The organism is Streptomyces sp. NPDC058637 (genome assembly GCF_042717325.1).
GTDB lineage: Bacteria > Actinomycetota > Actinomycetes > Streptomycetales > Streptomycetaceae > Streptomyces.
Genome location: NZ_JBHXRD010000050.1, coordinates 1 through 42,045 on the forward strand (window position 1 = coordinate 1; position 42,045 = coordinate 42,045).

General features: G+C 71.3%; 36 protein-coding genes, 1 pseudogene and 1 riboswitch. Of the genes and pseudogenes, 12 read left to right on the top strand and 25 right to left on the bottom strand.

Features of this window, described 5'->3' with window-relative positions:
* Positions 1–39: 39 nt before the first annotated feature.
* The 5 genes and pseudogenes from ACFWVP_RS32715 to ACFWVP_RS32735 all read right to left on the bottom strand — a co-directional run bounded on the left by ACFWVP_RS32715 (position 40) and on the right by ACFWVP_RS32735 (position 10,075).
* Positions 40–3,687, bottom strand: coding sequence for a LamG domain-containing protein (locus ACFWVP_RS32715; protein ID WP_384501620.1), 3,648 nt, complete (start codon positions 3,685–3,687; stop codon positions 40–42).
* A gap of 23 nt (positions 3,688–3,710) precedes the next feature.
* The gene (locus tag ACFWVP_RS32720; protein ID WP_384501621.1) at positions 3,711–5,300 is read right to left on the bottom strand and encodes a VCBS repeat-containing protein; all 1,590 of its coding nucleotides are present in this window, start codon (positions 5,298–5,300) and stop codon (positions 3,711–3,713) included.
* 406 nt (positions 5,301–5,706) lie between these two features.
* Complete coding sequence (locus ACFWVP_RS32725) at positions 5,707–7,233, bottom strand: FG-GAP repeat domain-containing protein (RefSeq protein ID WP_384501653.1); 1,527 nt, start codon at positions 7,231–7,233, stop codon at positions 5,707–5,709.
* A 446-nt stretch (positions 7,234–7,679) separates the two neighbouring features.
* Positions 7,680–8,195: pseudogene (locus ACFWVP_RS32730) on the bottom strand (alpha/beta hydrolase-fold protein); the annotation flags it as partial.
* A gap of 62 nt (positions 8,196–8,257) precedes the next feature.
* Positions 8,258–10,075, bottom strand: a complete 1,818-nt coding sequence (locus tag ACFWVP_RS32735) for a flavin-containing monooxygenase (protein WP_384501622.1) — start codon at positions 10,073–10,075, stop codon at positions 8,258–8,260.
* A gap of 236 nt (positions 10,076–10,311) precedes the next feature.
* Between ACFWVP_RS32735 and ACFWVP_RS32740 the strand changes: the two genes are divergently transcribed.
* On the top strand, positions 10,312–11,334 hold the full coding sequence (locus ACFWVP_RS32740; RefSeq protein ID WP_384501623.1) for an SMP-30/gluconolactonase/LRE family protein: 1,023 nt from the start codon (positions 10,312–10,314) through the stop codon (positions 11,332–11,334).
* Positions 11,335–11,602: 268 nt separating this feature from the next.
* Here ACFWVP_RS32740 and ACFWVP_RS32745 read toward each other — a convergent pair whose 3' ends face one another.
* From ACFWVP_RS32745 to ACFWVP_RS32755, 3 genes are all read right to left on the bottom strand, one after another.
* Complete coding sequence (locus ACFWVP_RS32745; protein WP_384501624.1) at positions 11,603–12,193, bottom strand: TetR/AcrR family transcriptional regulator; 591 nt, start codon at positions 12,191–12,193, stop codon at positions 11,603–11,605.
* A complete protein-coding gene (locus ACFWVP_RS32750) occupies positions 12,190–12,663 on the bottom strand; it encodes an alpha/beta fold hydrolase (RefSeq protein ID WP_384501625.1) in 474 nt (157 codons plus the stop codon). Before ACFWVP_RS32750 ends, ACFWVP_RS32745 begins: the two co-directional genes overlap by 4 nt.
* Before the next feature lie 192 nt (positions 12,664–12,855).
* Positions 12,856–13,419, bottom strand: coding sequence for a TetR/AcrR family transcriptional regulator (locus ACFWVP_RS32755; RefSeq protein WP_384501626.1), 564 nt, complete (start codon positions 13,417–13,419; stop codon positions 12,856–12,858).
* A gap of 151 nt (positions 13,420–13,570) precedes the next feature.
* Between ACFWVP_RS32755 and ACFWVP_RS32760 the strand changes: the two genes are divergently transcribed.
* Both ACFWVP_RS32760 and ACFWVP_RS32765 read left to right on the top strand, forming a co-directional pair.
* Positions 13,571–15,793 (top strand): MMPL family transporter, encoded by a 2,223-nt coding sequence (locus ACFWVP_RS32760; protein WP_384501627.1) that lies wholly within the window; start codon positions 13,571–13,573, stop codon positions 15,791–15,793.
* A 228-nt stretch (positions 15,794–16,021) separates the two neighbouring features.
* Complete coding sequence (locus ACFWVP_RS32765; protein WP_384501628.1) at positions 16,022–16,189, top strand: hypothetical protein; 168 nt, start codon at positions 16,022–16,024, stop codon at positions 16,187–16,189.
* Between the two features lie 124 nt (positions 16,190–16,313).
* Here the strand turns inward: ACFWVP_RS32765 and ACFWVP_RS32770 are convergent, their stop codons facing one another.
* The 5 genes from ACFWVP_RS32770 to ACFWVP_RS32790 all read right to left on the bottom strand — a co-directional run bounded on the left by ACFWVP_RS32770 (position 16,314) and on the right by ACFWVP_RS32790 (position 21,131).
* On the bottom strand, positions 16,314–17,168 hold the full coding sequence (locus tag ACFWVP_RS32770; protein ID WP_384501629.1) for a maleylpyruvate isomerase N-terminal domain-containing protein: 855 nt from the start codon (positions 17,166–17,168) through the stop codon (positions 16,314–16,316).
* Positions 17,169–17,709: 541 nt separating this feature from the next.
* On the bottom strand, positions 17,710–18,093 hold the full coding sequence (locus ACFWVP_RS32775; protein ID WP_384501630.1) for a hypothetical protein: 384 nt from the start codon (positions 18,091–18,093) through the stop codon (positions 17,710–17,712).
* 87 nt (positions 18,094–18,180) lie between these two features.
* Positions 18,181–18,945 carry a ferredoxin gene (locus tag ACFWVP_RS32780; protein WP_384501631.1) on the bottom strand — a complete coding sequence of 255 codons (765 nt, stop codon included), beginning with the start codon at positions 18,943–18,945 and terminating at the stop codon, positions 18,181–18,183.
* A 434-nt stretch (positions 18,946–19,379) separates the two neighbouring features.
* A complete protein-coding gene (locus tag ACFWVP_RS32785; RefSeq protein WP_384501632.1) occupies positions 19,380–20,576 on the bottom strand; it encodes an MBL fold metallo-hydrolase in 1,197 nt (398 codons plus the stop codon).
* A 114-nt stretch (positions 20,577–20,690) separates the two neighbouring features.
* On the bottom strand, positions 20,691–21,131 hold the full coding sequence (locus tag ACFWVP_RS32790) for a PPOX class F420-dependent oxidoreductase (protein ID WP_384501633.1): 441 nt from the start codon (positions 21,129–21,131) through the stop codon (positions 20,691–20,693).
* 257 nt (positions 21,132–21,388) lie between these two features.
* Here ACFWVP_RS32790 and ACFWVP_RS32795 point away from each other — a divergent pair, with 257 nt between their 5' ends.
* On the top strand, positions 21,389–22,588 hold the full coding sequence (locus ACFWVP_RS32795) for a Glu/Leu/Phe/Val dehydrogenase dimerization domain-containing protein (RefSeq protein ID WP_384501634.1): 1,200 nt from the start codon (positions 21,389–21,391) through the stop codon (positions 22,586–22,588).
* Positions 22,589–22,644: 56 nt separating this feature from the next.
* Positions 22,645–23,256 (top strand): TetR/AcrR family transcriptional regulator, encoded by a 612-nt coding sequence (locus tag ACFWVP_RS32800; RefSeq protein ID WP_384501635.1) that lies wholly within the window; start codon positions 22,645–22,647, stop codon positions 23,254–23,256.
* 147 nt (positions 23,257–23,403) lie between these two features.
* Here ACFWVP_RS32800 and ACFWVP_RS32805 read toward each other — a convergent pair whose 3' ends face one another.
* Entirely contained in the window at positions 23,404–24,405 is a 1,002-nt protein-coding gene (locus tag ACFWVP_RS32805) for a DUF6745 domain-containing protein (protein ID WP_384501636.1), read from the bottom strand.
* 162 nt (positions 24,406–24,567) lie between these two features.
* Positions 24,568–24,894 (bottom strand): hypothetical protein, encoded by a 327-nt coding sequence (locus tag ACFWVP_RS32810; protein ID WP_384501637.1) that lies wholly within the window; start codon positions 24,892–24,894, stop codon positions 24,568–24,570.
* Between the two features lie 163 nt (positions 24,895–25,057).
* Here ACFWVP_RS32810 and ACFWVP_RS32815 point away from each other — a divergent pair, with 163 nt between their 5' ends.
* Genes ACFWVP_RS32815 through ACFWVP_RS32840 form a run of 6 tightly spaced genes read left to right on the top strand, consistent with a single transcriptional unit; the run spans position 25,058 to position 31,396 of the window.
* The gene (locus ACFWVP_RS32815; protein ID WP_384501638.1) at positions 25,058–26,017 is read left to right on the top strand and encodes an STM4015 family protein; all 960 of its coding nucleotides are present in this window, start codon (positions 25,058–25,060) and stop codon (positions 26,015–26,017) included.
* A 7-nt stretch (positions 26,018–26,024) separates the two neighbouring features.
* The gene (locus tag ACFWVP_RS32820; protein ID WP_384501639.1) at positions 26,025–26,993 is read left to right on the top strand and encodes an STM4015 family protein; all 969 of its coding nucleotides are present in this window, start codon (positions 26,025–26,027) and stop codon (positions 26,991–26,993) included.
* Positions 26,974–28,176 (top strand): STM4014 family protein, encoded by a 1,203-nt coding sequence (locus ACFWVP_RS32825; RefSeq protein WP_384501640.1) that lies wholly within the window; start codon positions 26,974–26,976, stop codon positions 28,174–28,176. Before ACFWVP_RS32820 ends, ACFWVP_RS32825 begins: the two co-directional genes overlap by 20 nt.
* Positions 28,177–28,228: 52 nt before the next feature.
* Entirely contained in the window at positions 28,229–29,041 is an 813-nt protein-coding gene (locus ACFWVP_RS32830) for an STM4013/SEN3800 family hydrolase (RefSeq protein ID WP_384501641.1), read from the top strand.
* Positions 29,038–30,405 (top strand): STM4012 family radical SAM protein, encoded by a 1,368-nt coding sequence (locus ACFWVP_RS32835; RefSeq protein WP_384501642.1) that lies wholly within the window; start codon positions 29,038–29,040, stop codon positions 30,403–30,405. Before ACFWVP_RS32830 ends, ACFWVP_RS32835 begins: the two co-directional genes overlap by 4 nt.
* A 58-nt stretch (positions 30,406–30,463) precedes the next feature.
* On the top strand, positions 30,464–31,396 hold the full coding sequence (locus ACFWVP_RS32840) for an STM4011 family radical SAM protein (protein WP_384501643.1): 933 nt from the start codon (positions 30,464–30,466) through the stop codon (positions 31,394–31,396).
* On the opposite strand, the gene ACFWVP_RS32845 is transcribed toward ACFWVP_RS32840, so the two are convergent.
* The 3 genes from ACFWVP_RS32845 to ACFWVP_RS32855 form a co-directional block, all read right to left on the bottom strand.
* On the bottom strand, positions 31,350–31,826 hold the full coding sequence (locus ACFWVP_RS32845) for a GNAT family N-acetyltransferase (RefSeq protein WP_384501654.1): 477 nt from the start codon (positions 31,824–31,826) through the stop codon (positions 31,350–31,352). The two genes, ACFWVP_RS32840 and ACFWVP_RS32845, sit on opposite strands and share 47 nt — an antisense overlap.
* 56 nt (positions 31,827–31,882) lie before the next feature.
* The gene (locus ACFWVP_RS32850) at positions 31,883–32,710 is read right to left on the bottom strand and encodes an SGNH/GDSL hydrolase family protein (protein WP_384501644.1); all 828 of its coding nucleotides are present in this window, start codon (positions 32,708–32,710) and stop codon (positions 31,883–31,885) included.
* Positions 32,711–32,941: 231 nt separating this feature from the next.
* Positions 32,942–33,886 (bottom strand): peptidoglycan DD-metalloendopeptidase family protein, encoded by a 945-nt coding sequence (locus ACFWVP_RS32855; protein WP_384501645.1) that lies wholly within the window; start codon positions 33,884–33,886, stop codon positions 32,942–32,944.
* A 4-nt stretch (positions 33,887–33,890) separates the two neighbouring features.
* A riboswitch (cyclic di-AMP (ydaO/yuaA leader) is annotated at positions 33,891–34,062 on the bottom strand.
* A gap of 406 nt (positions 34,063–34,468) precedes the next feature.
* On the opposite strand from ACFWVP_RS32855, the gene ACFWVP_RS32860 reads away from it, so the two are divergent.
* Positions 34,469–35,278: a tyrosine-protein phosphatase gene (locus ACFWVP_RS32860; protein ID WP_384501646.1), complete on the top strand. Its 810-nt coding sequence runs from the start codon at positions 34,469–34,471 to the stop codon at positions 35,276–35,278.
* A 96-nt stretch (positions 35,279–35,374) separates the two neighbouring features.
* Here the strand turns inward: ACFWVP_RS32860 and ACFWVP_RS32865 are convergent, their stop codons facing one another.
* The 7 genes from ACFWVP_RS32865 to shc form a co-directional block, all read right to left on the bottom strand.
* A complete protein-coding gene (locus tag ACFWVP_RS32865; RefSeq protein ID WP_384501647.1) occupies positions 35,375–35,548 on the bottom strand; it encodes a DUF6126 family protein in 174 nt (57 codons plus the stop codon).
* 76 nt (positions 35,549–35,624) lie between these two features.
* A complete protein-coding gene (locus ACFWVP_RS32870; RefSeq protein ID WP_384501648.1) occupies positions 35,625–36,353 on the bottom strand; it encodes a helix-turn-helix domain-containing protein in 729 nt (242 codons plus the stop codon).
* 96 nt (positions 36,354–36,449) lie between these two features.
* The gene (locus tag ACFWVP_RS32875; RefSeq protein ID WP_384501649.1) at positions 36,450–37,847 is read right to left on the bottom strand and encodes an aspartate aminotransferase family protein; all 1,398 of its coding nucleotides are present in this window, start codon (positions 37,845–37,847) and stop codon (positions 36,450–36,452) included.
* A 13-nt stretch (positions 37,848–37,860) separates the two neighbouring features.
* A complete protein-coding gene (locus ACFWVP_RS32880) occupies positions 37,861–38,067 on the bottom strand; it encodes a hypothetical protein (protein ID WP_384501655.1) in 207 nt (68 codons plus the stop codon).
* Positions 38,068–38,253: 186 nt separating this feature from the next.
* Positions 38,254–39,273, bottom strand: coding sequence for an adenosyl-hopene transferase HpnH (gene hpnH, locus ACFWVP_RS32885; RefSeq protein ID WP_384501650.1), 1,020 nt, complete (start codon positions 39,271–39,273; stop codon positions 38,254–38,256).
* Positions 39,274–39,279: 6 nt separating this feature from the next.
* Entirely contained in the window at positions 39,280–39,933 is a 654-nt protein-coding gene (locus tag ACFWVP_RS32890; RefSeq protein ID WP_384501651.1) for a 1-hydroxy-2-methyl-2-butenyl 4-diphosphate reductase, read from the bottom strand.
* A 4-nt stretch (positions 39,934–39,937) separates the two neighbouring features.
* Positions 39,938–41,932 carry a squalene--hopene cyclase gene (gene shc, locus ACFWVP_RS32895; protein ID WP_384501652.1) on the bottom strand — a complete coding sequence of 665 codons (1,995 nt, stop codon included), beginning with the start codon at positions 41,930–41,932 and terminating at the stop codon, positions 39,938–39,940.
* Positions 41,933–42,045 lie beyond the last annotated feature (113 nt).

Consider the following 42,045-nt stretch of genomic DNA (forward strand, 5'->3'; position numbering starts at 1 on the left):
TGCCGGTTCCGCTGGGAACCGGCACACCCGCCCGGGGGATCACATGTTCGGGAGCGGTGTCCCGTTGGCCATCTGCTGGATCGCGGTCCTGTCGGCGGCCCCGCTGTAGACGCGGACCTCGTCGATGGCGCCCGCGAAGTACTCGCTGCCGCCGCCGAGTGCCGAACGGCCCACCTGCAGCGCCCCGGTGGCACCCCAGAGGGTGTCGTCGGTGCCGTGCGCGATGTCGGCGAGCTGACCGGCCACGTACAGCCGGATCTCGTTGGCGAACGCGTCGTAGACCACGGCTAGGTGCTGACCGGCCATGTCGGTGTCCGGGAGCGTCTGGTCGTCGGTGAAGGTCTTCACCGGCGCTGTCGCCGAGTCGGCCTCGGCGACAGCCAGTTCCCACGTCGAGGAGGACTCCGCGTCGGCGGCGGGCCGGTAGCGGACCGCGAGCCGGTTGGCGGCCTGGCCGGGCAGCGACAGCACCGTCTGCGGCACGGTCGCGTCCAGCGTGGTGAGCTGCACGCGGGCCGTCGCGGTGAAGCTGGCCGCGCCGGTGACGGGAGCGGTGGCCGTGGACGCGTAGTCCCCGTCACCGTCGAGCACCAGGTGGCCCGCGCCGACCATCGGGTACGGACCCTCGAAGTACGGGTCGTCCGTGGGCGCGTTGTAGATCGAGGCGTTGCCCGCGAGGGTCAGCTTCTGACCGGTGCCCGTGTCCGTGGAGGCTCCCGCGGCGGCCGAGTCGAGCTGCCAGTAGTTCATACGGGTCGGCTTGACCGTCATCATCTCCGCCACCTGGGCGGCGGGCAGGACGCGGTCGAAGACGCGAACCTCGGCGAGGTCACCGGAGAAGTTGTCCCGGTAGCCGCTCTTGGCCGTGGTCCGGCCGATCTGGAGGGGCCCGTACGACTTCCACACCGAACGGCGGGAGGCGGTGCCCTTGGAGTCCTTGTTGATGTAGAGGCGCAGTTCGGACTTGGCCGCGTCGTAGACGCCGGTCAGCAGCACCCACTGGTCGGGGACGGCGCCGACGCCGGTGGCGACGGCCTTCCACTGGCCGAGGGTGTCGACGTCGGTCACCGGGACGGAGAACGCCCAGGTGCCCGCGACGTGGTCGTAGCCGAGGGTGAATCCGGGTTCGCCGGTGCCGTCCTGGCTGACGACCGCCATGTCACGCGTGGGGGTGCCGTTCGGGCGGACCCAGGCGCTGACGCTGAAGCTCTCGGAGGAGTCCAGCACCGTTTCGTTGACGTCGGCGTACGCGGCGCCGGTGCCGTCGAAGCGGGCGGCCGAGTCGGCCTTGCCGCCGGGGCCCTCCACGCCGAAGGTGACTCCGGTGCCCGTGTTCGCGGAGAACGCCCCTGTCTCGTCGTGGGCCTCGGTGCTCGACGGTTCGTCGGCGAGGTTCCACTGGCCGGCGACCGGGGTGCCCTCGGTCACGAGGAACTCGTAGTGCGCCTTGGTGCTCGGGTTCTCGGCCTTGTCGACGGCGATGACGTCGACCCAGTGGCGCCCGGCGCGGGTGGGCATCCAGCTGACGGTGGCGGATCCGCCGGGGGTGGCGGCGTTGACCGTGGTGGCCGGGGTGGCGGTGCCGTCGAACGCGTACCGGTACTTCACGACGTCGGTGTCGGGCACCGAGTCGTTCGGGTTCGGGGCGAAGGTGAAGGAGCCGTAGGTGCCGACGCCGTCGTGGTAGACGGTGTCGGAGGGGTACTGCTTGGACAGTACGTTCGGCTTGCCCGGCAGCGTCTTGTCGTACGTGAACTCGCAGCGCACGGTGTCCCCGTCGTAGCTCCAGGGGCCGTATCCGTCACCGTCGTAGGCGCGTGCGCTCCAGTAGATGACGGTGTTCTGCGGGATGGACGACTTCACCGTGTGGGTGAACTTGGTGCCGGACGTGGGTGCCAGCCAGGACGGGGTGAGGTAGGAGTAGGTCTTGGCCTCCTTGGTGACCGGGTCCGTCCAGTCCACCTTGAACTCGACCTTGACCTTGTCGGTCAGGCCGTTGCCGTGGTCGGGGTCGCTCGCCACGGCCTGCAGCTGCGGCGGCACCTCGGAGAAGGGGCGGCCGGCACCGCTGGTGCACATGCCGCCCGGGTTCTGGGAGAGCGTCGTGATCTTCCGCGGGAGGTTGTTGTAGCTGATGGACAGGTAGGCGTTGCCGCAGACCCGCTTCCACTCCGGGAGTCGGGTCTCGTCGGCGGCCCGCAGGCCCAGCGTCATGGACGACCAGCCTTCCGCCGCCGCCGTCTTGACCTCGGTGGTCAGCTCACCGGTGGCGCCCGCCTCGAAGTGCAGGTTGGCCTGGCTGGAACAGCTCGTGGGCGAGATCGCCTTGTCGACGGTGCCGATGTGGTCGGCCCAGTCGTCCGAGGTGTTGGACCAGCTGGAGGAGGAGGTGATGCTGTAGTTCTTGCCGCCGATGCGGTAGAGCCGGACCGGCTCGGCCGTCGGCGAGGCGCTGTAGATGTGCTCGACGCGCGCGGAGAACGTCGCGCCGAGGATCTGCTTGTCCTTGTAGAACGACATGGGCATCGTGAACAGCGTCCGGCGCACCCCCACGCCGTTGCAGGAGACCGGGCTGTAGTCGGTGGGGCACTTGCCCACGCCGGCGCTGCCGGAGTACTTCCAGTCCTGCTCGCTCGGCATGCCGGACATCACGCCGGTCCACGCGGTGCGCGAGGTGGTGCGCTGGATCGGGTCGATGACGACGGGGAAGACGGTGTCGTCGCCCCGGAGGAGCTTCTGGTCGGGGACCAGGGACAGCTTGCCCTTGCCCACCTCGATGCCCAGAGGCGAGGTCCGGCCACCGCCGCCGGGGCCGGCCAGTGCGGCCTTCGGCGCGACGGCCGGGGTGGGTGCGGCGTCGGCGGTCGCGGCGGCGAGCGCCTTCGACACGGCCTTGGGGCCCTGGGCCTTGGCCGCGGCTTCCTTGACCGCGGCAGAGTCCCACATCACGGGCTTGCCGGCCTCGAAGACGGTTCCACCTACGGCTGCGTCCTCGGCCTTGATGGCACCGGAGGCGTCCTTCGCGACCTTGAGTCCGTCGGTCTTCAGGCCCAGGTCGAGCCGGGCAAGCCGCGGATCGGCCGCGGCCTCGGGGGTCTTGACGACCAGGAGGTGGCCGAAGCCGTCCGCCTCGGCGCGCACGGTGAGGTCGACGCCGGGCAGTGCGTCCTTGTACGTGGCCGTGTCGCCGTCGAGCGAGGGGGCGGACAGCTTCCCGTACGGCCAGGTGAGAGCCATCTCGCGCCCCGCCTGGTTCATCGTGACGAACGGCTCGCCGGCGGTGCCGTCCGAGAAGGACAGCGCGACCGCCGCGGCCTTCGGCGAGACCGAGCCGTCGGCGTGCCGTACGAGGGTCCGGTCGATGTCGACCCACGTGCCTTCCTGGAAGGTACGGACGGGGTCGGTGTACTCGCGGGCCGTGAACGTGCCGTTCGGTTCTGCGTAGATCTCCCGGCGCGAGGTGCGCATGCCGAGGATCTCGACCTTCTGGCCGCTCTTCTTGGCGACGGTCAGTGCCTCGGCCTCGGTCTGCACCGGCTTGCCCGCGGCGGCGATCGACGGCTCGGGGGTCCCGTCGGGAGCGGGTCCCTCCGACTGGGCGCTGAGGATCCCGCTCATCACCGCGCCCGCCACCACTGCGGCGAGCGCGCCACGCAGCACCGGGCCGCGTCGTATGCGTCTGGACATGCGTCTGTTCTCCAGGTCGTTCATCAACGGGTCACGGCTCCGAACGCGACATCACCTGTGGGGATGCCGTCCCAACCGGGCTTGAAGGTGCGGGTGGGCGTGCCGCCGGACGCCACGTTCCAGCTGAAGGAGTGGACGGCGTGTCCCGCGGCGGGCCCGTAGGGCATGCCCACGTACAGGGCGGAGGGGGTGGCGCCCAGGCTCATTCCGGCGAGCTGGCGGGGTGCGGGTTCTCCGGGGATGCCCCAGCCCGGGTCGATCCAGGTGTCCGAGGTGCCGGCCGCGCCGACGAGCGGGAAGATCTGCACTCCACCCTTCTCCATGTGTTCCTCGGAGGACTCCTCGCCCGGCACGCCGACCGCGAGCCGGACGGTGGTGGCCGAAGCGGTGCTGTTGGGGGCGGTGTTGACCGCTGCGAGGCGCTGTCCGAAGAAGTCCCCGGCCTCGGTCTCCTCCTCGGCGTCCGCCGTGTTCTGGTCGAGCCAGTAGATCTGGGTGAAGGTCCCGGTGGCCGTGACGCGGAAGACCTGGACGGCTCCCGCGTCGACGGTCGTGGACAGGTCCTCGCCGGGGACGCCGACGGCGAGCAGGGACTCGGTCGTCGAGGTGGCGCCCGAGGGCCGGTACGGGACCATGGCGAGCGCGGTGCCGAAACCGTCACCGGGCTCCTCGGCGCCCTGGATCACGTCCTGGTCCTGGGCCAGGCCCACCAGCGGCTTGGGAAGGCCGGAGACGAGGGTGTGGCTGAAGACCGCGACGCCTCCGGCGAACGGGGCGGTGCCCACCCCCTCTCCCGGCGCTCCCACGGCGAAGTGGGTCGGGGTGGCCGCGAACGAGGAGCCGAACCGGTCGTCCACCTCCACCGTCCCCGGGACCGCCCCGGCGGTGGTCGTGTCCTGGTTGACGCCGACGACGGTCGCCGCGTCGGCGGAGACGTAGAAGAAGCCGCCGGCGTCCTCGACCGTCCCCAGCGCTTCGCCAGGTGCGCCGATCAGCAGGTACGAGGTTCCCGCGGCGGTCTTTCCGCCGGTCAGGGCGTAGCCGACCCAGTCACCCGTCTCCCTGCCTCCGCCGAGCGACGAGGTCGCACCCTGGGCGTGCTCCTTGGCGGCTTTCCCGCCGGCGGGTCCGGCCGCCGAACCGTAGACGATCTGGACCAGGCCCGCGTCGCGGACCGTGACGTCCTCCACGACGAGGTCCTCGTACGGGATGCCGACGGCGATGTCACTGCACCCGTCGGCGTCCGCGTCGTAGACGGCGAACGAGAAGCCGAACCGGTCGTCGGGCTCGGCGCCCCCCGGAACGTTCGCCGTCTCCTGGGACAGCTGCGTGCTGCCCTTGTCGCCGCCGTAGACGATGTGGATCAGACCGGCACCCGGGACGTTGTCGACGGTCCCTTCGGGGTCGGCGATCACGGTGTCCCTGACGCCGTCCCCGTTGAAGTCGGAGTCCACTCCCGAGCATCCGGCGGCCAGGGCGGTGGCGGGTGCGGTGAAGGGCGCCCCCGGCCCGAATCCCAGGGCGAATGCGGTCAGGACGACCGCACTTACGGCGAGCGCTGTTCTTCCTCTGGCCGTGCGCCGTGGCGGGCGCATCGGACTGGTCACGGACATGGTTCCTCCCCTGATGGCTCCGGCCGCTGGGCCGGAGGTCCCCGAAACGGCTTCGGGCGTGCTGGTGGCGTTCCTCCCGTGACGGCGCCGGCCCGCGCCCCGGTCGTGAGGGGTGCGATGGGCGTGGACAGCGGCAGACGCACGCGCCGGTACGTGCGTGGGTGTGCGGTCATGAACAGGTACGCGGGCGTGCGCGGTCGTGAACCGACGCGCGGTCGTGAGCGGGTGCTCGGCCAGGAACGGATACGCGGTTCGTCCGCGGTCGTGCGCTGTCGTCCGCGGTCGTGAACGGGAGTCGTCGCCACGTCACCCGACCCGCGTACGGGATACGGCGCACGGCATACGGGACCGCCGCCGCGTCGGGCGCCCGGTGCGTCTGCCGTGCGCCCGTCCGGCCCCGCCCCGGTCAGCTCAGACGCGTACCGAAGGCGACGCCGCCGGCCGGGATGCCGCCTTCACCGGGGCGCCAGCTCTGCGTGGGCGCGCCGCCGTTCGGGGTGTTCCAGGGGAAGGCGTGGACGGCCCTGTTCTCGGCGGGACCGTAGGGGACGCCGACGTAGAGCGACGTCGGACTCGAACCGAGGCCCATGCCCGAGAGCGTGCGGGGTGCGCGGACGCCGGGAATGCCGTCGCCGGGTGAGATCCAGCTGTCACCGGCGCCCGGGTCACCGAGCAGCGGGAGGATGTGGACGCCGCCCTCTTCCGGGTACTCCTCGGTCGACTCCTCGCCGGGCGCCGCCACGGCCAGGCGCATCGTCGCCGCGGTGCCGGTGGTGGTCGGGGAGGTGTTGGCCGCGGCGAGGCGCTGTCCGAAGAAGTCGCCGGATTCGGCCGAGCCCTCGACCTCGGGCTGGTTCCGGTCGATCCACTTCAGGTGCTGGAGGGTTCCGTCCGCCTTGATGTGGTACGTGTGCACGGCTCCGGCGTCGACCGTGCCCGCCAGGTCCTCACCGGGGACGCCGACCGCGAGGAGCGAGTCGTTGTTCGCCGTGGCCCCGGCGGGGCGGTAGGGGGCCATCGCCAGCGAGAGGCCGTACTGGTCCCCGGCCTGCGCGGTGGTGTCTGCGCTGCCGCTGCGTCCCTGGCCCATGCCGAAGAGCGGGGCCGGGATGCCGTCCACGTTGATCGAGGGCCGGAAGGCGATGACGGCACCGGCGAACTCGACGTTCCTGGACGTCGTGGCGATGGACTCGCCGGGGGCGCCGACGACGAAGTGCCGGTCGGTCGCGGCGATCGTCGCGCCGAAGCGGTCGTTGGGCTCGGGGTCCTCCCAGACGCCCGCCGAGTCCTGCGCGACGTGGGCGACGTCGTACCCGGTGCCGTAGACGTGGTGGAACATCCCCATGTCTTTGCCCTCGGCGCCGTCCTCGCCGGGCACGCCGATCACGAGGAAGGGGATGCCGGTGGCCGAGGTGCCCGCGGCGACGGCGTATCCGACCCAGTCCTCCGGCTCGTAGCCGCCGCCCAGTTTGCCGTCGGCACCCTGCCGGAAGCCGATCGTGCCGAGTCCTCCGGATGCGACACCCGTGGGCGAGCCGTAGATGAGGTGGACGAGGCCCGCGTCCTTGACCGGCCCCTCCGCCACGTTGATGTCCTCGAACGGGATGCCCACGGCGATGTCGCTGCAGCCGTCGAGGTTGGCGTCGTAGACGGCGTACGAGAAGCCGAAACGGTCGTCCGTCTCGGCGCCGTCCGAGACGTTCGGGGAGTCCTGCGAAAGCAGAAACGTTCCCTTTCCGCCTCCGTAGACGATGTGGATCTGTCCGGCGCGTTCCTTGCCCGAGACCGTGGCCTCGGGGTCGGCGATGACCGTGTCGCGGATCCCGTCACCGTTGAAGTCGTGCTGCGCTCCGGCGCAGCCCGCGGCGGCGACCGCCTGCGGAACAGGCAGCGCTCCCGGTCCGAGCAGCGTGAACGCCGCCACCATGGTCATCCCGGCCACGGCACGGCCGCTCCGTCTTCCTGCACGCACCATCGATCCAGCCCCCCACCCCTGCGGCACGACGCCCTTCGAGCGCGCGTGAACTTGCTGTCGCCTCTCCCTGACCGGCTGCACCGCACGCCACGGCGAAGTTCCCCACTTCGCCGTCCCGGTCCTGGACCGGGGGTGCGCTCGCATGATCAACGGAGGCGGGACGGGACTCTGCCACGTGTCATCAGGCCCGCGCAAGAACACATGTCCGACATCAACTCATCGGTAACCATCATCGCTTGGTCACACCACATTCACGGTGGGGTCATGGATTGGCCACAATGAGTTCGCATCACCCGGACCCGCACAACACGGTGCGGCCACACCCACTCCGGGGCATGGCCGCACACATCGGACGGACTGTCAAAACCTTCGGCGCTACGCCTTTCAGCCTTCGGGACCACGCCCTTACGGAGCCTGCCGATGATGCCGTCGAGGTCCCTGATGAAGAGGTCGGGGCTGACGAAATGTCCTCCGGGCGCCTCGTGCCACTCGTGCGGGATGCCGGCTCCGCCGAGCCGCGACGGAACTCCCGCCGTAGCTCTCGACGCGTCGTACGGGATGGTCGGCGCTGACCCTGGCCTCGTTCCACTGCGGTGCGCCGCAGACCGTGCCGCCTCCCAGTTCGGCGGCGCAGGAGACGTCGGCCCGGTGGGTGACCAGGCCGGCGTCACGGCGCAGGCCGGCCGGGCCGGAGTGGGCGCCGACCGAGGCGAGGTGGCCGTAGTACTTGGCCGCGTACTTCAGCGTGCCGAGACCTCCCGTGGAGAATCCGGAGACGGCGCGGCCGTGGTCCTCGGCGCACTCGGCGTACGTACGGAAGTCGGTGTCGATCCACGGGAGCGGCTGGGCGAAGTGGAAGGTCTCCCAGTTCCGGGGCCCGCGTTGGAGCTGACCGGGTCGGAGTACCGGCCCGCTCGCCCCCGGCACCACAAGGCCGGGCGAGCCCGCCCGCCGAGCGGGTTCCGCGGTGCCCGCCGCGGCGTCAGTGCGCCGGGGCGCGAGCGGCGGTCCTGGTGCGAAGGATCCCGCTCATGGACTCCTCGCGCCATCGCCTGAGAAGTTCGTGGAAGGCGAACGCGCCGTGCGGGTAGGCGATCGGACCGTTCGGCCGGCCTCGCCCCTCGCGGTTGTAGTAGCCGGGGGTGCACTCGGCGTGGAACCACTCGTGGTCCGGGGCGCCCTCGGCCAGGACGGCGATCCAGGCGTCCTCGGCCTCGCGGGACGGTTCGACGAGTGCGCCCTCGGCCTCGGCGGCTGCCACGAGGGCCGCACCGTGGACGGCCTGCTCGTCCAGGATGTGCGTGAAGTTGACGCTGCTGGCGTTCTGGAGCGATCCCATCTGGATGAGGTTCGGGAAACCGTTGCAGGTGAAACCGTGCAGGGAGCGCGGCCCCCGCTGCGCCCACGCGTGCAGCAGTTGGGTGCCGCCCCGGCCGTGGACGGGGAGCTTGCCGGAGAGGACGCCGGAGGTCCCGACGGAGAATCCCGTGGCGAAGATCAGACAGTCGAGTTCGTACATGGTGTCGCCGACCACGACCCCGTGTTCGGTGACGCGCTCGATGCCGTGGGTGTCCGCGGTGTCGACCAGGGTGACGTTGCCCCGGTTGAACGCCGGGTAGTACTTGTCGGAGAAGGTGGGGCGCTTGCAGGCGTACCTGTACCAGGGTTTGAGCTGCTCCGCCGTGGCCCCGTCGGTGACGGTCCGCTCGATCCGGGCGCGGAGCTCGTTCATCTTGGCGGCGTCGGCGGCCTCGTAGGCCACCTCGAAGGCCTCCCGGTCGCCCTGCCTGCGGAAGCTCGGCAGGAGCTTCTCCAGGAGGCCCGCCGACATGGTCCAGCGGTCCGCCACGAGGTCCTGTCCGGCCGTCTCGCCGGAGACGATGCGGAGGTAGTTCTCCCGCCGTTCGCGCGCCCAGCCGTCGCGGTCCGCACCGACGTCCTCGGCGGTGGTACGGCGGTTGTCGCGCACGTCCACGGTCGAGGGGGTCCGCTGGAACACGTAGACGTGTCCGGCGTCCTCGGCCAGCATCGGGACGGCCTGGACTCCGGTGGCTCCGGTGCCGACGATGCCCACCCGCTTCCGCGAGAGGCCGGTCATACCGCCGTCCGGCGTGCCACCGGTGTAGGCGTAGTCCCACCGCGACGTGTGGAAGGTGTGGCCCGTGAAGTCCTCGATGCCGGGTATCCCGGGGAGTTTCGGCTCGGACAGGGTCCCCGTGGCGGTGACGACGTACGTGGCCCGGAACGCGTCGCCGCGGTCGGTGGCCACGATCCACGTCTCGGACGCCTCGTCCCAGGTCAACGACGTGACGGCGGTGGAGAAGAGGGCGTCCGAATAGAGGTCGAACTTCCGCGCGATCCGCACCGCGTGACGCCGGATCTCCTCGCCGGGCGCGTACTTCCACTCCGGCACGTAACCGGTCTCGTCGAGCATCGGCAGGTACACGTGGGACTCGATGTCGCAGTGGATGCCGGGATACCGGTTCCAGTACCAGGTACCCCCGAAGTCGCCGCCCTTCTCGACCGTCCGGACGCGCCGCACGCCCTGCTGCCGCATACGCGCCCCGGCGAGGATGCCGCCGAATCCGCCACCGATCACGGCGACGTCGACGGTGTCGTGCAGCGGATCACGCGCAGTCGGCTCCCCCGCGTACGGATCGGCGGCGTAGTAGCCGAACTCCGCGTCGGTGTCGCGGTACTGGCTCGCGCCGTCGGGCCGTACGCGCCTCTCTCGTTCGAGGCGGTAGCGCTGCCTCAGAGCGGCGAGCTCGCCAGGGGTCGGCGCCTGCGGGGTGGTCATGTGGGGGGACCTCGATCCTGCCTGTCGGGCCGCGCCGGGGTGAGCGGCCGTCCGCTACGGTAGCAACTACCGGACAACACTGTCCGGTTGAAGCGTGGGGGGCTGCGATTTTCGGCCAGAGCACGTCCGCGTCCGCAGGCGAGCGCCGCACCCCCTCCACTCCTGACCGACGACAACCGACGACAACCACCACAACCCACGACATCCGCGCAGACGGACATGGAGAGTGTTCCCCCATGCGACGACGACTCCCGATCCGATCCCTTGCCGCGCTCACCGCGATCGGCACGCTGACCCTCACCGGATGCGGTACGGAAACGGGCGCCCCCCGCGACCGGACGGCTTCCACCGGCGAGGTCAGGACCATCCGCCCGCACAAGGTCATGCAGCTGACGCGGGTGCACGCGGAGACCGGAATGACGCTGCTGGAGGGCCCGACCTTCGGCGAGGACGGCGCCCTGTACGTCGTCGACGTCACCGCACCGCCGGGAAAGCCCAAGGTGATGCGCGTCGATGTCGGGAAGAGGACCTCGCGCACTGTCCACACCGACAGCCGGGGCGCTTACACCTCGGCGCAGTTCAGCCCCTACGACGGCCGGCTCTACCTGACCGACTACGTCCACGGCGAGATCGTGAGCCTTGCCCCGGACGGCGGCGATCCGCGGACCTTCTTCGCCGGCAGGGTCGACGGAGCGGCGATGAATCCCGACGACATCGCCTTCGACCAGGCCGGCAACCTGTACGTCAGCGACTCACGCGGCCTGTCCGAGGGCACGGCGCGCGGGCGGGTGGTGCGCGTCGACCGTGACGGCCGGAAGGCATCGGTCCTGGCCGGGGACCTGGCCGCCACGAACGGGATCTCGTTCGACGCGGACCACCGCGGGCTGTGGTTCAGCGAGCTCACCGAGAACCGGATCTCCTACCTCCGCCTCGACGCCGAGGGAGGGGTGACTTCCCGCCACACCGCAGTTCGTGTCGACGGCGGGATAGCCCAGACCGACTCGATCGCCGTGGACGCGGACGGCAACCTCTACCAGGGGCTGCACGGACGGGCCGCGATGGTCGTGTACGACAAGCACGGTGAACGCCTGGCGACGGTGGAGGTACCCGCCCGCGTCCAGGGGCTCGAATCGGCCACGAACGTGGCGATCACTCCTGGCGGGACCAAGGCGTACATGACCGTCAGCGGGCCCGCCGGAGGCTATCTGTACGCCTTCGACGCGCTGGCGCAAGGCATCCGGCAGTCCAACGGCGGCTGACACGGGGGCGCGCCCACCTGCCGGATGACCCCGGTGGCCCTGTTACTCACCTCGTCGAGGGCAGGCACCGGTCCGCACTCGCCGTCGAAAAGCCACACCGGCCCGTACGCACGCGTCGCACCGTCGCGCAGCCGTACTCACGCGTCGCACCCGCCGCTGAGGTCAGTAACCACCCGCCGAAGGACGGCACAGGCCCGCGTTCACGCGTCGCGACCCGCCCCGCACCGGCTCTCGCGCACCCCTCACAGGACCCGCACCGGTCCGTGACTCACCCGTCGAAGGGCCGCACCGGTCCCACCTCGACGCCGAGCAGCCGCCAGGCGGCCAGCGCCCGGCGTTCCCGCTCGTCACGGGTGGGGCCGGTGACGGCGCCGGAGACCATGGCGACCGCGAGCATCAGGTCGTCCGCCGCGGCCAGCCGATGACCGTCCGGCAACCGTCCTCGCAGGCCGCGTTCGACACGCCCGGACAGGGCCAGGGCGTACGCGCCGATGTCGGAGCGGCCGCCCGTCCTGTCGGCGTGCAGGAGCCCGATGAAGGCCGCGGACTCGGTGAGGTGCCAGGTCATCACGCCGAGAACACCGGCGAACGTCGCGTCCCCGGCCGCTGCCGCCTGCTCGACCTGCCGCACGTTCTCCTCCAGGACCGCGGTCGCCACCGCGACCCGGTCGGGGAAGTGCCGGTACAGGACTCCCTGCCCGACCCCGGCCCGACGCGCGATCGCGGAGAGTGGCGCGTCCAGACCGTCCGTCGCGTAGATCTCCCGGGCGGCGCTGACCAGAGCCGCCCGATTGCGTGCGGCAGCCTTCGGCCCGTCGTTCGCGGGCCGCCGCTCGTCCGGCAGGGTGTGCTGCTTCACCCCGGCAGCGTACCGGCCGCCAGACCCGCCTCGGGAGGCATGAAGTCGTCCCAGTCACGGTGGAGGGCGTCCATCCAGACCGGTCCGGCCACGTCCTGCGGGTACAGCTGCGCGAACCGATGCGCGTAGAGGCCGCCGAGGGAGTGCGGCGCGAGTACGTACGCGCCGTCGATGTCCTGGGCGCGCAGCAGCCCGTGCAGTTCCGTGGCGACCGCCGTGGCGGTGCGCGGCAGTGGAAGGGGGTCGCTGTGACCCGTGCCGCCGCGGTCGTACACCACGGCGGTGGTGAACTGCGAAACTCCTTGCTGGACACCGAAGTAGTCCAGGCCGACCGCGCCGGCACCCGACAGGAACACGACGGCGGGTCCGCCGCTGCCCGACCGGTGGGTGAAGACACGGCGGCCGTCGATCTCCTGGGATCCTCCGACCGGTGGAGCGGGGCGGGCGGGGGTGGTGATGTTGTCCGTCATGCGACAAGGCTCCAACCCTGACGCAGGGGCAAGGTCAACCCCTGCCGCCACCGCGACTCGGTACGGCGGGCGACGCGACGCACCGGCCCGCTCCTGCGACCGGCCGCGGTCGGCGCAGGCCGCCCGACATCCTGCCCGTCTGTTTGCCGCGTGCCACTCGCCTGCCGGGGTCGCCTGACCGCCTCCCCCGGTCTACGGGATGGCGTCGATCCCGGCGCGCAGGAAGGCCATGGCCGTGTCGATGTCTTCCTCACGCATGCCGTGGCAGACCTCGCTGACGACGGCCGCCGCCGCCACCGCCACCATGCGGGGGACGAATCCGTCCGGGGCCTCTCCCCGCTCCTCCGCGAGGATGCGGGCGCCCTCCTGGATGGCCTCCGCGAGAGAGGCGCTGGTGACGGCTCTGATCTGCGGGTTGAGGTCGAGCATCCGGTCGTACAGGGCGTCCAGGTCGCTGCGCTCGGCCACCTTGTCCCTCAGCCAGTGCTGCAGCGCGTCCAGGGTCGTCTGACCCTTCGGCCTGTCGCGCAGCACCTCTCCCAGCCCGTTCGCGAACTCGTCGAAGCGGGACGTCGCCAGCTCCAGCTTCGACGGGAAGTACAGCGTGACCGTGCGCGGCGACACGTCCGCGGCGGCCGCGATGTCGGCGATCGTCGTCGCCTCGAAGCCGCGGTCGGCGAACAGTTCGTACGCCGACCGGAGGATCGCCTCCCTTCGGCGGGCCTTGGAGCGTTCTCGCAGACCGTCACTCATCATGACCACCACTTTACCAGCGACAGCATATTTACAGTCCATTGCAAAAATGCCTTACGGTGTGACCGACTGGCCCGCGACGGCCACGCACGGGCAGCGCGGCCCGTACGAACGTAGCGGCCCGCTTGAACGAGGCAAGGAGAGGGAGACGGACATGGCGTCACGCCTGTACACCTGGGGGCGATGGGCGGTCCGCCGCCGCGGCCGGGTCATCGCTGTCTGGTTGGTGCTGCTCGGAGTCGTCGGGGGGCTCGGGATCACCCTCCACGGCAAGGTGACCACCGAGTTCTCGGTGCCGGGAATCGAGTCGCAGCAGGCGCAGGACCTGCTGCAGGAGAAGTTCCCGGCGGCTGCGGGCGGCACGGCCCGCATCGTCTTCGCGGCGCCCGAAGGCGGTACGCTCACCGAGCCCGACACGAAGGAAGCCATCGAGGCCGGCCTGAAGAAGGCCGCACAGGTGCCTGGCGTCGTGGACGTCGCGGACCCGTTCACGAACAGAACCGTTTCCCCTGACGTCCGGATCGGCTACGCGGACGTCACCTTCGGCGAGCAGGCGGACAGTGTGCCGCAGAAGTCCAAGGACGCCCTGTCCCACGCCGTGACCCCGGTCGAGAAGGCGGGCCTCCAGGTCGAACTCGGCGGCTCGGTCATGCAGCCCGTGACCGAGGTCGGCGGGCCTGCCGAGATCGTCGGCGTCGCACTGGCCTTCGTGATCCTCGCCCTCGCACTCGGCTCGCTGGTCGCGGCCGGCCTCCCGCTGCTGACCGCCGCGGTCGGTGTGGCCATCGGCGTCCTGGGCGTCCAGTTCATCTCCCGGTTCACCGAGATGACCAGCACCGCCACCGTGCTCGCCCTGATGATCGGCCTCGCGGTGGGCATCGACTACGCCCTGTTCATCATCGCCCGACATCGCGAACATCTCGCCGATCCGGACGCGGACGTCGAGGACTCCATCGCCCGGGCCGTCGCGACCGCCGGCAGCGCCGTGGTCTTCGCCGGTGCCACCGTCGTCATCGCGCTCGCCGCCCTCGCGGTCACCGGCATCCCGTTCCTCACCGTGATGGGTCTCGCCGCCGCCGCGACCGTACTCATCGCCGTACTCATCGCCGTCAGCCTCGTGCCGGCCGCCCTCGGCCTGCTCGGCGAGCGGCTCCGCCCACGCCGACGGGCCCCACGCCCCGGGCGCAAGGAGCGCGCCCCCGGCGCCTGGGGCCTGGCCTGGGGCCGCTTCGTCACCCGCAAGCCCTTGATCGTCCTCCTCGTGGGCGTCATCGGCCTACTGGCCCTCGCACTGCCGGCCCGGGACCTGAGGCTTGGGCTGCCCAGCAACGCCTCGCAGCCCGCCGAAAGCACCCAGCACCAGAGTTACGACCTGCTGACCGAAGGCTTCGGCCCCGGCTTCAACGCCGCCCTCGTCGCTGTCGTCGACACCGGTGGCACCCCGGCCGCCGAGCGAGCGGGCGTCGTCAGCGGCCTCCACTCGGCCCTGGCCGACGACCCCGGCGTGGCAGCCGTCGCCGCACCGGCCACCAACGCCGACTCGACGCTCAGTGTCATCGCGCTGGTGCCCACCACAGGACCCGACGACCAGGCCACCACCGACCTGGTCCACCGGCTGCGGGAACAGGCCCCGAGCATCGACGAGGCGGGCGGCACCCTCTACATCGCGGGGGCAACCGCCGCTGCCATCGACATCTCGGGCAAGCTCTCCGACGCGCTGCCGCTGTTCATCGGTGTGATCGTCATCCTGGCGATGATCCTGCTGACCATCGCCTTCCGCTCCCTGCTCGTCCCGCTGAAGGCCGTCCTCGGATTCCTGCTCTCCATCGCCGCCGGCCTCGGCGTCACGGTATGGGTCTTCCAGAACGGCCACCTCAACGGCGTCCTCGGCATTCCGTCGGCGGGCCCGGTCACGGCGTTCCTGCCGGTCCTGCTGATCGGAGTCCTCTTCGGACTCGCCATGGACTACGAGGTCTTCCTCGTCAGCAGGATGCGCGAACACTTCGAACACACCGGGAACCCGAGCGAGGCGATCACCCACGGCATGGCCCGCAGCGGGCGCGTCGTCAGCGCGGCGGCCCTGATCATGGTCGCGGTCTTCGGAGGCTTCGTCTTCAACCACGATCCCGTCATCAAATCGATCGGCTTCGCCCTGGCCTTCGGCGTCCTCATCGATGCCTTCGTCGTCCGCATGACGCTCGTCCCCGCAGCCATGACTCTGCTCGGACGACGCGCCTGGGGCCTGCCGGCCTGGCTCGACCGCATCACCCCGGACGTCGACATCGAGGGGGCCAAGCTCCCGCCGCGTCCGACTGCCGGGGCCGGGGCCGGGGCCGGGATTGAGCATGAGACCGAGCACGAGGTGACCGTGCGCTGAGCCCGTACACGCCATGGACCTCGGCTCCGGAGCGGAGGACTCCGTACCGGGCCGGAGGTCACCCGGGCCGGAGGTCACCCGGGCCTCGGTGACCTCCGGCACGTGACCCTCCGTCGCCCCGGCGCCACCGGCATCGACCGGCTGGAAACCGAGGGACGCCAGGAGCTCGGCGACGACTTCCTGGCCTCGGTGTCGTCACCCGCGTAGAAGCCCGTGAGGGACCGGCGCGTGGCTCACGCGGTCATCACCGACCAGGGGCGGGAGAACCTGGACCGGGCGGCGGCCGTTCACACCGCCACCCTGCGCGAGGTGTTCGCCGGCTTCGACGAGCCGGCCGTGTCGTCCCTGGACGCGCTCCTCGACGGGCTGCGCGAGGCCGCGGTCCGGACGGACTGAAGCGGAGGACACCCGCGGTCAGGGATCGTCGGCGAAGGCGGCCGACGCGACCGGCGTCGTCGGACGGCTCAGGGTGCGCCCCGCGCGGCACCACGCGCGCTCACGTCGCCGCGTACGCCCGGGGTCAGGGGGTGGCGATGAGTTCGCCGAGCCGCCGGGCGAGCCACGGCCGCCGCCCGCCCGCCCACATCTGGCCGCGCGCGACCGCTTTCCAGACCGGCGTGCGCCGGAAGGCGACCAGCAGGAAGGCGGCCGGAGCCGCCGTGATCCTGCAGTCGTAGGCGCGCGGCGCGGCATCGCGGGTCACCGTCATCGCCCCGTCGTCGACGACGACCGCCAGCCGTGGGCCGCCCTTGATCGCGAGGTCGAACGCGATGCCGACCCCCCGAGCCTTCGCCGTATCCAGGGTCGACGACATCATCGTCGGCATCGACTGCCCGAGCACCAGGCGCGCCTCGTCGGGGCGGATCAGCCAGGGGAGTCCGGCACCACGCGCGATGTCCAGGCCGTGCACGAGGGTCTCGCTGAGCATCAGACCGGTCACCGTCGCCAGCGTGAGCTCCCGCCCGTACCAGAGCGCGGCGACCGGGGCGTCAGGGGCGAGACCCTCGGTCAACCGCAGGAAGGCCTCACCCCGTTCGGCGACGAAGTCGCCCAGGCGGGCGCGTTCGTCGCCGCCCAGGAGGCCGACGGACAGGGCGTTCATAGCCGTGATCCGCTCGATGAGCGGCCGGTCCCCCGGCCGCAGGACACCGCCCGGGACCACGGACTCGTCGCCGGTGGCGGCGGCGGTGTACGCGAGGTACGCGGCCATGAGGTGCGTTCCGACATCGCCCACCGTCCACACCGGGACGCCGGAGGCCGCGTCCAGCGCGGGGGCGTCGCGCAGCAGTTGAGCCAGGCGCGGGATGGCGGCGTCCAGCGCCGCGCGGGTCTCCTCGTGCTCGGCGACGGGATCGAACGTCGTGTCGGCACCCATGCCACTCCCCCAACGATGCGGACGGGCCCGCAGGTTACCGCCGGGTAGTGCGGTTGCGACAGTGGTCTGCACAACCGCGAAGTGGACCGACGGCCTCCCCCTCCCGACACCCCGGGCCTGCGTCGGGGACGACGCCCGTACGGTCTTCGCGGAGGCGGCGAGCCGGGCGAACGGCAGGGCGCCGCTGTGCTGTCCCCCGTCCCCGACTCCGTGGCAAGGAACGGCTCGGGCCGGCTGCCCGTCCTCCCCCCGTCCACCGGACGCGGGAGACCACCACGAGGAGAGGCCGGAACGACTGGGCGAACGTGATGACGCGTTCGGCCGCCCCGGCCGTGCCCAGCAGGAGCAGAGTGAGCAGGAACCAGGCGCCGCCGAACCACATCAGTACGCTCGCTCCGACGGTCGGCCCGGTCCGCAGACCCCATGGCGCGGCCGTTCCGGGTGGGAGTGCCGCTCGCTCCGGGGCATTCCGAATCGTTCCCGGTCGTTCCGCTGCGATCAGTGTTCGTAAGCGGTCAAGGACCGTGTGACAGGGCCGGGGCTAAGAGGTCGCCGCGCGGAAGAGGGCCAGGAGGGCCTGGGCGGGTGGGGTGTCCACGTCGAAGAACTGCGTGGTCATCGCGGGTGGCACGGCCCTGCCGTGCATGCGGACCTCGTGGCACCCGAAACAGAACGCCGCCTCGAACAGCGCCTGGTCGAGGGAGTCCTCGTACGCCCGGATGCTCCAGCCCGGCGAGAAGCCGCAGCGGTGCTGTGCGCTGCCGGGCAGGTCCTCGATCAAGGTCAGAGCGTCGGCGGCCTCTGTCTCCGCCCAGTGGGCGACCGCCCTGCCGGGGTAGGGGGCGCCCTGCTCGACCGGGAGGGCGGAGATCCTTACGACCTCGATCAGCGCGGTGGCGGCGACGGCTTCGGCGGGGAGCTGCATCTGCACAGTCTGACCGATGGGCCGGCCAACGGCTGAGGCCTGCCGCGAGAGGTGATCCACCGCGCCGGGATGAGGAGCCACCACCCTCTATCCCCCGGAGAGTCTGAGGGCCAGGACCGGGCAGTCGGCCGCCGCTCTCCGGGCGCGCTTCAGGGGCCTCCGGGGAAGCGGGCCCTGGGGGGTACAGGGGTAGCCCCACTCGTCGAGCGTGATGTGTTCGGGGAGCAGCTCCGCGCACCGGCCGTGCGCCTTGCACGCGGTCCAGTCGACGGCGAGTTCCAGGTCGGCTTCCACGTCAGCTCCGGTGATCAGGGACGGGCAGCGGGGGCCGGTGGCCGGACACCGTGCAGTGACCCGCGGCGTGGGCGTCGAGTTCGGCGGCGAAGGTGGTGAACGCGCTGCGGACCAGGCGGACCGTGCCGTCCGGGTGGTGGCAGGCGCCGCGCCCTCGACGAGTCCGGCCCAGCGGGCGATGTCCTGGCGTCCGGTGCCCTGTGGACCGGGGGCGGCCAGGGTCCGGAACGCGGCGGCGATTCGCGGCAGGCCGTTGAGGCAGGGGCCGCACTGCCCTGCCGATTCCAGGGCGAGGTGGCGGAGCACCTGTGCCGTGTCGGCGGGACCGCAGCGGTCACCGGGCAGTGCCATGAGGACGCCGGCTCCCAGTCCGGCGGCGGCCAGGGTGCGGGTCGAGGCCTCGACGGCCGTGAGCCAGGTCCCGTGGTAGCCGCGCCGACCAGCACCGCGCGGACGCCGTCCGGTGGAAGCAGCCGGTGCAGCGGTATGCCGAACGGCGCCTCCATGACCCGTGCCTCCCGCCCTGGCGCGTACCGGTGCCGCGGCGATGCCCGGCATGCGTGTGAGCATCCACGGCTGGGTCGCGACCGGCTACGTGATGCTGACGCGTTGGGTGGAGGCCCATTTGCGGCGGCCCTCGTCGATGGTGACGGCCAGACCGGCCTTACCCCGCAACGGGTTGTCGCTCTAAACGTAATTCCAGGAAAGCCGGAAGAGGCGCCGCCAGGCGACACCCATGCCGGGCACCAGCCGGGGTCGATCTCTCCCGGTGCGTGGCGGCGTTCGTCCGGCGTCTGCCGCCTCGGGCGCGGGCATGCCTGCGGTGGACGCGCGAGGGACCCCGCACGGAGGGCGAGGGCGGAAGTTGCCGTGGCATGACTGGCCGCCCGCCTCGGGAGGGCCCATCGACAGCCATCCGTGGACGGCCCGACTCCTCGGCCGGAGTTCACCCAGCAGCCGAGCGAACCGCTCGCGATCCCCTCTGCCCACCGTCACCGCTCGCCCGCGAGGTCGACTTCCGCCCGCAGCACCGGTGCCGCGTCCGCCGTCTCGGAGTGACGCCACGGGTGCGCGATGGGCTCCGACACGGACCGCCACCAGGGCTCCGAGGGAACCTTCCCCGCCGGCTCGAACGGCTCACCCGGCCGGGGGAACGCCACCGGCTGCCCCACCTCCTCGGCGGCATCCTTCATCCACTCCCCCGGCTCCGACCACGCGTGCGGGGCCAGGTTGAAGGTGCCCCAGTGGATCGGCATCAGAACGCCGTGCGGTCGGTTCCCCTGCAGGTCGAGGTGCGCCCGGACGCCTTCGGCGGGCGTCATGTGGATGTCCGGCCAGTACTCCGAATAGGCGCCGACCTGGATCATGGTCGCGTCGAAGGGGCCGTGCTCGGCGCCGATGTCCTTGAAGCCGGAGAAATAGCCGGTGTCGCCGCTGTGGTAGATGCGGTGATCGGGGCCCGAGACCACCCATGACGCCCAGAGGGTGTGCTGCTGGTTACGCAGCCCGCGACCGCAGAAATGCCGTGCCGGGGTGGCGGTGAGGCTGATCCCGGCGATCCGTACGCTCTCGTTCCAGTCGAGCTCGTGGATCCGGTCGAGGGGGACTCCCCATCGCTCCAGATGGGCTCCGACGCCGAGCGGCACGGCGAAGACCGTGTCCGTCCCGGCCAGGGCCTTGATGGTCGGCAGGTCGAGGTGGTCGTAGTGGTCGTGCGAGATCACGATGACGTCGACGGCTCCGAGCGCGGCCAGCGGCAGCGGCACGGGGTGCAGCCGCTTGGGCCCGGCGAAGGCGAAGGGTGAGCAGCGCTCGCCCCAGACGGGGTCGAAGAGCACCCGCCTGCCGTCGATCTCGGCGAGCACGCTGGAGTGGCCCGTCCAGGTCAGCCGCAGGTCTGTCGCGGGCGGGCGGGAGAGGTCGGCCACGGTGGTGGCGTGGACGGGCACCGTGCCGGTCGGCGACCTACGGGCCCGCTGCTCCTTGTGGAAGTACACCTTGGCGAATTCCAGCATGGAACCTGACGGCCTGGTCCGTGCCCCCTCCGGGTTCTGGAACACCCCGTCGGCGAAGTTCGGCGAACGGCGGATGCGTTCCATCCGCGCTCCGGCCGGATCCGCGCCGAAGGCGTCGGGGCGCAGCGAGCGGAGTCTCGTACGGAGGGAGGGCTGGTCGTCTGCGCCGGTCACAACATCTCCTGAGGGAGTCGGTGTCGTCTCATTATGGTCGGGGGGTACGAAGGGGCGAGGGCTCGGCCGTGAACGGAGCAACACCGACCGTTCCCCGCACCGGCCGGAGCCGTGTCAGGCACGCGGCTGGCCGTACACGTGCTCGATCCGCAGGGTCAGGACGGCCCTGCGGTCCTCGACCATCGCCCGCCGGTAGTCGTCCCAGTCGGGGTGCTCACCCCGGACGTCCCTGTAGAGCGTGATCAGCTGCTCCACGGTCGCGTCGTCGCGCTCGGCGGCGGGCGGTGTCAGCTCGGCCGTGGCGTCGACGACGGTCCAGGCCCACCGGTCGTCGCTGGTCACGTGGTAGCTCGCCCGCGGGTCGCGGCGGAGATTGCGCGTCTTGGCCCGGCCCTCGGTGACGGAGACCCTGATCACCCCTTCTTCGGGGTAGTACGCGTGGTTCACGTTGGACAGCTGGGGCCTGCCGTCGCGCTTGAGGGTGACGAGCACCCCGCCGTCGTGCTCGCCGATGAGTCGGAGCAGCGCCTCGCGCCCGCATTCGATGTCCGTCATGCCGGATCCAACGTGCGTACGCACCGCAGGATTCCGCATCCGGCACCCGTTGATGTCACATCCGGCGGGGTCCCGTGCGCCGGCACGGGTGAGGGCCGCGGGACCGCAGGGGCTCCGAGGGTCGCTCCATGACCGTACGTGACGCCTCGGATCCGCTGCGCTCCGACCACCCACCTGACGGAAAGTCCTTTGACGGGCGCGCGACCCAGTCCCGATACTGACCGTCTGTTCAGTAGTACCGATCGAGGAGCCGCGTGATGACGCACCCGCCCCCCGCCCCCCACATCTCCCTGACCTGGACGGATCACGTCACCGGCACCCACGGGTTCCTGGTCGTGGACCGGCTCGTGCGCGGTGTGTCCAGCGGCGGGCTGCGGATGCGGCAGGGGTGCACGCTCGACGAGGTGGCGGGCCTGGCTCGTGGGATGACCATGAAGGAGGCCCTGCATTTCGACGCGGAGGACTCCGGGGCGCGCTACATCCCGCTGGGCGGCGCGAAGGGCGGTATCGACTTCGATCCGCGCGTCCCCGGGGCCTACGGGGTTCTGGTCCGCTATCTGCGGGCGATGCGTCCGTACGTCGAGAGCGTCTGGACGACCGGTGAGGACCTCGGGCTGACCCAGGACCTCGTCGACCGGGCCGCCGCCGAGGCGGGGCTGGTCTCCACGATCCAGGCGGTCTATCCGCTGCTGGACGACGAGGCGGCGGCCCGACGACGGCTCGCGGACGCTTTCGCCGTCACGGTGGACGGGATCGGGCTGGACGAGCTGGTCGGAGGGTGCGGGGTCGCGGAATCGGCGCTCGCCGCGCTGGACCGTGCGGGATTCACCTACGGCGACGCCCGGGTGTCCGTGCAGGGACTGGGCACCATGGGAGGGGCGACGGCGCGCTTCCTGTCCCGGGCCGGCCTCACGGTCGTCGCGGTCGCCGACGTCAAGGGGACGATCGCCAACCCGGCGGGCCTGGACGTCGAGGCCTTGCTCGCCGCCCGCGACGCGTACGGGACGGTGGACCGCGGCGCGCTGCGGGACGCGGACCGTGAGCTGCCCGCAGGCGCGTGGCTGACGGCGGACGCCGAGGTGCTCGTCCCCGCGGCCGTCTCGTACGCCATCGATGAGGTGAACCAGGCCTCGGTCAGAGCACGTTGGGTGGTCGAGGCGGCGAACATGCCGGTACTCGCGGAAGCGGAGGCGCTGCTCCGGGAGCGCGGGATCATGGTGCTGCCCGACGTGGTCGTCAACTCCGGCACGAACGCCTGGTGGTGGTGGACGCTGTTCGGGGACATCGGGGCGGACGCGGATGAGGCGTTCGCGCACACCCGCCACGCGATGCGCGCGCTGATCGACCGGATGCTGGCCCGGGCGGAGGCGGACGGCTGCACCCCCCGGGCTGCCGCGCACGCGATCGTCGCGGACCGGTTGCCGGTCATGGCCGAGCGGTTCGGCTGGTACCGGTAGGCCGCGGGTGCGGGCGGCCCGCTGCCCCTTTGGGACGCATTGGTTAGGGTGATCGCGTGGCAAGGGTGCGGCTGAGTGTGGCGGAGCGGCGTGAGGAGCTCCTCCGCGCTGCGGTCGAACAGATCGAGGTCCGGGGCGTCTCCGCGGTACGGATCGCCGACGTCGCCTCCGTCCTCGGCGTGAGCAACGCACTGGTGCTCTACCACTTCTCCACCAAGGAGAAGCTGGTGGCGGCCGCTTTCGCGTACGCGGCGGAGGCCGATCTGGCCCATCTGCGCGGGCTGTTGGCCCGCCGCACCAGCGCGGTGCGACGACTGCGGGCGGCCGTCCGCTGGTACGCGCCGACGGGCCAGGCCAAGGGCTGGCGCCTGTGGATCGAGGGCTGGGCCGTTTCCCTGCGCGACCCCGCGCTGCGCGAGGTGGCCGGCGATCTCGACCAGCAGTGGAAGGCGGAGCTGGCCGAGGTGATCGAGGAGGGGGCCGCCGCCGGTGAGTTCGACTGCGACGACCCGATGTCCGTGGCCTGGCGACTGACCGCACTCCTGGACGGCCTGGCCGTCCAGATGACGTCGTACGCGGGTCCGCTCTCCCGGGCCACGATGCTGCGGTGGGCCGAGGAGGCGCTCGCCCGCGAACTCGGCATCGAGCACGCGGTACTGACGGCCTGAGCGGTTGGCCGGTTCAGTTCCAGTCGTAGCCGGTCAGCCAGCCCTACAAGGTCAGCGGGTCAGCGGGTCAGCGGGTCAGCGGTCAGCGGGTCAGCGGCGGCAACCGCGAAGAACAGCGCCCGGTGCGGGCCGCCGCGGCTGCCCCGGTCAGGTCTGGCGCACCGGGGCGTAGGACGCCCCGTCGAGTCCGAAGGTCCAGGCGACCCCCTCCTTGGCCGTCCTGGTCCGGGGCGGCACCCGCAGCCAGTACGTGCGGCTGGTCCCGTCCGGCTCCGGGGTCGAGTTGACGACTTCGACCATCACGACGTCCTCGTCGCCGTCCATCGCGATGCACCAGAGGATGCCGGTCTCGTCACGGTGCACCGGCTCGGCGCCCGATTCGGCGAGATAGCGGTCGTATCCGTAGTACTCCAGCATCACGCGGCGCAGTTCCGCGTTCTCCTCGGCCCGTATCCGGTCGGGGGTCAGGGTCGCCAGCCCGTCGAGGAACTCGGCGGGCACGGGCATGCCGCGCCAGGCGTACAGCGCGAAGCCGTCACGGTAGGCGAGCGCCGGGCCGTCGCCCCGGTCGAGCCGTCCCGCCTCGTCGCGGTGGAGTACCACGGGCCGTTCGCTGATCACGACGGCCCGCTCGTAGGGCCACCACCAGGCGGCGTTCCTGGCGACCTCGGCCAGCCCTGTCAACCGCTCGCCCCGGCCGTCGAAGGCCGCGAGCCAGGCCGCGTCGTGCTGGCCGAGGACGGCGTCGAGCAGGAGCAGGCGCACGGCGGACTCGTCCTCGGGCCGCGGGGCGAGCTCCGCGACGACCCCCGTGCGTATCCGCTCGGCCAGCGCGGCCGTGGTCTCCCACAGCTGTGCCCCGGTGGCGGACCACAGGGCGGACCAGCCCGCCGGGCCCAACTCGTCGTACATCCGTCGGCGTTCCTCCGCCCAGGGACGGGTGCGGACCTCCTCACGCACCGAGCGCCCCGCGTCCGTGAGCTTCGCCACCGCCTCGACCGCCGCCCGTGGCGAGTCCGCCCAGATGATGCGCTCCGGCTCGGCGAGCCCCGCGCTGCGGTAGGCGAGCCGCACCCCGTCCTCGGCGGCGCCCCGGTCCGCCTCACCCGTCGCCGCCGCCACGGCCCGCCACGCGTTCACGTACTGCATCGGATTTCCCGTCCCCTGTCCTGGTCTGCCTGTTGGCCGCGCGTCACCGCGTCCATCCCAACGATCCCGTTCACCGCGGCGATCCCGCTCACCGCCCCGCCACGCCGCCGCACCCGCCACGCCGTCACTTCCGCCGCACCCCCGCATCCATCGCCGCGAAGGTCAGTCCGCGACCATGCGGACGGCGCCCGGCGTGTACTCCCGCTGGCGCACCACGCGGAACCAGCCCTTGGGCAGGGCTATCGTCGCGTGCTCCTCGTGCACCACCCGCCCTCCGTCGGGGAGATGGAGCAGCGTCGGGCCGAACGGACCGGCCTCCCGCATCAGCCTGCCGGGCCCCTGCACCGCGTGGGCGTGTCCGGTCACCTCACCCAGGGCGAGCACCAGCCGCCCCCGCCCGTCACGCAGTTCACCCGGTGCGTCGAGGAAGTGCGCGGGCACCTCGGACTCGTCCAGCGCCACGATCAGTACATCGCCCTGCCGGTACACAGACGTCTCCCCTCGGTAGCGGCACCCGCTGTGCCGGCCACGAACGAAACGCTACGGCGGGGGTCTGACAACGGGCCGCGGGACGGGCCCGGTCCGACCGTTGTCAGTGGGGCTTGATACACCTTGCGACAACAATCGTCCTCAGTATCAGGAGCTCAGTGCCATGTCCGGTGTGGACCACCTGCACGAGTTGCTCGGCCTTCCGGCCGTCGATTTCCAGCACGAGACCGGTGGGGCCGCCCTTCCGGCGGCAGACGCCGTGGCCTGGCGCGTGAGCGTCGATCCGTTCGACCCGGACACGGAGGACCGTACGTGGGAGCAGGAGTTCACGTCGTTCCTCGAAGCCGTCGACCCGGCCGGCGTCCAGGCTCTGATCATCGGGCAGTGGGGGGAGACGTACGAGGAGACGTCGTCGTACCCCATCGGTCTCGTCATCGCCGCGGCCGGCAAACTGACGTCGCTGCGCGCGGTCTTCGTCGGGGACCTGGAGATGGAGGAGGCCGAGATCTCCTGGATCCAGCAGTCCGACGTCACCGCGCTCCTGACCGCGTTCCCCGGCCTTGAGGGTCTCGGTGTGCGCGGCGGCAGCGAGCTGGTGTTCCCGCCGGTCAAGCACGATTCCCTGCGGGCGCTCACCATCGAGACGGGCGGCCTGCCCTCCGAGGTGGTGCGTGGTGTGCTGGACAGTGAGCTGCCCGCGCTGGAGGTCCTCGATCTCTGGCTGGGCGTCTCGGCGTACGGCGGCGACACGGGCCTCCCGGCCCTCGCGCCGCTGCTCTCCGGCACCCGGTTCCCGCGGCTGCACCACTTGGGCCTGCGCAACAGCGAGATCGAGAACGAGATCGCGGCCGCGGTCGCGTCGGCCCCTCTGGTCGCCCGGCTCCGCACGCTGGACCTGTCCTGCGGCACACTCGGGGACGAGGGGGCTGCCGCGCTGCTCGAAGGCCAGCCGCTCACCCATCTCACCACGCTCGATCTGCATCATCACTTCCTGACCGAGCCGATGGAGCGCAGGATCACCGAGGCCCTGGAGCCGCACGGTGTGCGGGTCGACCTGTCCGAGCGGTGCGAGCCGTGGGACGACCGCGGCGCCGCCGGCCGCTACACCACGGTTGCGGAGTGACGGCCCGATGACGATCGAGCACCCCGACACCTTCCACGGCCTGACGGTCCTCACGCTGCCCGTGCCCGGCGAGGATCCGGTGCCGGAAGGCCTGCCCGCGGCGGATTCCGTGGCCTGGCGGCTGGAGTGCGGCTGGAAGGGGCTGACGTTCCCGGAGCTCTGGCAGCACTTCCTCGGCTCGGTCGACCCGACCCGGGTCCGGGCCCTGATGATCGGCCCCTGGTGGAAGGAGGACTACACCCCGTTCGCCCCCGTGGTGGAGCGGATCGTCGCGGACGCCCGTCGGTTCCCGGCCCTCCGCGCGCTGTTCCTCGCCGATGTGGTGGGCGAGGAGTGCGAGTTGTCCTGGCTGGAGATGTGCGACGTCACCCCGCTGATCGACGCCTTCCCCCTCCTGGAGGAGCTGACGGTACGCGGCTGCGGCGACTCCGGCCCCGGGCAGGAGAAGTTGCGGTTGCGGCCGGTGCGGCATCAGAGCCTGAAGTCGCTGCGCTTCGAGTCCGGTGGCCTGCCGGGCCATGTCGTGCGTGCGGTCGGCGCGTCCGAGCTGCCCGCCCTGGAACGGCTGGATCTCTGGCTGGGTGTCGACTGGTACGGCGGCGACACGACGGTCGACGACATGCGTCCCGTGCTGTCGGGCGCCGCGTTCCCCCGGCTGCGCCACCTGGGCCTGCGGAACAGCGACATCCAGGACGAGATCGCGACGGCCGTGGCCTCCGCCCCGGTCGTCGCCCAGCTTGAGTCGCTCTCGCTCGCGATGGGCACCCTCGGTGACGAGGGAGCCCAGGCCCTCCTCGACGGTCAGCCGCTCACCCATCTGACCTCGCTGGATCTGCACCACCACTACCTCACCGGCCCGCTGGTCTCCCGCATCCAGGATCTGTGCGACCGTGCCGGCGTCGAGGTCGATCTGGAGGAGGCCGACGACTGGGATCCGACGGACGACGAGCCCCGTTATGTCGCGGTCAGCGAATAGCGTGCTGCCACGCCTCGCGGTCGTCGGTAATCCCGGCAACCGCAGGGTGGCCCTCTTCCAGGACGCCGTGCGCTCCGCCGGGCTGCCGGACGCGCGCGTGGTGTCCTGGCTGGAGGTGCTGAGGGGCGAGGCGGCCTTCCTGCCGGGCGAGCGGGTGCGCATCGAATCGCCGGGCGAGGACGCCGAGGTCGAGCGGCTGCTGCGCGGGGTCGACGACCCGACCAGGGTGGAGGGTTCGGCCCGCTGGTACGCCCGCTTCACCTCGGCGGTACGTGACGTGGCGCGGGCGGCGAAGGCGGCCGGGGCGGTTCTGCTGAACGATCCGGACGACATCTCCGTCCTGTTCGACAAGCGGCTCTGTCACGGTGTGCTGGACGCCGCCGGCGTGCCCGTGCCTGACTCGCCCACGTCGGGGCCCTCGGCGGCCCCGGTGCGGGGGTGGGCGGACGTGCGGGAGCTGATGGCCGGTCACCGCATGCCGCGGGTGTTCGTGAAGCCCGCGCACGGTTCGTCCGCCTCCGGGGTGCTGGCCGTGGAGACGGCCGGCCCCGGCCGGGTGCGGGCGACCACGTCCGTCGAGCGGGACGGCGGGGGGCTGCTCTTCAACTCCCTCCGGGTCCGCCGCTGTACGACGGAGCAGGAGGTGGCGGCGGTCGTGGACGCCCTGGCGCCGGACGGGCTGCACATCGAGCGGTGGCTGCCCAAGGCGTCGCAGCGGGGGCGGGTGGCCGACCTCCGGGTCGTCGTCGTCGCCGGCCGGGCGACGCACGCCGTCGTGCGGACCAGCCGGTCCCCCATGACCAATCTGCATCTGGGCGGGGCCCGCGGCGATCTCGACGAGGTGCGGTCCGCCGTCGAGGCGGCGGGCGGCAGCTGGGACGCGGCCCTGGCCGTGTGCGAGCGGGCCGCGGCCTGCTTCCCGGAGACGCTGTGCGTGGGTGTCGACCTGCTGCCCGCCACCGGCTGGCGGCGCTTCGCCGTCGGGGAGGTCAATGCCTTCGGTGACCTCCTGCCGCGGCTCACGGGGCTGCCGGGGAGCGGTGCGGAAGGCCTGGACACGTACGCGGCCCAGGTGGCCGCCGTACTGAGTAACAACGAGGAACAGCTGAGGAACGAACGTGCGAGGAACGAAAGCGCCAGGAACGGCGGTGTCAGGGACGACCGTGCCGTCGCGGCCCTCTGACGTGTCGTCCGGCGTCGCGGAGACAGGGACCACGGACACCCGTGATCCCGACATGAACGCGGTCGTGGGCAGTCACGACCTGCTGCTCGTCACCCTGGACACACTGCGGTACGACGTCGCCGTGGAGCTGGCCGCCGCCGGGCGCCTGCCGAATCTGGCCCGGCATCTGCCGGACGGCGCCTGGGAGAAGAGGCATGCGCCGGGTAGCTTCACCTACGCCTCCCACCAGGCGATCTTCGCCGGTTTCCTGCCGACGCCCGCGTCGCCCGGCCCGCACCCCCGGCTGTTCGCGGCACGCTTCGAGGGCAGCGAGTCCACCGCGGGCTCCACCTTCGTCCATGACACCCCGGATCTGCTCTCCGGCCTCGCCGGGGTCGGTTATCGCACGGTGTGCGTCGGCGGGGTCGGCTTCTTCAACCGCCGCCCGCCGCTCGGCTCGGTGCTGCCCGGAATGTTCCAGGAGAGCCACTGGGAGCCGGAATTCGGGGTCGCCTCGCCGACGTCCTTCGAGGCGCAGGTGACCCGCGCCGCACAGGTCGTCGCGGAACTGCCCCGCGACCAGCTGCTGTTCCTCTTCGTCAACGTGTCGGCCCTGCACCAGCCCAACTGGTTCCACCTGCCCGGCGCCACCGCGGAGGCGGGCGACTCCCGGGAGACCCATGCCGCCGCCCTGGAGTACGTGGACCGGCACATCGGGCTTCTCTTCGCCGCGGCGAGCAGCCGGCGCAGGTGTTTCGCCATCGTCTGCTCCGACCACGGCACGGCCTACGGCGACGACGGGTACACCGGCCACCGGCTCGGCCACGAAGCGGTCTGGACCGTGCCGTACGCCCACTTCTTCCTCGATCCGGGGGCATCTCGATGACCTGCACCACCAGGCCCTACCAGAGCTACGTCTACGCATACCCGCACAAGACGGCGTACCGCCCGCTCGGCGTCCACGCCACCGGCCGTCCCCTGCTGGGCGACCTGTGGGCCGGGGAACGCAAGGACGCGCTCTCCCTCTACCTCCACATACCGTTCTGCGAGGTCCGCTGCGGATTCTGCAACCTGTTCACCCGGATCGGCGCGCCGGACGAGCTGGCCACGCGCTATCTCGACGCGCTGGACCGGCAGGCGTCCGCCGTGCGGGAGGCGCTGGGTGACGAGGGGCCGGTGCGGTTCGCGGCCGCCGCCTTCGGTGGCGGCACCCCCACCTTCCTGACCGCCGGTGAGCTGGAGCGGCTCTGCGACATCGCGGAGAAGCGGATGGGCGCCGATCTGCGCTCCGTACCCCTGTCGGTGGAGACCTCCCCGTCGACCGCGACGGCGGACCGGCTGGGCGTGCTCGCCGACCGGGGCACCACCCGGATCAGCATCGGTGTGCAGAGTTTCGTCGACGCCGAGGCCCGCGCGGCGGTCCGCCCGCAGCACAGGTCCGAGGTCGAGGCGGCCCTCGGCCGGATCCGTGACGCCCGCATCCCGGTCCTCAACATCGACCTGATCTACGGCATCGACGGTCAGACGGAGGAGACCTGGCGCACCTCCCTGGACGCCGCCCTGTCCTGGCGTCCGGAGGAGCTGTACCTCTACCCGCTGTACGTACGCCCGCTGACCGGCCTCGGCCGCCAGAGCACCTCGACCGGCTCCACCTGCTCCACCGGTGAACAGGACGCGGCCTGGGACGAACAGCGGCTGCGCCTCTACCGCGCGGGCCGGGACCACCTGCTGGACCAGGGGTACGAGCAGGTGTCGATGCGGATGTTCCGCCGCGCCGGCGCCCCGCACGCCGGTCCCGAGGACTACGCCTGCCAGACCGACGGCATGATCGGGCTCGGCTGTGGCGCCCGCTCGTACACCTCCTCGCTGCACTACTCCTTCGACTACGCGGTGGAGATGCGGGAGATCAGGGGCATCATCGACGGGTTCACGGCCACCGAGGACTTCTCACGCGCCGAGGTCGGCAGGTACGTCGACGGGGACGAGGCGCGCAGGCGCCATCTGCTGCAGTCGCTGCTCCAGGCCGAGGGCCTGCGGCCCGAGGAGTACCGCGAGCGGTTCGGGTCGGATCCCCGGGCCGACTTCGCCACGGAGCTGGACCTCTTCGCCGGGCGCGGCTGGCTGGACGCGTCCGCGGCCCCCGGACTGCTGCGGCTCTCGCCCGAGGGCCTGGCGCACTCCGACGCGCTGGGCCCGGAGCTCTTCTCCCCCGGTGTACGGGCCGCGATGGCCGCGTACGAGCTGAAGTGAGCCGCCCGATGAGTACGGCCGTCCTGACCGTGGACCCGACCGACAGGGGGCGAGGAACATGGATCTGACGATCCTTTACCGGGGCCCGCTGGCCTCGTGCGACTACGACTGCCCCTACTGCCCCTTCGCCAAGCGGCGCGACAGCGGCGAGCAGCTGCGGGCGGACCGGGCGGCGCTGGAGCGGTTCACGGACTGGGCCGCCACGCAGAACGGCGACCGGCTGTCGGTGCTGTTCACCCCGTGGGGCGAGGGACTGGTCCGGTCCTGGTACCGGCGGGCGGTGGTGGAGCTGTCGCGGCTGCCGCACGTCGGGCGGGTCGCCGTCCAGACCAATCTGAGTGCCCGTACCGGATGGCTGACCCTCGCCGAGCGCGAGAAGGTCGCCCTGTGGTGCACGTATCACCCGGGCCAGACACCGTACGACCGGTTCCTCGGCAGGTGCCGGGAGCTGTCGGACCTCGGGGTGCGCTACAGCGTGGGGGTCGTGGGGCTGGACGACCACCTGGCTGAGGCCCGGCGGCTGCGGGCCGCGCTGCCCGACGAGGTGTACCTCTGGATCAACGCGGCCGAGGGGCACACCTACACGGACGAGGAGGCCGACCGGTGGACGGCCCTGGACCCGCTGTTCCCGTACAGCAGGCACCCGCACCGTTCGGCGGGGCTGCCCTGCCGGACGGGCGAGTCCGTCATCTCGGTGGACGGTGAGGGGACGGTGCGGCGCTGCCACTTCGTCCGGGCCGAGCTTGGCAACCTCTACGACGGCAGCTACCGGCGCTCCCTCGGGCCGCGTGGCTGTCCGGCCGAGGTGTGCGACTGCCACATCGGCTACGTGCACCTGGAGACGCTGCCCCTGTACGACGTCTTCGCGGGCGGTGTCCTGGAGCGGATACCCGCCCGCCCGCGGACCGCAACCGCCCGCGGGCAGTCCCTCACGCTGTCGCCGGTCAGGCTCGCGGAGCGGCGCCCGGGCCTGCCGGACGTCGCACCATGAAGACGTCGACCGGGTCCTGGGACTCCACGACGAATCCGTGACGCCCGTAGAGCCGGCGGGCGGCGCTGCCGCGCAGGACGTTCAGCCGCACGGCCACGCCCTTACGGTCGGTGTCCGCGAGCACCGTGCGCAGCACGGCCGATCCGAGCCCCCGGCCCTGGTGGCGCGGGGCCAGGTAGAAGTGCTCCAGCAGCTTCCCGTCGTCGGCGGGCCGGACGGTGACGCATCCCGCGAACTCACCGCCGGCCAGGACGAGGGAGGTGTGGCGGGTGGAGAACGAGTCCCGCAGCCGCTGCCGCACCCTGTGCTCGTCGTAGCGGCCGAGGCGTTCCAGGTCCGCGCGCATGACGACGGCCCGCAGCTCCGCGACCGCCTCGACGTCCGTGGCCCGCGCGGCGCGCAGCACCCACTCCGCGCAGGGCGCGGGCAGGGGCGACGGACCGCTCCGTACGGGAGCCGCGGGGACCGCACCGTCCGTCAGAGGGCTCACAGGGGGAGCAGGTCGGGGCGCTTGGCCTCGACGTGGTCACCGGAGGACTCGCCGCGCAGACGTCGTCCGATCCACGGCACGAGGTACTCACGCGCCCAGTGGATGTCGTCGCGCCGCACCTCGATCGTCCTGCGCTGTACCTGCGGCGGCCACATCCGGTCGGGGTCGGCCGGTACGTCGAGTCCCAGGACCTGGGCGGCACGCAGCGCGACCCGGGTGTGCCCCTCGGACGAGAGGTGCAGCCGGTCGTCGTCCCAGGCGCGGCGGTCCTGCACGGACCGCAGCGACCACAGGTCCAGGACCGGGCAGTCGTAGCGGTCGGCGATGGACCGGACGTGGGCGGTGTACGTGGCGATCTTGCCTCGCAGGTGCCGGAGTACGGGGACGTGACGGGTGTCGAAGCCGGTGGTGACCATGACGGTGCCGACCGCCTGCGTCAGTTCGGCGACCGCGCGCTCGAAGCGTTCCGCCACGTCGTCCGGGTCGGAGCCGGGCCGGATGATGTCGTTGCCGCCCGCGCAGAAGCTCACCAGATCCGGTGCCAGCTCCTTGGCGCGGGGGACCTGTTCCGCGACTATCTGGTCGAGGAGGCGTCCGCGTACGGCGAGATTGGCGTACCGGAAGTTCCCGTGCGGGCCGTCCGCGGGACCTACCACCGCTCCGGGGACCGGGAGCTGGTCCGCGAGGAGGACCGCGAACCGGTCCGCCCAGCCGAGGAGCCTCCCGTCGGGGCCGGGGTCCCCGACGCCTTCGGTGAAGCTGTCGCCAATCGCTGCGTACGACCCGATGATGCCTCGTCGTGTGTTTCTCGAATCGTCTGCCACAAGCGCATATCCTGCACCTTCGATTGTGACCTACGCGACCGTAATAGGGGGTTGACGGGTGGTGAGAAAGACCACCCGGTCAGGTTTTGGTAAAGCCGGAATAAGAAGAGGGGCGGCGCGCAGTCGCGCACCGCCCCTCTTCTTCACGCCATTCGGAGACGCTCACCTGAAGTCGCTCATCCGAAGATGCCGGACGCGGACGCTCGGATGGAGACGCTCGGATGGAGACGCTCAGATGGCGACGCCGTGCGAGCGCAGGTACGCGATCGGGTCGACGTCGGAGCCGTAGCTCGGGCCGGTGCGGACCTCGAAGTGGAGGTGCGGGCCGGTGGAGTTGCCGGTGGAGCCGGAGAGGCCGATCTGCTGGCCGCCGGTGACGGTCTGGCCGGCGGAGACACCGAGCGAGGACAGGTGGGCGTACTGGGAGTACATGCCGTCGCTGTGCTGGATGACGACCTCGTTGCCGTACGAACCGCTCCACCCGGCCGAGACCACGGTGCCCGGGCCGATGGACCGGACGCCGGTGCCGGAGGCGGCCTGGAAGTCGGAGCCGGTGTGGTAGCCGCTGGACCAGCTGGCGCCGGAGGCGCGGTACTGGGTGGTGACGTTGGCGTCGGCGACGGGGGCGGCCCAGCCGGAGCTGTTGCCCGCGGAAGCGGCGGTGGAGTCGGAGGTGTCGGCGGTGTCGGTCGCCTTTACGGCCTTCTCGACCGGGGCGGCGGCCTTGGGCGCCGACTCGGCCTTCGAGGGGGTCGCCTCGGACGGCGCGGCCTTGGGCGCGGACCGCTCGGCCGAACCGGACGCCTTGGCGCCGAGGGTCAGCTTCATGCCCGGGAAGATCAGGCTCGGGTCGTCGCCGACGACGTCGCGGTTGTCCTTGTACAGCTTCTCCCAGCCGCCCTTGAGCTTCTGGTCGGCCGCGATCTTCGACAGGTAGTCGCCGGAGACCACGGAGTAGGTCTTCGGAGCACTCTGCTTCTTCGCCACCGAGGCGGCGGGCGCGCTGTGGGCGGCGCTCGCGGCGGACTTGGCGGCAGGCGCGGCCTGCTCCGCCGCGTGGGCGCCGGTGGCGCCGATCAGCGGAAGGGCGAGAACGGCGCCACCGGTCCCGGCGGCGAGGACGCCTCGGGTGATGGGGCCGGTCTTCGTACGACGGTGCTTACCCTTTGCGGGCATGGGGAGTTCCTCTCCGGCGCCTACGAGGTGAGCTGTCGGGTTCGGACTGGAGATGCCCGGCCGCGCTGGACGCGACTTGACCCCGAGCCGTTCCGGATCCCTCCGGCCGGCGGCTTACCTGGTTCCCCCGTTCCTGCCACACGTTGGTCGGTGCGGATTCCGGGCGGCGGCAGGATTAGGCGTTCCGTCCGGATTGACCGTGACCGTAAGCGAGCCAGGACGCCGGGAACAAGCCGCCGGTTGCGAACCGGAATCCGCTCTTCATTTCCCGCCGGGAATTACGGTCACACTCCGTGGATTACGGATCTTGGCTTTCCGCGCGGCGTCCGGAATACCCGCCCGCGGTTCCGCCACACACCGTCACGGATATGATCCCGCTCACCTGCCCGACCCATCTCCCATGCAAGCAGGGCATGTTCTGCCAAATGCATCAATACGGACATTGCTCGATTTCGTCCTCTTTCGCGCGGACCTGAAAACAGGGCGGCGGCCGAGACGGTTGTCCGATGAACGCATGTCGTATCGTCGCGAGCGTGGCCTCGTCGGCGAGCCGCGCCGACGCCAGACACTCCAGGAGTCCTTGTGACGCAGCTGCCAGAGGTTCCGTCGACCGACATCGAGCTGACCGGTGTCCGCAATTTCCGCGATGTGGGCGGGCTCCCGACCACGGACGGCGGGAAGGTCCGGCACGGACGCCTCTACCGCAGCGGCCACCTGGCGCACGCCACCGAGGCGGACGCGGCCTTCCTCGCCGGCCTCGGCCTGCACACGGTCTTCGACTTCCGCAACGCGGCGGACCGCAAGCTCGACGGTCATGACGTGGAACTGCCCGGCGTCCGGAATGTCAGCATTCCACTCTCGGACCCGGCCGACGGCGCCGAGTTCTGGCGGCTCGTGCGTGACGGGAACATCCAGCAGCTGCGATCGATCCTCGCCGGCGACAGGGGGACGGACCGCATGATCGCCTCGTACCGGTCGATCATCAAGGACCGCACGGCCGAGCACAGCCGGGTGCTGCACGCACTGGCCGAGGACAGCGTCCCCGCGCTCATGCACTGCGCCGCGGGCAAGGACCGGGCGGGCCTGTCGATCGCGATCTCGCTGCTGGCCGTCGGTGTCGAGAAGGAGGCCATCGAGGCCGACTACCTGAAGTCCAACGACGCGCACCGGCGCTACAAGGTGCGGCGCAGCGACACCTCTTCGGCGGGGATGTCGGAAGAGGTGATGGAACTGCTCAATCCGCTGTTCGGCGCGCACTCCGACTACCTCGACGCCGCGTTCACGGCGATCGAGGACACCTGGGGCGGCACGGAGCGCTACCTCACGGAGGGCCTGAAGCTTGCCCCCGCGACGCGCGAGAAGCTGCGCGAGCGCCTGGTCGAGGGCGCCTAGGGCCTCTCGTTCGGATCAGGCCGGGGCAGGGAGCGGGGCCGGCATGATCCGAACGAGAGGCCGGCCCCGGGCCGGCCGGCCGTCGCGCCGGGCGGGTCAGCCTTTGCCCGCCACGGTGAACAGGATGAAGAGGAAGGCCGCGACGACGTGCCCGGCCACCAGGTAGGCGAAGAGCCGGATGACCACGCCTCGGGGCATCTTCCGCTCCTGCGTGTCCTTACCCTCGGGCCTGCGCGGAGTGAGAGGGTCATAGTTGGATGAATCAGACATGAGAGTCCTCTCTTTCGACCGCTCGGGCCGAGGGGACGAAGGGTCTACGGAGTGGTGGAGCGGGGCGGGGCGGGGTTCACCCGCGGTGGACCTCGCCGCCCAGGCACAGCTCGGCGGCGGGACTCTGCAACAGCGTGTGGACGAAGAGCAGCCGCACACCGCCACGGTCGAGCGCGGCGATCCGGTGCGGGGTGAGCGAGTCGAAGTGCGCGCTGTCACCCGGGTCGAGGTCGTGCACGGTCTCCCCCAGGGCCACCCGCAGCCGCCCGTCGAGGACGTACAGCCACTCCTCGCCGGGATGGACGCGTACGAGATCGCTCTGGGCTCCGTACGGGACGCTCACCCGCAGCGCCTGCATGGCGCGGCCCGAGGCACCGGCCTGGTGGTACAGCCAGCCGTCGGCCTCCGCGCCGCCACCGCCCGAGGAGCCGCCCGAGGAGCCACCGGAAGACCCCTGGGAGATACCCGCGGAAGAGGCTCCCCCGGAACCCCCTCCGAAGGGGATCCCTCCGAAAGGTCCTCGCGGCGACCCGCCGACGGCGCCGCCGCGCACGATCGCGTCCCGCTCGGGCGGCATCTCACCGAGGAGCTCGGAGACCGTCGTACCATAGATGCGGGCAAGTCCGAGCAGCATGGGCAATGAGGGCTGCCTGCGGCCCGTTTCGAGCCTGGAGAGATGGGCCGGGGAGAGCCCGGCCCGCCCGGCGGCGGTCTCCAGGGTGAGACCTCGGTTGCGGCGCAGGTCACGCAGGCGCGGCGCGACCCCCGGCACCTCGTCGGCCACCCCTCCTTCGGGAGGATTCATGCTTCCATTGAGCCAGGATCTTTCCTCTCGGGCAAATTTTTTGCCTGAGAGGTAAAAAGCCCTGATGCGCCGTGGAGCGCCCTGGAGCAGTCGTGCTCACCGGTTGGCGACCGCCTGTTTCACCAGGGTCCTGCCGAAGTCCCACATCAGCCCGCCCCCGCTGTGCGCGTCGTCCATGACGGCCGTGAAGGCGGTCACGAAGCGGTCCACCTCCCGCTCCCCGATGACCAGTGGCGGAATCAGCTTGATGACCTCCATATGGTCGCCGGAGACCTGCGTGAGGATGTGGTGCTTCTGCAGCAGCGGCACCACCACCATCTGGGCGAAGAGGCCCTTGCGGGCGGCCTGGAGCATGGTCCATCGGCTGCGGAGCTTCAGCGAGGAGGGCCGGCCGAACTCGATGCCGATCATCAGGCCCCGCCCGCGGACCTCATGCAGCAGCTCGTAGCGGCCGACGAGTGCGGCGAGCCGCTCCCGCAGCAGATCACCGGTGCGGCGGGCGTTCGCGACCGTCTCCTCGTCCTCCATCACGGCGAGCACCGCGAGTCCGGCCGCCATGGCCTGGGCGTTCGATCCGAAGCTCGCGGAGTGGACGAGGACCCGGTCCATGGAGGAGTAGACGCGCTTGAAGATCCAGTCCTTGCCGAGCGTCGCCCCGACCGGCACGTAGCCGCCGGACAGCGCCTTGGCCACGCAGACGAGATCGGGCTCGACACCGTCCTCGTGCTGGTAGGCGTAGAAGTCGCCGGTCCTGCCGAGCCCGGTCTGCACCTCGTCGGCGATGAGCACCGCCTTGTGCCGGTGCAGCAGCTCCTGCGCGGCCCTCAGGAAGCCCGGCGGTGAGGCGTGGACGCCCTTGCCCTGGATCGGCTCGACGACCAGCCCCGCCACGTCGCCGCGCTTCAGCTCGCGCCGCAGGGCGTCCAGGTCGCCGAGCTCGATCGCCGTGTCGGGGAGCAGCGGTGCGAAGCCGTCCCGGAATCCGGACTCGCCGTTGACGGAGAGCGAGCCGGTTGTCAGCCCGTGGAAGGCGTGGTCGCAGTAGAGGACACGTGGCTTCCCGGTCGCGTACCGGGCGAATTTCAGGGCGGTCTCGACCGCCTCGGTGCCGCTGTTCCCGAAGAACACCCGGTCCAGGTGCGGGCTGTGCGCCAGCAGCCGTTCGGCCAGCAGTCCGGGCAGCGGCTGGCAGTCGAAGCGGGTGAGGTCGGCGAGCGAGGCGTCGAGGACGTCGTGCAGTGCCTTGCGTACGACGGGGTGGTGTCTGCCGAGCCCCATCACGCCGAATCCGGCGAGCATGTCGAGGTAGTCGTCGCCGTCCGCGTCCCAGAAGTACGCGCCCTCGGCCCGCTCGTAGACCTTGTCGAAGCCGAGGGTGCGCAGCATGCGCGGCAGTTGGTGGTTCAGGTGCCGGGTGTGCAGCTCGTAGCGTTCGGCGCCGCGTTCCGCGAGGAGCCGTGCCAGATCGAAGCCCTCGGGCCCGTCGTCCTTCATCGCCCGCTCTCCTTCACCATGTTCGTGTCCGCCGCCCTCGGTCGGGGAACCGTTCGGCGAACCGGGTCGGTCCGGCGGGGTGCGGCATCGCCGCGGTGATCGCGACGACGTCCGGGCGTTCGGCGCCGATCCGTGCGATCTCGTCCGCGAGTCCGCCGAGCTCCGACGGGCTCGGTGCCTTGAGATCCCGCGGCCCCAGGATGTTCTCCGGCATCGTCATGCTCGGGCCCTCTCTCCGGTCCTGTTTGCGGCTCACGGTCACGGCCGGGGCCCCGGGGCGGGTACCCGTTCGCGCACCGGCGCGTACCGACCGGCGGCCGGCGACGCGCCGCGTGGGGTGGCGCGTCGAGGCCGGGCCGCCGGCCCGGGGAGAGCCGGAGCGACCGGCTCTCCCGTGGTCAGGACGTCACCGGTTGCCGCCGATGGTCTCCCGTGCCGCGCGCAGCGATTCCTTCAACGACCCCATGGTGGCGAGGACCGCGGTCGGCTCGTAGCCGCAGTGCGCCATGCAGTTGGCACACCGCGGGTCCTTGCCGCGGCCGTACTTCTCCCAGTCGGTCTCCTCGATGAGCTGCCGGTACGTCGGGACGTACCCGTCGTTCATCAGGTAACAGGGCCGCTGCCAGCCGAAGAGCGAGTAGTTGGGGATCGCCCACGCCGTGCAGGGGAAGTCCGCCTTGCCCTCCAGGAAGTCCAGGAAGAGCGGCGAGTGGTTCAGCCGCCAGCGGGCCCGGTTGCCGCCGGCGAAGGTTTTCTTGAAGAGCTCACGGGTCTGTTCCACGCCCAGGAAGTGCTCCTGGTCGGGTGCCTTCTCGTAGGCGTAGGCGGGCGAGATCATCATCTCGTCGACCTTCAGGTCGTCGTTGAGGAAGTTGAGTACCTCGATGATGGTCTGCGGGGTGTCGGTGTTGAAGAAGGTGGAGTTGGTGGTGACCCGGAAGCCGCGCCGCTTGGCCTCCTTCATCGCCTCGACCGCCTCGTCGAAGACGCCCTCCTTCGCCACTGACTCGTCGTGCCGCTCACGCAGCCCGTCGATGTGCACGGCGAAGGCGAAGTACGGCGACGGCGTGAACTTCTCGAGCTTCTTGCGCATCAGCATGGCGTTGGTGCAGAGGAAGACGTACTTCTTCTTCGCCACCAGCTGGCGCACGATCTCGTCGATCTGCGGGTGCATCAGCGGCTCGCCACCGGCGATCGACACCATCGGGGCACCCGATTCGAGCACCGCCCCGACGGCCTGGGCCACGGGCATGCGCTGCTTGAGGACTCCGGCCGGGTGCTGGATCTTCCCACAGCCCTCGCACGCCAGATTGCAGGCGAACAAGGGCTCCAGCTCGACGATCAGCGGGAACTTGTCCCGCTTGCGGAGCTTCTGTTCGATGAGATACGTCGCAACCTTGATGGACTGACGGAGCGGCATGGCCATCTGGGCTCACCTCCTGGGGAGCAGCAAAGATCGGTGCCATTCATGGAAAGCCGGAAGGACAGCACGAAGAACACGGAATGCCGATATTCCACCGCGTACCGTGCCGATGCGGACGAGCTCATGCTCAGGAGCATCCACGACCACCCGTACGGCGGCAACGGGGCGTGCCCCGGTCCGTACGGCGGTGCGGAGCGTGGCGGCGGACTCCATGTCCACCGCGATGGCGCCGGTGGCCCGGAGCCCGGCGCGTTCGGGTCCCCTGACGACGTGGCCGGAGCCGGTCAGTGGTCCGGTGTGGACGGCGCGGCCCGGCACCGCCCTGGTCAGGGCGTCGACGAGCAGGCCCGTCCCGACGCAGGGCGTCGTGCCGTTGTCGTCGCGGGTCTCCTCGGCCACCACGAGGTCGCCGGGGTGCATGCCGGGGGCCAGCCCGGCGCAGAAACCCGAGGCGATGACCGCGGCCCCTCGGACTCCGTCCCGCCCCAGCGCGAGCCGGACGGCGTTCTCGGCGGCCTTGGGCCCCATCCCGGTCCTGATGACGGTCACCGGCCCGGGAGCTCCGTTGCCCCGGCCCGTGCGCAGGGCGAAGTGCTCGATGGCGAGCGCACAGGCGATGAGGAGCGGCGTGGCGGGGGCGGTTGGTCTCCGGTCGTCCCCCATCCGGTCAGGCCCCCTTACCGGAACCGGTGGCGAACGGGTCGCCGTAGACGTACCGGCCCAGTGCGGTGAGGGGGAACACCTGCCGGTAGAGGTGGTAGTTGATGGAGAAGTCCCACGGGAAGCCGGTTCCGGTGAAGTACGGCTCGTCCCAGGAACCGTCCGCCAGCTGGGTTCCCGCCAGCCAGCCGATGCCCCGCTCGACGGCCCTGCTGTCGCGCCTCCCGGCGGAGAGGAGCGCGAGGAGGGCCCAGGCGGTCTGGGAGGCGGTCGACGCTCCGCGCCCGATCCACTTCTCCTCCTGGTAGGAGCGCAGGTCCTCGCCCCAGCCGCCGTCGTCGTTCTGGACGGACTCGAGCCAGCCGACGGCCCGCCGGACCGAGGGGTGCGCCGCGGGCAGACCGGCCGCGATCAGTGCGGGCACCACGGACCCTGTGCCGTAGATGTAGTTGACGCCCCACCGGCCGAACCACGCGCCGCTCGCCTCCTGTTCGGCGAGCAGCCACTCGATTCCCCTGCGGGTACGGGGGTGGCTCGACCGGCCCTCGACGGCGAGCATCTCCACCACGTGCCCGGTGACGTCGGCGGACGGCGGGTCGATGACCTCGCCGAAGTCGCAGAACGGCAGCCTGTTCGGAAAGGGGCTGGTGTTGTCCGCGTCGAAGGCGCCCCAGGCCCCGTTGCGGGACTGCATGCCGAGGTTCCAGCGCACCCCCCGCTCGATCGCGGCCTCGACCCTGTCGGGGTCCGGGTGGCGGACCCGGCGCAGCGCGAGAACGACCTCGGCGGTGTCGTCGATGTCCGGGTAGTTGTCGTTGTGGAACTCGAACGCCCAGCCACCGGGGGCCAGTTCAGGCTTGCGTACGGACCAGTCGCCCGGCCGTACGATCTCCTCACCGAGCATCCAGTCGGCGGCCTTCACGAGGGCCGGGTGGTCGGGGCTCAGTCCGGCGTCGGCGAGCGCGATGGTGGCGAGGCAGGTGTCCCAGACCGGTGACTGGCAGGCCTCGATCATGCGGGCACCGTCCTCGCGCCGGACGGTGAACCGGTCGAGCGAGGCGAGCCCGGCCCTCATCACCGGGTGGTCGAGGTCGTAGCCCAGCAGGTGCAGGGCGATGATCGAGTAGACGGCGGGAGGCTGGATGCCGCCCCAGCAGCCGTCGTTCTCCTGGCGTTCGATGATCCAGCGGGCCGCGGCGTTCATGGCCACGCGGCGCAGTCGGCGCGGGGCGACCCTGTGGTAGGCGTGCAGCGCCTTGTCGAGCCGCTGGAAGACACCGTCCCAGCTGGCCATCGGGGCCGTGCGCCCCGGGGGGGTCGGGTTCGCCGGATCGGTGTGCAGCTCGTCGAGGGTGAACGGGGCGGGGCGGACGGGACGCTTCGCGGAGACGACGGTGAGCGGGACGATGGTCTGGCGGGCCCAGCAGCCGAAGTCGTAGATGTTGAGCGGGACCCACTTCGGGAAGAACATCAGCTCGGGCGGCAGCTCCGGCAGGTCGTCCCACTTCCACCAGCCGAAGAGGGCGAGCCAGATCCGGGTGAAGACCCGGGCCGCCGCGATGCCTCCCCGGTCCCGGACGAAGCGCGCGGCGCGGATCATGTGCGGGTCGTCCGGCCGGTCTCCTGCCAGCCGGAGTGCGACGTACCCCTCGATGGTGGCGGAGAGGTCGCCGGGCCCGCCGTGGAAGGTGGCCCAGGTGCCGTCACCGAGCTGCTCGCCGCGGATGAAGCGGGCTGCCGCCTGCACCGTGGCGGGGTCCTGGATGCCCAGGAACTGACGGAGCAGCAGGTCCTCGGCGTCCATCGTGACGTTGGTGGCGAGGTCCCCCTTCCACCAGCCCTGCTCGTCCTGCCTGCCGAGGAGGTGCTCCACCGAGCGTTCCGCGGCCCGTCGCGCGACGGCGAGGACGTCGTCCGCGGCGATGGTCGTGTCGGTCGGATCGCTTACCGGGGCTGCGCGGAGGTTCGCGGCCCCGGTGCTTCCGTCGGTCGTCGCTGTCATGGCTTCCCCTTCGTGCAGTTGGTCCGCTGCTGTGCTGGGGTCTCCGTCGGCGGGCGCCCCGCCACGGCGCCCCCCCCCGCCAGCCACTGAAAATCGAAATGTGTTAAAAAAAT

What these genes read in the sequence shown, in the direction of transcription:
- ACFWVP_RS32715 (WP_384501620.1), bottom strand. Translation starts at nt 3,687, where the DNA reads ATGTCCAGACGCATACGACGCGGCCCGGTGCTGCGTGGCGCGCTCGCC.
- ACFWVP_RS32720 (WP_384501621.1), bottom strand. Translation starts at nt 5,300, where the DNA reads ATGTCCGTGACCAGTCCGATGCGCCCGCCACGGCGCACGGCCAGAGGA.
- ACFWVP_RS32725 (WP_384501653.1), bottom strand. Translation starts at nt 7,233, where the DNA reads ATGACCATGGTGGCGGCGTTCACGCTGCTCGGACCGGGAGCGCTGCCT.
- ACFWVP_RS32735 (WP_384501622.1), bottom strand. Translation starts at nt 10,075, where the DNA reads ATGACCACCCCGCAGGCGCCGACCCCTGGCGAGCTCGCCGCTCTGAGG.
- ACFWVP_RS32740 (WP_384501623.1), top strand. Translation starts at nt 10,312, where the DNA reads ATGCGACGACGACTCCCGATCCGATCCCTTGCCGCGCTCACCGCGATC.
- ACFWVP_RS32750 (WP_384501625.1), bottom strand. Translation starts at nt 12,663, where the DNA reads ATGACGGACAACATCACCACCCCCGCCCGCCCCGCTCCACCGGTCGGA.
- ACFWVP_RS32755 (WP_384501626.1), bottom strand. Translation starts at nt 13,419, where the DNA reads ATGATGAGTGACGGTCTGCGAGAACGCTCCAAGGCCCGCCGAAGGGAG.
- ACFWVP_RS32760 (WP_384501627.1), top strand. Translation starts at nt 13,571, where the DNA reads ATGGCGTCACGCCTGTACACCTGGGGGCGATGGGCGGTCCGCCGCCGC.
- ACFWVP_RS32770 (WP_384501629.1), bottom strand. Translation starts at nt 17,168, where the DNA reads ATGGGTGCCGACACGACGTTCGATCCCGTCGCCGAGCACGAGGAGACC.
- ACFWVP_RS32775 (WP_384501630.1), bottom strand. Translation starts at nt 18,093, where the DNA reads ATGCAGCTCCCCGCCGAAGCCGTCGCCGCCACCGCGCTGATCGAGGTC.
- ACFWVP_RS32780 (WP_384501631.1), bottom strand. Translation starts at nt 18,945, where the DNA reads ATGCCGGGCATCGCCGCGGCACCGGTACGCGCCAGGGCGGGAGGCACG.
- ACFWVP_RS32790 (WP_384501633.1), bottom strand. Translation starts at nt 21,131, where the DNA reads ATGACGGACATCGAATGCGGGCGCGAGGCGCTGCTCCGACTCATCGGC.
- ACFWVP_RS32795 (WP_384501634.1), top strand. Translation starts at nt 21,389, where the DNA reads ATGACGCACCCGCCCCCCGCCCCCCACATCTCCCTGACCTGGACGGAT.
- ACFWVP_RS32805 (WP_384501636.1), bottom strand. Translation starts at nt 24,405, where the DNA reads ATGCAGTACGTGAACGCGTGGCGGGCCGTGGCGGCGGCGACGGGTGAG.
- ACFWVP_RS32815 (WP_384501638.1), top strand. Translation starts at nt 25,058, where the DNA reads ATGTCCGGTGTGGACCACCTGCACGAGTTGCTCGGCCTTCCGGCCGTC.
- ACFWVP_RS32820 (WP_384501639.1), top strand. Translation starts at nt 26,025, where the DNA reads ATGACGATCGAGCACCCCGACACCTTCCACGGCCTGACGGTCCTCACG.
- ACFWVP_RS32825 (WP_384501640.1), top strand. Translation starts at nt 26,974, where the DNA reads ATGTCGCGGTCAGCGAATAGCGTGCTGCCACGCCTCGCGGTCGTCGGT.
- ACFWVP_RS32830 (WP_384501641.1), top strand. Translation starts at nt 28,229, where the DNA reads ATGAACGCGGTCGTGGGCAGTCACGACCTGCTGCTCGTCACCCTGGAC.
- ACFWVP_RS32835 (WP_384501642.1), top strand. Translation starts at nt 29,038, where the DNA reads ATGACCTGCACCACCAGGCCCTACCAGAGCTACGTCTACGCATACCCG.
- ACFWVP_RS32840 (WP_384501643.1), top strand. Translation starts at nt 30,464, where the DNA reads ATGGATCTGACGATCCTTTACCGGGGCCCGCTGGCCTCGTGCGACTAC.
- ACFWVP_RS32855 (WP_384501645.1), bottom strand. Translation starts at nt 33,886, where the DNA reads ATGCCCGCAAAGGGTAAGCACCGTCGTACGAAGACCGGCCCCATCACC.
- ACFWVP_RS32865 (WP_384501647.1), bottom strand. Translation starts at nt 35,548, where the DNA reads ATGTCTGATTCATCCAACTATGACCCTCTCACTCCGCGCAGGCCCGAG.
- ACFWVP_RS32870 (WP_384501648.1), bottom strand. Translation starts at nt 36,353, where the DNA reads ATGAATCCTCCCGAAGGAGGGGTGGCCGACGAGGTGCCGGGGGTCGCG.
- ACFWVP_RS32875 (WP_384501649.1), bottom strand. Translation starts at nt 37,847, where the DNA reads ATGAAGGACGACGGGCCCGAGGGCTTCGATCTGGCACGGCTCCTCGCG.
- ACFWVP_RS32880 (WP_384501655.1), bottom strand. Translation starts at nt 38,067, where the DNA reads ATGACGATGCCGGAGAACATCCTGGGGCCGCGGGATCTCAAGGCACCG.
- hpnH (WP_384501650.1), bottom strand. Translation starts at nt 39,273, where the DNA reads ATGGCCATGCCGCTCCGTCAGTCCATCAAGGTTGCGACGTATCTCATC.
- ACFWVP_RS32890 (WP_384501651.1), bottom strand. Translation starts at nt 39,933, where the DNA reads ATGGGGGACGACCGGAGACCAACCGCCCCCGCCACGCCGCTCCTCATC.
- shc (WP_384501652.1), bottom strand. Translation starts at nt 41,932, where the DNA reads ATGACAGCGACGACCGACGGAAGCACCGGGGCCGCGAACCTCCGCGCA.